At 63.7% G+C, this 55847-nt stretch carries 61 protein-coding genes (2 of these 61 running past the window's edge); 11 read left to right on the top strand and 50 right to left on the bottom strand.

Annotated features, from left to right (window positions below):
- From HU738_RS20675 to HU738_RS20665, 3 genes are all read left to right on the top strand, one after another.
- Positions 1–237 carry the 3' end of a glycerate kinase type-2 family protein gene (locus HU738_RS20675; RefSeq protein ID WP_186603289.1) on the top strand. It extends 1038 nt beyond the left edge of the window, so the window shows 237 of its 1275 coding nt (coding positions 1039–1275); its start codon lies off the left edge, out of view; its stop codon occupies positions 235–237.
- Positions 234–1649 (top strand): pyruvate kinase, encoded by a 1416-nt coding sequence (gene pyk, locus HU738_RS20670; protein WP_186603288.1) that lies wholly within the window; start codon positions 234–236, stop codon positions 1647–1649. Before HU738_RS20675 ends, pyk begins: the two co-directional genes overlap by 4 nt.
- Before the next feature lie 178 nt (positions 1650–1827).
- The gene (locus HU738_RS20665; protein ID WP_186603287.1) at positions 1828–2700 is read left to right on the top strand and encodes an urea transporter; all 873 of its coding nucleotides are present in this window, start codon (positions 1828–1830) and stop codon (positions 2698–2700) included.
- 16 nt (positions 2701–2716) lie between these two features.
- Here the strand turns inward: HU738_RS20665 and HU738_RS20660 are convergent, their stop codons facing one another.
- Positions 2717–3538, bottom strand: a complete 822-nt coding sequence (locus tag HU738_RS20660) for an RHS repeat-associated core domain-containing protein (protein WP_186603286.1) — start codon at positions 3536–3538, stop codon at positions 2717–2719.
- A gap of 155 nt (positions 3539–3693) precedes the next feature.
- Here HU738_RS20660 and HU738_RS20655 point away from each other — a divergent pair, with 155 nt between their 5' ends.
- Both HU738_RS20655 and HU738_RS20650 read left to right on the top strand, forming a co-directional pair.
- Entirely contained in the window at positions 3694–4518 is an 825-nt protein-coding gene (locus tag HU738_RS20655) for an ion transporter (protein ID WP_186603285.1), read from the top strand.
- A 92-nt stretch (positions 4519–4610) separates the two neighbouring features.
- Positions 4611–5612, top strand: coding sequence for a sulfate ABC transporter substrate-binding protein (locus HU738_RS20650; protein WP_186603284.1), 1002 nt, complete (start codon positions 4611–4613; stop codon positions 5610–5612).
- Between the two features lie 73 nt (positions 5613–5685).
- Here HU738_RS20650 and HU738_RS20645 read toward each other — a convergent pair whose 3' ends face one another.
- Both HU738_RS20645 and HU738_RS20640 read right to left on the bottom strand, forming a co-directional pair.
- Positions 5686–6612, bottom strand: a complete 927-nt coding sequence (locus tag HU738_RS20645) for a class I SAM-dependent methyltransferase (RefSeq protein WP_186603283.1) — start codon at positions 6610–6612, stop codon at positions 5686–5688.
- A 33-nt stretch (positions 6613–6645) separates the two neighbouring features.
- Positions 6646–7542 carry a DMT family transporter gene (locus HU738_RS20640; RefSeq protein WP_176506573.1) on the bottom strand — a complete coding sequence of 299 codons (897 nt, stop codon included), beginning with the start codon at positions 7540–7542 and terminating at the stop codon, positions 6646–6648.
- 135 nt (positions 7543–7677) lie between these two features.
- Between HU738_RS20640 and HU738_RS20635 the strand changes: the two genes are divergently transcribed.
- From HU738_RS20635 to HU738_RS20625, 3 genes are all read left to right on the top strand, one after another.
- The gene (locus HU738_RS20635; RefSeq protein ID WP_186603282.1) at positions 7678–8115 is read left to right on the top strand and encodes an Lrp/AsnC family transcriptional regulator; all 438 of its coding nucleotides are present in this window, start codon (positions 7678–7680) and stop codon (positions 8113–8115) included.
- Between the two features lie 456 nt (positions 8116–8571).
- The gene (locus HU738_RS20630) at positions 8572–10104 is read left to right on the top strand and encodes an NCS1 family nucleobase:cation symporter-1 (RefSeq protein ID WP_186603281.1); all 1533 of its coding nucleotides are present in this window, start codon (positions 8572–8574) and stop codon (positions 10102–10104) included.
- Positions 10105–10120: 16 nt separating this feature from the next.
- Complete coding sequence (locus HU738_RS20625; protein ID WP_186603280.1) at positions 10121–10849, top strand: aspartate/glutamate racemase family protein; 729 nt, start codon at positions 10121–10123, stop codon at positions 10847–10849.
- Positions 10850–10949: 100 nt separating this feature from the next.
- Here the strand turns inward: HU738_RS20625 and HU738_RS20620 are convergent, their stop codons facing one another.
- From HU738_RS20620 to ccmA, 18 genes are all read right to left on the bottom strand, one after another.
- Positions 10950–12143 (bottom strand): D-amino acid dehydrogenase, encoded by a 1194-nt coding sequence (locus HU738_RS20620; RefSeq protein WP_186603279.1) that lies wholly within the window; start codon positions 12141–12143, stop codon positions 10950–10952.
- Between the two features lie 44 nt (positions 12144–12187).
- Positions 12188–12850 (bottom strand): histidine phosphatase family protein, encoded by a 663-nt coding sequence (locus tag HU738_RS20615; protein ID WP_186603278.1) that lies wholly within the window; start codon positions 12848–12850, stop codon positions 12188–12190.
- Positions 12851–13048: 198 nt separating this feature from the next.
- Positions 13049–13534: a hypothetical protein gene (locus HU738_RS20610; RefSeq protein WP_186603277.1), complete on the bottom strand. Its 486-nt coding sequence runs from the start codon at positions 13532–13534 to the stop codon at positions 13049–13051.
- Between the two features lie 314 nt (positions 13535–13848).
- Positions 13849–14187: an FKBP-type peptidyl-prolyl cis-trans isomerase gene (locus HU738_RS20605; RefSeq protein WP_186603276.1), complete on the bottom strand. Its 339-nt coding sequence runs from the start codon at positions 14185–14187 to the stop codon at positions 13849–13851.
- A gap of 39 nt (positions 14188–14226) precedes the next feature.
- Complete coding sequence (locus HU738_RS20600) at positions 14227–15168, bottom strand: DMT family transporter (RefSeq protein ID WP_186603275.1); 942 nt, start codon at positions 15166–15168, stop codon at positions 14227–14229.
- 97 nt (positions 15169–15265) lie between these two features.
- Positions 15266–15673 (bottom strand): GFA family protein, encoded by a 408-nt coding sequence (locus HU738_RS20595; RefSeq protein ID WP_186603274.1) that lies wholly within the window; start codon positions 15671–15673, stop codon positions 15266–15268.
- A 78-nt stretch (positions 15674–15751) separates the two neighbouring features.
- Positions 15752–16540, bottom strand: a complete 789-nt coding sequence (locus HU738_RS20590; protein ID WP_186603273.1) for a PhzF family phenazine biosynthesis protein — start codon at positions 16538–16540, stop codon at positions 15752–15754.
- 42 nt (positions 16541–16582) lie between these two features.
- Positions 16583–17521, bottom strand: a complete 939-nt coding sequence (locus tag HU738_RS20585; protein WP_176506582.1) for a 2-hydroxyacid dehydrogenase — start codon at positions 17519–17521, stop codon at positions 16583–16585.
- Between the two features lie 99 nt (positions 17522–17620).
- Entirely contained in the window at positions 17621–18037 is a 417-nt protein-coding gene (locus HU738_RS20580) for a hypothetical protein (protein ID WP_176506583.1), read from the bottom strand.
- 12 nt (positions 18038–18049) lie between these two features.
- The gene (gene ccmI / locus HU738_RS20575) at positions 18050–19240 is read right to left on the bottom strand and encodes a c-type cytochrome biogenesis protein CcmI (RefSeq protein WP_186603272.1); all 1191 of its coding nucleotides are present in this window, start codon (positions 19238–19240) and stop codon (positions 18050–18052) included.
- Entirely contained in the window at positions 19233–19709 is a 477-nt protein-coding gene (locus HU738_RS20570; protein ID WP_176506585.1) for a cytochrome c-type biogenesis protein, read from the bottom strand. The genes ccmI and HU738_RS20570 overlap by 8 nt, the downstream gene beginning before the upstream one ends.
- A complete protein-coding gene (locus HU738_RS20565; RefSeq protein ID WP_054884165.1) occupies positions 19706–20242 on the bottom strand; it encodes a DsbE family thiol:disulfide interchange protein in 537 nt (178 codons plus the stop codon). The genes HU738_RS20570 and HU738_RS20565 overlap by 4 nt, the downstream gene beginning before the upstream one ends.
- Positions 20239–22212 carry a heme lyase CcmF/NrfE family subunit gene (locus HU738_RS20560; RefSeq protein ID WP_176506621.1) on the bottom strand — a complete coding sequence of 658 codons (1974 nt, stop codon included), beginning with the start codon at positions 22210–22212 and terminating at the stop codon, positions 20239–20241. The genes HU738_RS20565 and HU738_RS20560 overlap by 4 nt, the downstream gene beginning before the upstream one ends.
- An 11-nt stretch (positions 22213–22223) precedes the next feature.
- Positions 22224–22679 (bottom strand): cytochrome c maturation protein CcmE, encoded by a 456-nt coding sequence (ccmE, locus tag HU738_RS20555; RefSeq protein ID WP_176506586.1) that lies wholly within the window; start codon positions 22677–22679, stop codon positions 22224–22226.
- Entirely contained in the window at positions 22676–22852 is a 177-nt protein-coding gene (gene ccmD, locus HU738_RS20550) for a heme exporter protein CcmD (protein WP_079229104.1), read from the bottom strand. The genes ccmE and ccmD overlap by 4 nt, the downstream gene beginning before the upstream one ends.
- Positions 22849–23616 carry a heme ABC transporter permease gene (locus HU738_RS20545; RefSeq protein WP_159411485.1) on the bottom strand — a complete coding sequence of 256 codons (768 nt, stop codon included), beginning with the start codon at positions 23614–23616 and terminating at the stop codon, positions 22849–22851. The genes ccmD and HU738_RS20545 overlap by 4 nt, the downstream gene beginning before the upstream one ends.
- Positions 23617–23661: 45 nt before the next feature.
- Complete coding sequence (gene ccmB, locus HU738_RS20540; RefSeq protein ID WP_371263234.1) at positions 23662–24339, bottom strand: heme exporter protein CcmB; 678 nt, start codon at positions 24337–24339, stop codon at positions 23662–23664.
- Positions 24327–24959 (bottom strand): cytochrome c biogenesis heme-transporting ATPase CcmA, encoded by a 633-nt coding sequence (gene ccmA, locus HU738_RS20535; protein ID WP_176506588.1) that lies wholly within the window; start codon positions 24957–24959, stop codon positions 24327–24329. Before ccmA ends, ccmB begins: the two co-directional genes overlap by 13 nt.
- 131 nt (positions 24960–25090) lie before the next feature.
- On the opposite strand from ccmA, the gene fliK reads away from it, so the two are divergent.
- From fliK to HU738_RS20520, 3 genes are all read left to right on the top strand, one after another.
- Positions 25091–26650, top strand: a complete 1560-nt coding sequence (gene fliK, locus HU738_RS20530; RefSeq protein ID WP_186603271.1) for a flagellar hook-length control protein FliK — start codon at positions 25091–25093, stop codon at positions 26648–26650.
- Positions 26647–26988: an EscU/YscU/HrcU family type III secretion system export apparatus switch protein gene (locus tag HU738_RS20525; RefSeq protein ID WP_186603270.1), complete on the top strand. Its 342-nt coding sequence runs from the start codon at positions 26647–26649 to the stop codon at positions 26986–26988. Before fliK ends, HU738_RS20525 begins: the two co-directional genes overlap by 4 nt.
- Positions 26989–27202: 214 nt before the next feature.
- Positions 27203–29917, top strand: a complete 2715-nt coding sequence (locus tag HU738_RS20520) for a dermonecrotic toxin domain-containing protein (protein WP_186603269.1) — start codon at positions 27203–27205, stop codon at positions 29915–29917.
- Between the two features lie 42 nt (positions 29918–29959).
- On the opposite strand, the gene HU738_RS20515 is transcribed toward HU738_RS20520, so the two are convergent.
- The 29 genes from HU738_RS20515 to fliH form a co-directional block, all read right to left on the bottom strand.
- A complete protein-coding gene (locus tag HU738_RS20515; protein WP_176506592.1) occupies positions 29960–30355 on the bottom strand; it encodes a DUF2802 domain-containing protein in 396 nt (131 codons plus the stop codon).
- 1 nt (position 30356) lies between these two features.
- Complete coding sequence (locus HU738_RS20510) at positions 30357–30836, bottom strand: chemotaxis protein CheW (protein ID WP_016393802.1); 480 nt, start codon at positions 30834–30836, stop codon at positions 30357–30359.
- A gap of 43 nt (positions 30837–30879) precedes the next feature.
- Complete coding sequence (locus HU738_RS20505; RefSeq protein WP_186603268.1) at positions 30880–31764, bottom strand: CheW domain-containing protein; 885 nt, start codon at positions 31762–31764, stop codon at positions 30880–30882.
- Positions 31761–32552 carry a ParA family protein gene (locus HU738_RS20500; protein ID WP_054884175.1) on the bottom strand — a complete coding sequence of 264 codons (792 nt, stop codon included), beginning with the start codon at positions 32550–32552 and terminating at the stop codon, positions 31761–31763. Before HU738_RS20500 ends, HU738_RS20505 begins: the two co-directional genes overlap by 4 nt.
- Positions 32553–32619: 67 nt before the next feature.
- The gene (gene motD, locus HU738_RS20495) at positions 32620–33477 is read right to left on the bottom strand and encodes a flagellar motor protein MotD (protein ID WP_176506595.1); all 858 of its coding nucleotides are present in this window, start codon (positions 33475–33477) and stop codon (positions 32620–32622) included.
- A 3-nt stretch (positions 33478–33480) separates the two neighbouring features.
- The gene (locus HU738_RS20490) at positions 33481–34221 is read right to left on the bottom strand and encodes a flagellar motor protein (protein ID WP_054884177.1); all 741 of its coding nucleotides are present in this window, start codon (positions 34219–34221) and stop codon (positions 33481–33483) included.
- Positions 34221–35351, bottom strand: coding sequence for a protein-glutamate methylesterase/protein-glutamine glutaminase (locus HU738_RS20485; protein ID WP_186603267.1), 1131 nt, complete (start codon positions 35349–35351; stop codon positions 34221–34223). Before HU738_RS20485 ends, HU738_RS20490 begins: the two co-directional genes overlap by 1 nt.
- Before the next feature lie 47 nt (positions 35352–35398).
- On the bottom strand, positions 35399–37618 hold the full coding sequence (locus tag HU738_RS20480; RefSeq protein ID WP_186603266.1) for a chemotaxis protein CheA: 2220 nt from the start codon (positions 37616–37618) through the stop codon (positions 35399–35401).
- Positions 37619–37630: 12 nt separating this feature from the next.
- Positions 37631–38419: a protein phosphatase CheZ gene (locus HU738_RS20475; RefSeq protein WP_186603265.1), complete on the bottom strand. Its 789-nt coding sequence runs from the start codon at positions 38417–38419 to the stop codon at positions 37631–37633.
- A 19-nt stretch (positions 38420–38438) separates the two neighbouring features.
- On the bottom strand, positions 38439–38813 hold the full coding sequence (locus HU738_RS20470) for a chemotaxis response regulator CheY (protein WP_176506599.1): 375 nt from the start codon (positions 38811–38813) through the stop codon (positions 38439–38441).
- 107 nt (positions 38814–38920) lie between these two features.
- The gene (gene fliA, locus HU738_RS20465) at positions 38921–39661 is read right to left on the bottom strand and encodes an RNA polymerase sigma factor FliA (protein WP_054884182.1); all 741 of its coding nucleotides are present in this window, start codon (positions 39659–39661) and stop codon (positions 38921–38923) included.
- Complete coding sequence (gene fleN, locus HU738_RS20460) at positions 39658–40491, bottom strand: flagellar synthesis regulator FleN (protein ID WP_054884183.1); 834 nt, start codon at positions 40489–40491, stop codon at positions 39658–39660. Before fleN ends, fliA begins: the two co-directional genes overlap by 4 nt.
- Before the next feature lie 93 nt (positions 40492–40584).
- A complete protein-coding gene (gene flhF / locus HU738_RS20455; protein ID WP_186603264.1) occupies positions 40585–41892 on the bottom strand; it encodes a flagellar biosynthesis GTPase FlhF in 1308 nt (435 codons plus the stop codon).
- A gap of 11 nt (positions 41893–41903) precedes the next feature.
- The gene (gene flhA, locus HU738_RS20450) at positions 41904–44033 is read right to left on the bottom strand and encodes a flagellar biosynthesis protein FlhA (protein WP_176506601.1); all 2130 of its coding nucleotides are present in this window, start codon (positions 44031–44033) and stop codon (positions 41904–41906) included.
- 249 nt (positions 44034–44282) lie between these two features.
- Positions 44283–45425, bottom strand: a complete 1143-nt coding sequence (gene flhB / locus HU738_RS20445) for a flagellar biosynthesis protein FlhB (RefSeq protein WP_186603263.1) — start codon at positions 45423–45425, stop codon at positions 44283–44285.
- A 2-nt stretch (positions 45426–45427) separates the two neighbouring features.
- Positions 45428–46204: a flagellar biosynthetic protein FliR gene (gene fliR / locus HU738_RS20440; protein WP_054884187.1), complete on the bottom strand. Its 777-nt coding sequence runs from the start codon at positions 46202–46204 to the stop codon at positions 45428–45430.
- 7 nt (positions 46205–46211) lie between these two features.
- The gene (gene fliQ, locus HU738_RS20435) at positions 46212–46481 is read right to left on the bottom strand and encodes a flagellar biosynthesis protein FliQ (protein WP_054884188.1); all 270 of its coding nucleotides are present in this window, start codon (positions 46479–46481) and stop codon (positions 46212–46214) included.
- A gap of 22 nt (positions 46482–46503) precedes the next feature.
- Entirely contained in the window at positions 46504–47271 is a 768-nt protein-coding gene (fliP, locus tag HU738_RS20430) for a flagellar type III secretion system pore protein FliP (RefSeq protein WP_176506603.1), read from the bottom strand.
- Positions 47271–47717: a flagellar biosynthetic protein FliO gene (fliO, locus tag HU738_RS20425; protein ID WP_186603262.1), complete on the bottom strand. Its 447-nt coding sequence runs from the start codon at positions 47715–47717 to the stop codon at positions 47271–47273. The genes fliP and fliO overlap by 1 nt, the downstream gene beginning before the upstream one ends.
- A gap of 12 nt (positions 47718–47729) precedes the next feature.
- Positions 47730–48194 (bottom strand): flagellar motor switch protein FliN, encoded by a 465-nt coding sequence (gene fliN, locus HU738_RS20420; protein ID WP_054884198.1) that lies wholly within the window; start codon positions 48192–48194, stop codon positions 47730–47732.
- 47 nt (positions 48195–48241) lie between these two features.
- A complete protein-coding gene (fliM, locus tag HU738_RS20415; protein ID WP_176506605.1) occupies positions 48242–49210 on the bottom strand; it encodes a flagellar motor switch protein FliM in 969 nt (322 codons plus the stop codon).
- Between the two features lie 9 nt (positions 49211–49219).
- Entirely contained in the window at positions 49220–49717 is a 498-nt protein-coding gene (fliL, locus tag HU738_RS20410) for a flagellar basal body-associated protein FliL (protein WP_176506606.1), read from the bottom strand.
- A 158-nt stretch (positions 49718–49875) separates the two neighbouring features.
- Positions 49876–51183, bottom strand: coding sequence for a flagellar hook-length control protein FliK (locus HU738_RS20405; RefSeq protein ID WP_186603261.1), 1308 nt, complete (start codon positions 51181–51183; stop codon positions 49876–49878).
- A gap of 71 nt (positions 51184–51254) precedes the next feature.
- Positions 51255–51602 carry an Hpt domain-containing protein gene (locus tag HU738_RS20400; RefSeq protein ID WP_176506608.1) on the bottom strand — a complete coding sequence of 116 codons (348 nt, stop codon included), beginning with the start codon at positions 51600–51602 and terminating at the stop codon, positions 51255–51257.
- A gap of 60 nt (positions 51603–51662) precedes the next feature.
- The gene (locus HU738_RS20395) at positions 51663–53354 is read right to left on the bottom strand and encodes a fused response regulator/phosphatase (RefSeq protein WP_186603260.1); all 1692 of its coding nucleotides are present in this window, start codon (positions 53352–53354) and stop codon (positions 51663–51665) included.
- 8 nt (positions 53355–53362) lie between these two features.
- Positions 53363–53668, bottom strand: a complete 306-nt coding sequence (locus HU738_RS20390) for an STAS domain-containing protein (RefSeq protein ID WP_176506610.1) — start codon at positions 53666–53668, stop codon at positions 53363–53365.
- Between the two features lie 123 nt (positions 53669–53791).
- On the bottom strand, positions 53792–54244 hold the full coding sequence (gene fliJ / locus HU738_RS20385; RefSeq protein ID WP_186603259.1) for a flagellar export protein FliJ: 453 nt from the start codon (positions 54242–54244) through the stop codon (positions 53792–53794).
- A 6-nt stretch (positions 54245–54250) separates the two neighbouring features.
- Positions 54251–55609 carry a flagellar protein export ATPase FliI gene (fliI, locus tag HU738_RS20380; RefSeq protein ID WP_186603258.1) on the bottom strand — a complete coding sequence of 453 codons (1359 nt, stop codon included), beginning with the start codon at positions 55607–55609 and terminating at the stop codon, positions 54251–54253.
- Positions 55599–55847, bottom strand: partial view of a flagellar assembly protein FliH gene (fliH, locus tag HU738_RS20375; protein WP_186603257.1) — the 3' end only. The gene runs 516 nt beyond the window's last position; the window shows 249 of its 765 coding nt (coding positions 517–765); the start codon falls outside the window, past its right edge; its stop codon occupies positions 55599–55601. The genes fliI and fliH overlap by 11 nt, the downstream gene beginning before the upstream one ends.

Raw genomic sequence — 55847 nt, 5'->3', positions numbered from 1 at the left:
GCCCTGGCCGGTGATACCGACGGCATCGACGGTTCAGAGGAAAATGCCGGCGCCTACATGACCCCGAGCAGCTACGCACGCGCCGAAGCCCTGGGTCTGTCGGCCAGCGATGAGCTGGACAACAACAACGGCTATGGCTACTTCGCCGCGCTCGATGCCCTGATCGTCACCGAGCCGACCCGTACCAACGTCAACGACTTCCGCGCCATCCTGATCCTCGAGACTGCCCAACCATGACGCCTGATAAAAAAGTAAAGATCCTCGCCACCCTCGGCCCTGCGATCAAAGGCATCGACGATATTCGCCAGCTGGTCGAAGCCGGGGTGAACATCTTCCGCCTCAACTTCAGCCACGGCGAACACGCCGACCACGCCCTGCGTTACCAGTGGATCCGCGAGGTCGAACAACAGCTCAATTACCCACTGGGCATCCTCATGGACCTGCAAGGGCCAAAGCTGCGCGTCGGCCGCTTCGCTGACGGCAAGGTCCAGCTGCAGCGCGGCCAGGCCCTGCGCCTGGACCTGGACAAGGCCCCAGGTGACAGCCGCCGGGTCAACCTGCCCCACCCGGAAATCATCGCGGCGCTGGAGCCGGGCATGGACCTGCTGCTCGACGACGGCAAGCTGCGCCTGCGGGTAACCGCCAAGCACGCAGACGCCATCGATACCGAAGTGCTCAACGGTGGCGAGCTGTCCGACCGCAAGGGCGTCAACGTGCCGCAAGCGGTGCTCGACCTCTCCCCGCTCACCGAGAAAGACCGCCGCGACCTGGCCTTCGGCCTGGAGCTGGGTGTGGACTGTGTGGCCCTGTCGTTCGTGCAGCGCCCGGAAGACATCGTCGAAGCGCGCCAGCTGATCGGTGACCGCGCCTACCTGATGGCCAAGATCGAGAAGCCATCGGCCGTCGAACAACTGCAAGCCATCGCGGAACTGGCCGATGCGATCATGGTGGCCCGAGGCGACCTGGGCGTGGAAGTGCCGGCCGAAAGCGTGCCGCAGATCCAGAAGCGCATCATCGGCACCTGCCGCCAGCTGGGCAAACCGGTGGTGGTGGCCACCCAGATGCTCGAATCCATGCGCTTCTCGCCAGCGCCGACCCGTGCCGAAGTCACCGACGTGGCCAATGCGGTGGCCGAAGGCGCCGATGCGGTGATGTTGTCGGCGGAGACCGCCTCCGGTGACTACCCGCTGGAAGCCGTGCAGATGATGAGCAAGATCATCCGCCAGGTGGAGAACGGCCCGGACTACCAGGCCCAGCTCGACGTCGGCCGGCCAAAGGCCGAGGCCACAGTGTCGGACGCCATCAGCTGCGCGATCCGCCGTATCAGCGGCATCCTGCCGGTGGCGGTGCTGGTCAACTACAGCGAGTCAGGCGCATCGACCCTGCGTGCCGCGCGTGAGCGGCCACGGGCGCCGATCCTCAACCTGACGCCGAACCTGGCCACTGCCCGCCGCCTGAGCGTGGCATGGGGCGTGCACTCGGTGGTCAACGACCGCCTGCGCCAGGTCGACGAGGTGGTGTCCACCGCCCTGGAGATCGCCCAGGCGCAAGGCATGGCCAGCCGTGGCGACACGCTGCTGATCACTGCCGGTGTGCCTTTCGGCAAGCCGGGTTCGACTAATACCTTGCGGATCGAGACCCTGGTCTGAGATCGCCGGGGGCGCTCTGCGCCCCTATCGCGACACAAGGCCGCTCCCACAGTAGACCGCGGTCCCTTGTGGGAGCGGCCTTGTGTCGCGATAGGAGGGCAAAGCCCTCCCAATACACTTGCGGAAAACCGAGGCCCAAAGAGGCCCACCGCTCCCCCATCAACCTTGCTGACTGCCCATGTACACCAAGAATTTCGTCAACCCGTGCCCCGACTGGGCCACGGCGCTGCTCAACGGCTTCAGCCAGGTGCTGCTGCTGCGCAACCCCCTGTGCGGCCTGTGCTGCCTGCTGGCCATCCTGCTGACCGCCCCCAACCTGGTCGGCGGCGCCCTGCTTGGCGCCCTCGCCGGCCTGCTCACCGCCCAACGCCGCGGCTACGACCGCGCCGACCGCCAGGCCGGGCTGTACTGCTACAACGGCGTGTTGATCGGCATCCTGATCAGCGCCGTTCTGCCCTGGTCGGTCATCCTGCCACCGCTGATCATCGCGGCCGGCGGCCTGTCGAGCATCATCACCCACCAATGGCGCAAGCGCGGCGGCAAGCTGCTGGTCGCCTATACTGCACCGTTCGTGCTGCTCGGCTGGGTTGCCCTGCTGTTTGCCAGCCCCACGCCCAGCGGCTTCGTCGAGGCAGAACCGGCGTATGCCCTGGCGCGTGGCGTGGGGCAGATCTTCCTGCTCGACCAACCGCTGGCCGGTTTGCTGATCATTGTCGGAATGTTCATTGCCAACCCCTATGCCGCTATGTGGGCAGTGCTCGGTTCGGCCATTGGCGGTGGTGTGGCATTGCTCGCCGACCAGGCGCAAGCCGCATGGCTAGGTTTGTCCGGCTTCAATGCCGCGCTGGCAGCGCTGGCGTTCAGCCGCCAGGGTGAAAAGCCTTGGGTGACCTTGCTAGCAATAGTTCTGGCACTGCTGCTACAGCCGTTGTTCAAGTTGCTGCCAGTAACCGGACTGACCGCGCCCTTCGTCGTCGCCTGCTGGATCCTTGGTGTAGTTCTGGCCCAAATAAAGCAACATCAATCACATCAAGCGTCTGACGCAACGTAGCGAAAGATCACCTAGTTCAGTTGCGTGTTCTGGTGCGCGCCACTGCACCGACCGGATCTTCGGTATAGAGGTTGTTCTGGCGATGCAGGGTGGAATTGGCAATTTCCCCTGTTTGGGAACTTGCTCCTTCACGGAAAATCAGCTCTGCGAGGAAATCCGTATCAAACCGTACTCGTTGAAAACCAGCGTTCAAAAGCCCTTCGATTGCTCTCTCGGGAACAGTCGACTCCGGAATATACAACTCGCCAGACCGATAAAAATCCTCGGAGTTTAAGGCAACTGACAGGACTGAACGATCATTACGTTTTGCTCCGATGATCTTCTCCCCCGCCCCCATAAACTCGAACTTTTCAAAGTTATCGCCATTCAGTCGATATACCTCTCGCCTTTGCCCAATATTCTTCAATCGACCCAGTGGCTTGAGATAGTCTCTCAGCGGTGGCTTCGGCAGCCCGTGATCTTGCAACAACTTGGTGAGACCAAATTTGGAACGGCCCGAAGGATCGTGCGAATTGACAGGATCGCCAGAACAGTATGCATAGACATTGATTCCGCCCGCACCAAATGGGCTCAAGCTGTCTGGGCTCAGGAACCGCATGATGGCCGGGCTATACAATCTATGCCCATTGCCCAGCAGATAACTCCGCACTACAGGGTCGAACCATTGCCCCGCGAACCGCAGCGCACCGACGACCCGCTGTGGGGGAAGCTGTCCATAGGGCGGGAAAGACCATTCCCCCTGGCGAAAACCTCGCTCGGCGACAATGCTACCGAGGCCATCAACCTGCAGGAGAACGGTCTTGCCGTCGCGCATCGGCGAAGTCAGGATTTCAGGCATGTTATTCACTCCATTTCAACTGGTCTGGCACCCAATAGTGGCCCCTGCCGTTGCAACGGATAACTATCAGTTTTATCAGGTCGGGCATCTGCCCCTTCCCGTTACCGACCAAGACGCTCTAGGCTTGCTATTTCCTGTTCGCGGAAGCTGAGTCCATGTCCACCCCGCAATCTCTTCGCGAAAGCCTCTACATCGTCGTCTTCCAGACCGACACCGTAGCCGGCCGGCGCTTCGACAAGATCCTGCTGCTGATCATCCTGGCCAGCCTGGTCACGGTGATCCTCGACAGCATCGACGAGGTCCACCAGGGCTACGCCGGCCTGCTGGCCGCCATCGAGTGGGGCTTCACCGCGATATTCCTGGCCGAATACCTCACCCGCCTGTACTGCTCGCCCAAGCCGTTGCGCTACGCGTTCAGCTTCTACGGCCTGGTCGACCTGCTGGCGATCGTGCCGGGGATCATCGCCCTGTACTACAGCGACGCCCAGTACCTGCTGATGATCCGGGTGATCCGGATGCTGCGGATCTTCCGCGTGCTCAAGCTCAGCCCCTACCTCAAGCAGGCGCATTACCTGCTGGACGCATTGCGCGGCAGCAAGCAGAAGATCATCGTGTTCCTGGTCAGCGTGTCGACCCTGGTCACCGTGTTCGGTACCTTGATGTACGTCATAGAAGGCCCCGAGCATGGCTTTACCAGCATCCCCAAAGGCATCTACTGGGCGATCGTCACGCTGACCACGGTGGGCTTCGGCGACATCGTGCCGAAGACGCCGCTGGGCCAGGTGCTGTCATCGCTGGTGATGATCACCGGTTATTCGATCATTGCCGTACCGACCGGGATCTTTACTGCAGAATTGGCCAATGCAATGCGCGGCGAGCAGCTGCAACATGCCTGTCCGACCTGCCACAAGAAGACGCATGAACCTGGCGCAGCATTCTGCTCGCGCTGCGGCAGTGCGCTCTTTGCAAAAACCGAATAAGCAAAGTGCCATTTGGTCTTTAATCGGCCAATACCCAAACGTTATAGTCGCTGGCAGATTGCCAAACATTTGAAACATAACAAGGACGCAACGTGAAAAAACTCTTCACCGCCTCGCTGCTCGCCGCCGGCCTGGCCCTCGGCAACCTGGCCCAGGCTGCCCCGACCCTGCTGAACGTTTCCTACGACGTGATGCGCGATTTCTACAAGGACTACAACCCGGCATTCCAGAAGCACTGGGAAGCCGAGCACAACGAGAAGGTCAATGTGCAGATGTCCTTCGGCGGCTCGAGCAAGCAGGCGCGTGCGGTGATCGATGGCCTGCCGGCCGATGTCATCACCATGAACATGGCCACCGACATCAACGCCCTGGCCGACAACGGCAAGCTGGTGCCGGACAACTGGGTGACCCGCCTGCCGAACAACAGCGCGCCGTTCACCTCGGCCACCGTGTTCATCGTGCGCAAGGGCAACCCCAAGGCCCTGAAGGACTGGCCTGACCTGCTCAAGGACGGCGTGCAGGTGATCGTGCCCAACCCCAAGACCTCGGGCAACGGCCGCTACACCTACCTGTCGGCCTGGGGCTATGTGCTCAAGCAAGGTGGCGATGAAACCAAGGCCCGCGAATTCGTCGGCAAACTGTTCAAGCAGGCGCCGGTGCTCGATACCGGTGGCCGTGCCGCCACCACCACCTTCATGACCAACCAGATCGGCGACGTGCTGGTGACCTTCGAGAACGAAGCCGAGATGATTGCCCGCGAGTTCGGCCGCGACCAGTTCGAAGTGGTCTACCCGAGCGTTTCCGCCGAGGCTGAACCGCCGGTGAGCGTGGTCGACAAGGTGGTGGCCAAGAAAGGTACCCAGGCCGTGGCCGAGGAATACCTGAAATACCTGTGGTCGCCGGCGGCCCAGGAAATCGCCGCGCAGAACTACCTGCGCCCGCGTGATGCGACAGTGCTGGCCAAGTACACTGACCGCTTCCCGAAAGTTGACTTCCTGTCGGTGGAGAAAACCTTTGGTGACTGGCGCACCGTGCAGAAGACCCACTTCAACGATGGCGGGGTGTTCGACCAGATCTACACCAATCAACAGTAATTGATGTAGGCAGGACCGGCCTCTCGCGGATAAATCCGCTCCTACAGCCGCGCAGAGGCCGGCACAGGTGACATCACAGCTGGCGGAACACCAGGGCCTTCAGCCCGCCCACCGGGTCCACATCAGGAAACTCCGGCGGATTCTCCAGCCGCTCGACAAACGCCAGCTCAGGCGCCTGCTCCGCCATCCCCTCGATCAGAAACTCCGGCCCGATCCCCGGGTCGTTGACGCACGCCAAAACCGTCCCGCCGTCACTGAGCAACTCCGGCAAGCGCCGCAGGATCCTGGCGTAGTCCTGGGTCAGTACGAAGCTGCCGCGCTGGAAGGTCGGCGGGTCGATGATGATCAGGTCATACGGCCCGTACTTGCGCACCTTGCCCCAGGACTTGAACAGCTCATGCCCCAGGTAGGCGACCCGCGAGGCATCGTGCCCGTTCAGCCGGTGGTTATCGCGCCCGCGCGACAGCGCTGCCTTGGCCATGTCGAGGTTCACTACCTGCTCGGCACCGCCAGCAATCGCCGCGACCGAGAAGCCGCAGGTGTAGGCGAACAGGTTCAATACCCGCTTGCCCGTCGCCTGCTCGCGCACCCAGCGCCGGCCGTAGCGCATGTCGAGGAACAGGCCGTTGTTCTGGCGCACCCCCAGGTCGAGCAGATAAGTCAGGCCGTCCTCGACCACCTCGCGCTGCTGGCAGGGCTCGCCCAGTAGCCACTGGCCCGGACTGTCAGGCAGGTAACGGTGCTGGATGAGGATCGCCTGGCCAGTCCATTGCGGGCGTTCGGCCAGGTTGCGCAGCATGGCTTGCAGTTCGGCCAGTTGGCCCTCTGGCGGTTCGCGGAACAGCGCCACCGACAGCACACCCTGCAGCCAGTCCACCGTGACCTGCTCCAGGCCCTCCCAGCAGCGGCCGCGGCCGTGGAACAAGCGGCGGGTTTCGGCAGGAGCAGGGTCAAGGGCAGCGAGCAGGTGCTGTTCGAGGGTGTGCATCGGCGAGGTCATGGCGGGTCGCAAGCAAGTGAAAAGGCCGCCATTCTACCCCTTGGCCGGTACTTGTGCAGATCGGAACCACCAGCCTTGCTGCATGCCTGCTGCCGCCAGCAGGATCAACACGACCCCCAGCCACTGCAACGGCGCCAGGCGGTGCCCGAAGGCCACCCAGTCGACCAGGATCGCGGCAATCGGGTAGATGAACGACAACGCACCGGTCAATGCCGTGGGCAGGCGCTGGATGGCGCTGTACAGCAGCACATACATCAACCCGGTGTGGACCATGCCCAGGGTCACCAGGCTGGCCAGCGCCGACGGCTCGCCGGGCAGCCCGCCCAGCTTCACCCAGGGCGCCAGCAGCACTACCCCGGTGGCGACCTGGACCAGTGCGATCAGGTGGGGTGGCGTGCCTTTCAGGCGTTTGATGATCAATGCCGCAATCGCATAGAGAAACGCCGCGCCCAGCGCCAGGGCGATGCCTTGCAGGTAGTCCTCGCCACTGGCCTGCCCCGCGCCATGGGCACTGACGATCGCCAGCATGCCCAGAAACGCCACACTGAGCCAGGTGACCTTGGCCAGAGTGATCTTCTCGCCCAGAAACAGCGCCGCCAGCCCCACCAGCATGAACGGCTGAACGTTGTACACCGCTGTGCCGATGGCGATCGATGCCTTCGAATACGAGGCGAACAGCAATACCCAGTTGCCGACGATGGCCACGCCACTGGCAATGGCCAGCAGCAATGCGCTACGGGTTATCACGCCTGGCTTGAGAAAACCGAACGCCGCGCAGATCGCCAGCAGCGTGCCGGTACCGAACACGCAGCGCCAGAACACCACTTCCAGCACCGGCTGCCCCGACACCAGCACGAACCAGCCAATGGTCCCGGAAATCAGCATGGCCGCGATCATTTCCAGCGAGCCCCGGCGTAGTGAACTGTCCATCTCACACCTCCTTTTTGGATGATGGTCATAGTATGCGGAGGGTCGCCGCAGGCCTTCCAGCGGATATCGAAGGCAGATCAGCCAGTTCGCCTTTACTATCAAGGCAACATTCCCGATTTGCCTGACGAGGTACGCATGACCGACGCTATCGACCAGCTGCTGATCAATGCCTTGATGGAAGACTCCCGCCGCTCGCTCAAGGCGTTGGCGCAGATCAGCGGCCTTTCAGCCCCCAGCGTCAGCGAGCGCCTGCGCCGCCTGGAGGAACGCGGTGTGTTGCGCGGCTACACGGTGGAGATCGATCCGCGCAGCTTCGGCTACCAGCTGCAGGCGATCGTGCGCATTCGCCCGCTGCCGGGGCAGTTGCAGGAAGTGGAGCGACAGATCATCGCCATCCCTGAGTTCACCGAATGCGACAAGGTCACGGGCGAGGACTGTTTCATCGCGCGGCTGCATGTGCGCTCGATGGAGCAACTCGACACCTTGCTCGACCGGATCAATGTGCTGGCCGAAACCAACACTGCAATCATCAAAAAAAGCCCGGTGAAGCGGCGGTTACCGCCGATGGGTTGAATGTATCCACTCACATGGCTTATTGGCTATTTTTTGTACACAAGAATGTCACCATAGGTGCCATTTTTGTGTGCACTTTTACCGGCAATGCCCCAATACGTTACACATCCCGCGCCACTAATTCTGACCATATGATCAACTAATCATCCAGCTAAAAATTAAACCTGTTCAATTGGTCAACTTATATTTCCTTCATTTCAGAAACTTAATTTTCAACTGCTTAGATTCAAATTAGTGGCCCTCTGAATTTCGTTTTTCTCTGGCATGGAACTCGCTTTTGTGTGTTCGTGGTTTGTATACAAATTATACGAAACATAAATACACAAGAACTCGCGACGCCGGCCCAGCGCCGGCCGCCGCGCCCAGAACCCAGTGATGCCAAGCTGCACCGACGAGATGGCGAGCCCGTGCGCATGCCCGCTCATCGCAGTCTACGTGCATCAGGAGCCTGCCGGAATGAGTACCAGCCTCGACCTTGCCCCTGAACTATCCGTCGCCAGCACCAGCCCGTCTTCCACCCTTGCAGGCGATATGCCGCCACTGGGCCTCAGCCCACGCCTGCATAACCGCGACCTCGCACCCACCCGTATCGAAGGCCGCCGCTGGGGCCGCTACAGCATCTTTGCGCTGTGGACCAACGATGTGCACAACATTGCCAACTACTCCTTCGCCATGGGCTTGTACGCCCTTGGCCTGGGTGGCTGGCAGATCCTGCTGTCGCTGGCGATCGGCGCGGCACTGGTGTACTTCTTCATGAACCTGTCCGGCTACATGGGGCAGAAGACCGGCGTGCCGTTCCCGGTCATCAGCCGCATCGCCTTCGGCATCCATGGCGCACAGATTCCGGCGTTGATCCGCGCGGTGATCGCCATCGCCTGGTTCGGTATCCAGACCTACCTGGCATCGGTGGTACTGCGCGTGCTGCTCACCGCCGTGTGGCCGCAAGTGGCCGCCTACGACCACGACAGCATCCTCGGCCTGTCGAGCCTGGGCTGGGTGTGTTTCGTGGCGATCTGGCTGGTGCAGTTGGTGATCCTCGCTTACGGCATGGAGATGGTGCGCCGTTACGAGGCCTTCGCCGGCCCGGTGATCCTGCTGACCGTGGCCAGCCTGGCAGTGTTCATGTTCGTCCAGGCCGACGCACACATCGCCTGGTCGGTAGCCGAACCGTTGTCCGGCTATGAGATGCGGCGCAACATCTTCGCCGGTGGCGCCCTGTGGCTGGCGATCTACGGCACCCTGGTGCTGAATTTCTGTGATTTCGCCCGCTCCTCGCCGTGCCGCAAGACCATCCGTGTCGGCAACTTCTGGGGCCTGCCGGTGAACATCCTGGTGTTCGCCATGATCACCGTGGTGCTGTGCGGTGCGCAGTTCCAGATCAACGGCCAGATCATCGACAGCCCGACCCAGATCGTCGCCAGCATCCCCAGCACGCCATTCCTGGTGCTTGGCTGCCTGGCGTTCCTGATCGTCACCGTGGCGGTGAACATCATGGCCAATTTCGTCGCGCCCGCCTTCGTGCTCAGCAACCTGGCGCCACGCCACCTCAACTTCCGCCGCGCCGGGCTGATCAGCGCGACCCTGGCGGTGCTGATCCTGCCGTGGAACCTCTACAACAGCCCGCTGGTGATCGTGTACTTCCTGTCTGGCCTGGGCGCCCTGCTCGGCCCGCTGTACGGGGTGATCATGGCCGACTACTGGTTGCTGCGCAAAGGCCGCATCAACGTGCCGGAGCTGTACACCGAGAACCCGGCCGGCGCCTACCACTACAGCAAAGGCATCAACCTGCGAGCCGTGGCCGCCTCCGTGCCGGCAGCACTGCTGGCCATCATCCTGGCCTTGGTGCCGAACTTCCACGGCATTGCGCCGTTTTCCTGGCTGATCGGCGCCGGCATCGCGGCCGCGGTATACCTGCTGATCGCCCCGCGTAACCGCCAATACCACGATATCAGCGGCGAGTGCATCGCCGTCGACCACAGCAGCCATTGATCAAGGAGGATTGCCCATGCGTATTCTGATTGCCAACGTCAATACCACCGAAGCCATCACCGAAGCCATTGCCGAACAGGCGCGCAGCGTCGCCGCGCCGGGCACGCAAATCATCGGCTTGACCCCTTGGTTCGGCGCCGAGTCGGTGGAGGGCAATTTCGAGAGCTACCTGGCTGCCATCGCCGTGATGGACCGCGTGCTGGCCTATGAAGGCCCGTACGATGCGGTGATCCAGGCCGGCTACGGCGAACATGGCCGCGAAGGCCTGCAGGAGCTGCTCGACGTGCCGGTGATCGACATCACCGATGCCGCCGCCAGTACCGCCCTGTACCTGGGCCACGCCTATTCGGTAGTGACCACCCTGGACCGCACCGTGCCGTTGATCGAAGACCGCCTGAAGCTGTCCGGGCTGTATGACCGTTGTGCCTCGGTGCGCGCCAGTGGCCTGGCCGTGCTGGAGCTCGAAGCAGACCCGCAACGTGCCGTGGCGGCCATCGTCGAGCAGGCCGAGCGTGCCGTGCGTGACGACAAGGCCGAGGTGATCTGCCTGGGCTGTGGCGGCATGGCCGGGCTGGATGAACAGATCCGCCAGCGCACCGGGGTGCCGGTGGTCGATGGGGTGAGCGCCGCGGTGACCATTGCCGAGTCGCTGGTACGGATGGGGCTCAGCACCTCCAAGGTGCGAACCTATGCAACTCCGCGGACGAAGAAAGTGGTGGGCTGGCCGATGAAATTCGGGCGCTAGTGCTGTGTTGACTGTGCCGGTCTCTTCGCGGGTAAACCCGCTCCTACAGTGGTACACGATACCTGTAGGAGCGGGTTTACCCGCGAAGAGGCCGGCCCCGTCAACAAAGCATCCGAGCCAGTCGCTCCCCGCTGCCACACGCCAAGGTAAAGCCCAAGGCCCCATGCCCGAGGTTCAACCACAGGTTGCGATAAGCTGAAGCCCCGATGATGGGCACCCCGGTCGGCGTCGCCGGCCGCATTCCCGCCCACTCCACCGCCTTGGTGTAGTCCGCTGCCTGTGGCAAGGTCTCCAGCGCCTGTCGCCGCATGCTGTCGAGCCGGCGCGCATCCACTGATTCGTCATAGCCAACGATATCCACCATCGCCGCCACCCGCAGCCGCTGGTCAAGCCGTGCATAGACGATCTTGCGCTCGTAGTCCGTGATGCTGATCTCCGGCGCCCGGTGCGCCGTGGCGATCGGTGCCGTCAGGCTGTAGCCCTTGAGCGGGTAGACCGGCAGCCGCAACCCCGGTAGTGCCAACCCGGCACTTCGATGGCCGGCGCACAGTACCAGGCGCTCGACGTCCACCTGCTCACGCCCCAGTTGCACTGCCACCACCTGGTCATCACGGCTGATCAGGCGCGTGACCGGGCTGCCGAGCAGGAACCGGCACTGCCCGGATGCGCGCAGACGCTCTGCCAGCCGCTCGCAGAAGCGATGGCAGTCGGCGACTTCTTCATCCGCAGTCAGCACGCCGCCAACAAAGGGCGCATCGGCCAACGCCGGCTCCAACGCCCTGACTTCGCTGGCACCGAGCACCCGTTGACGATCGGGGTCGAGCAGATGCGCCCGGCCATGGGCGAACGCCCGCTCACTGCGAAATGCCACCAGCTTGCCGTTCTGCCGCCAGGCGAAGTCACTCAGCCCGTCGTCTTCACGCCAGCGTTCCAGGGTGGCCTGGCTGTGCAAGGCCAAGTCCAGCAGCTGCGCCGCGTTACGCCGATTGACACTGCTGCGGCAAGCCATCACGAACTGCAGCAACCAGCGCCATTGGGCAGGGTCCAGGCGCAAGCGCAGGCGCAGCGGCGAGTCGCCGCGCAAGAGCCAGCCAAGTGCCTGCCACGGCACACCGGCATCGGCCAACGGCGCTACATACCGATAGGAAAGCTGCCCGCCATTGGCGAAGCTGGTCGCCGAGGCCAACTGGTCTCGCGCCTCGACCAGCACCACCGACATGCCTTCGCGCACCAGCGCATAAGCCGTCGCCAGGCCGACCACGCCACCGCCAATCACCGTCACCCGCTGGGTCATTGTTCATCCCTGTCTGACTGCCCTGCCACGACAGTAACAGCGGATCAGGTCGGGCAGCTATGGGCACCGCCATCCAGGCCCTGACGAACGTTACGGCTGAGCAGGCTGGCCTTGCCGTCATGCCAGGTCAGGGTCAGGACGTAGAGGGTGTCGAAATCGTCGCCATTCCAGTCTTCGGTGATCACCCGCTCATCGCCCAACGCCTTGCCGGCCACGGTGTTGATCAATTCCGGCAGATAGCCATGGGACCAGGCGGTATAGACCGTGGCATTGCGGTACTTGTCGCTGAGCAGTTCATCGGCCAGTTCGTCGGTGTCGTTGGCAGCGAAGTCGATGTTGACTGGCAAACCCAGGCGGATGGCGCTCGGGGTGATGGTCATCAGCGGGCGAATGTAGCTGTAGCTCTGGTCCTGGCTGCCTTCCTCGACATGCCGCGAGGGGTTGGCCGCAAACACGTAATCCGCCTTGCCGAAACGCTCTGGCAACAAGGTGGCCAGGTCCAGCGCGCGGTTGAGCCCCTGGCAGTTCAATTGCCCCAGGCCTTCACCAGGCTTCTCGGCATGGCGCAGGAATACCAGCGTCTGGGTGCCATCGACCGGTTGCGCGCGGCTTTCGACCACTTCCAGTGCCAGCGGTACAGCCGCGGCGACGAGGGCCAGGCCGAGCATCAGGCGGCGGCGACGTCGAATGAAAGATGGCAACTTCATGTAGGAGGCTCTTGTGGCAAAAGGTATCTGGGTACCCGCCACATTGCCCCTCGGCCCATGCCGCAGGGCATCCATGTTGGTGATTGCCATCCCTGGCAACGAGCAGGACTCAGAGTGTCCTCAACCCGTTTGGTTCCTCCCTGAGTGTGGATGCCGTTCCCTAGGCAAGGATTACGTTAGAGCAGGCATGTTGCGGAATTATGTCGAGTGCGAATCGGTGATGACCACATCGAAGACCTGCTCGATCACTTGTTTCGCCCCTTGGTTCAGACTCCAGGTAAAGAACACGAGAAACCCGAGCAAGAAGACGAAGAGTACAGAGCCGACGAGACTCTGAGCGACGCCCAACCAAAATCCAGGCTTGGCATTTCTGATTTCATTGCTGGCCTTTTCGGAGTAGTAGCGATCGAGTTCAGCAGCCTGGGTGGCAATCGATGCGTCCAGGAACCCCTGAACAAGCTGGCTCGCCTGATTGCGATAGCTTTCCAGCTGTGTAGGGCTGTTACTGACATCGTGAAACGGAGCCAGGTCTGTGTCTTTGGGTTCTCTGTCATGCTTGACCTTGAACGACTGGATAAACTCGATTTTCTGCCGCTTGTACAGCGAGTAGGCAATGATCCCGAGCGTATCCTGGTCATTCTCCACAAGGACCGAGTAGATGTGGTTGTAGCAGCCATCGGCCATGAAGGCTGCTAGTCCTTGCGTAATCGCATGTATGCGCTTTCAAATGCAGCATTCAGCTCTGAACGGGTTTTCCGGGTACTGGTTACGACGCCTGCAAGCTCCCTTGGCAAGGGGATTTCCAATCGTCCACCCGAAGCCACCAGCAGAGCGTTCGCTTCGCGAATAACCTTTGAGGAAAAATGCGATTTCATGGGCATGCCACCCTCTTGACTCGTTGAGAGCTGCAAGGGTAGTCGTCAGCTGAAAACACCACAATCAGATGCAAGCCGACAAATTGTGTAGTCCTTTTCCGCCCGCTGTAGGACTCGGACGCCTCAGTCATCCCGCGTCAGCACTTCCAGCAATTCGATTTCAAAGGTCAGGTCCGAATTCGGCGGAATCGTCCCTACGCTGCGCTCGCCATACCCCAGGTGCGCCGGCACCTGCAGCTTGCGCTTGCCACCCACGCGCATGCCCATCAGCCCCTGGTCCCAGCCTTTGATGACACGACCAGTGCCAATCACGCACTGGAAGGGTTTGCCGCGTGACCAGGACGAGTCGAACTCGCTGCCGTCGGCCAGCCAGCCGGTGTACTGGGTGGTGATCAGAGCGCCTTTGACGGCGGCCTTGCCGTCGCCTTCGACGAGGTCGGTGATCTGCAGTTCGCTGCTCATGGGCAGGCTCCAATACTGAAATTCAAGGGCGCCCTTTTCTCAGGAATGCACGGGTTTGGCAAGTTCGCGTGGCGTGCCGTGCTGACGCATCGACCACAGCACGCCGCCGATCACCAGAATGATCGCCGCCGCTTCCAGCAGGCTCGGCCCGGCCTGTCGCCAGAGGAAAGCATATAACAACGCGAACAGGGTCTCGAACACGATCAGCTGCCCGCTCAAGGTCAACGGCAGGCGTTTGGACGCAGCGTTCCACAGCGCCGTGGCCAACCAAGAACCTAACACGGCGCAGCCCAGGCACGCGGCCCAGAACAGCCACCAGCGTGCCATCGGCGCCTCGACCTGCAGCTGCTGTGGCTGCCACATCGCCAGGACGGCCAACATCACCAGGCTGCTCAGGCCGGTCAGCACGCCGATCAGCACCGACCACTGGTGGCTGTCGAAATGCCCGCTCTGCTTGAGACAGCGGCTGTTCTGCACCGCGTACCAGGTCCAGCAGGCCAGCGCGGCCAGGGCATAAAACAGACCCATGAGCTTGTCGCCGATATCACCCGGGGCGAAGGCGAAAGTCTCCAGGTTGATGCACAGCATACCGGCAAGGATCAGCGCCAACGGGCCGATCAGGCGCCGGATCGGCACGGCGCCCCTGTCGTTGCGGCCATATAGCGTGATGGTCAGCGGCAATACGCCGACGATCAGCGAGGCCGGTGCCACGCCCAGGCGCTGGATCGCTGCCACCAGGCAGATGAAGTACACCAGGTTGCCGACCACTGCCAGACGCAGCAGCATCCAGCCGTCCGCCAGGGTCAGCTGGCGCAGCTGACGGGTCATCGGCACCGCCAGCAGCAGCGAGATCAGGCCGACCAGCGCATAGCGCACGCTGCTCAGCAGCATCGGGTTGAACTCCGGCAACAGCTCCGGAACCATCAGTACCATGCCCCACAATGCACCGGCCCCACCGGCATACATCACACCGCGCTTCACGCTGTTCGCTCCTGTTCGTCGATGCGCGCAGGCTACCGCTGTGCGGGGCTGGCGGCAAAGGATCTTTGCGCATGCAGCTATGCCCGTGGGGAATGGCTCAGCCAAGCTGCTCGAACGCCTGCTCGCCGGTCAGCTCCTTGGTCTGGTTGGCGAAGCAATACCAGGCGGGCTTCTGCTCGACGAAGATCTGCAGGTCGAAATCCCAGGCCTCGTCGCCGTCCAGCAGGCCTACCGGGACCGCATAATGGTCCTTGTGCTTGAGGCGGTAATACAGGTGCGTGCCGCAACGGCTGCAAAATCCACGCTGGGCCCATTCGGACGAGTCGTAGACTGCCGGCGCCCGCCCCTCGAAGAACGGCGCCTGGCTGCAGTCCACGACCAGCAGCGGACCGCCGGTCCACTTGCGGCACATGCTGCAATGGCAGGCGCTGATATGGGTATTGTCGACTGTGGCGCGCAGGCGGGTCTCACCACAGAGGCAGCTACCGCTTTTTTCCAGGGTCATGTTGGGGCTCCTTGCAGGTTGGGCCTGCAAGTATAGATCGGGCCCCATGCCCCAGAGCGAGCAGCCCCACGCGTTCGATCAGATGAACACGCTGCCGCGCAGGTACAGCGCCGCACGCCCGCTGATGATCACCCGGCCATTGCCAGGCACCTCACAGTGCAGCTGCCCCTTGCGTGCCCCACCCTGTTCGCAGCTCAGCGACGTCTTGCCCAGCCGCTCGGCCCACACCGGCGCCAGCGAGGTGTGTGCCGAGCCGGTAACCGGGTCTTCATTGACGCCGACCCGCGGGCCGAACCAGCGGGTGACGAAGTCGAAACCACGGCCAGCGGCAGTGACCGCGATGCCACGCACGTCGAATGCCGACAAGGCAACGAAATCGGGCTTCAGCGGCGCGAGCAGCGTGGCGTCATCGACCACCACCACATAGTCGTCGGAGCGATACACCGCCTTGGCCGTACTCAGGCCAAGCGCCTCCAGCAACCCGGCTGGAACGTCCACGGCTTGCGGCTGCTTGGCCGGGAAGTCCATCGCCAGCAGCCCGTCGGCGCCGCGGCTGACCCGCAGCTCGCCACTGCGGGTGTTGAAGCGCAGCACTTCGGCTTGCTCACCCAGCTGCTCGAACAGTACGTAGGCCGCGGCCAGCGTGGCATGGCCGCACAGGTCGACTTCGACGGCAGGGGTGAACCAGCGCAGGTCGAAGGTGGCGCCATTGCGTACGAAGTAGGCTGTTTCAGACAGGTTGTTTTCTTCGGCGATGCGTTGCAGCACATCGTCCGGCAGCCAGCTTTGCAACGGGATCACCGCCGCCGGGTTGCCACCAAAAGGCTCGGCGGAGAAGGCATCGACCTGGAAAATTTCGAGTTGCATCAAACGCTCCTTGTGGTCCGGCCATGCCGGGGTATTGAAGGGTTATGCGCGGACTGGCGTGAGTACCGGTTCGCCGGCAAAGAAGGCCTGCAGGTTGCGCAACACCAAGGTCACGGTGTCGCGTGCGGCCTCGGGCGACTGGCCGGCCACATGGGGCGTGAGCACGGTATTGCCGAGGGCCTTGAGGGCATCTGGCACGGCCGGCTCGTCATCGAACACATCGAGCGCGGCGCCCGCCAGGCGGCCTTGTTCAAGGGCTGATACCAGGGCCTGGGTGTCGACTACGCTGGCCCGGGCGATATTCACCAGGTACCCCTGCGCGCCCAGCGCCTCGAGCACCGGGGCATCGACCAGATGGCGGGTATTGGCGCCACCGGGGGTGGCCACGACCAGGATGTCGATGGCCTCGGCCAGGTGCAACGGGCTGTCGTACCAGGTGTAAGGCACGTCCGTACGTGGGGTGCGGCTGTGGTAGCTGATGTTCATGTCGAAGCCCAGGCTGGCGCGCTTGGCGATGGCCTGGCCAACCGCACCGAGGCCCAGCAGGCCCAGGCGTTTGCCGCTGACCGAAGGGCTGATCACCCGGTTCCACTCGCCACGACGGGTGCTGGCGTCGGCGCGAGGAATATCGCGCAACAGCGCCAGCAGCATGGCCATGGTGTGGTCGGCAACAGCCGCGGCATTGGCGCCAGCGCCATTGGTGACGGTGATGCCACGGGCGGCAGCGGCGGCCAGGTCGACCTGCTCGTAACCAGCACCGATCACGCAGATGATCTGTAGCTTGGGCAAGGCGGCGATTTCAGCGGCGGTCAGGCCCAACGGCCCCCGGGTCAGCACGGCGTCAATCTCGCCGGCATGGCGCTGGATGGCGTCGCTGCGCATCTGCGGGGAGGGGGCACGAATCAGGCGGTAGCCGGCCTGTTCGAGCAACGGCAGATAATCGTCGACGGTTTCTACCAGTACCAGGACAGTCTTGCGCATGCCACCTCCGAGTCAATTCGAAGGGGCATTATGCGGAGTCACCAGCCAGTACAGTCAACTGAAATATCCAGCTGAAACTGTACTGTACCGGCCTAAAAGTTACTGCCCGTAGGCTCGCCCCAACCCACCCGGCACACCACTGCTGTCAGTCTCCTGCCATGGCCCATCCGGGTTCAGCGACCAGCTCCAGCCGTTGTCATAGCGGTAGTAGGTACGCTGCCGGTAAAAGACATTGGTCTTGTTCTCCAGCACATACACCCCAAGCTTCGGGTCCCAGTGGCTGGCGCCACCCGGCGGTGGTGCAAAGCTGGCGGAGGTCCTTGGCATTGGCTTGGGAATCGCCGCTGGCTTGCTCGGCTTCGACGGCTGGCCACCCGGCAGCGGTTTCACCGCTGGCCCCTGGTGCGGTGGCACGCTCTCGACCGGCGGCGACGGCTGCTCGTACGGCTGCTGCACCGTACACGCGGACAAACCCAGGGCCAGGGTAATCAGGGTCAGGCGGACGGTGCTATGCATGGTGTTGTTCTCTTACTGGTCGGGGCTGTCGATGGTCAAGTGCTGGGTGGCCTGGGTGGTATTGGCCAGGGGTGCGCCCTGGCCGACCCATTCGCCGCGGGTCGGCTGGCCGGCGCGGGATACACGTGCGACCAGTTGGACTTCGGCGAACTGTGACAGTTTCATCTGCGGCAGCATAGCGTCAGCGTCGGACAATTCCACTTCCAGCGGCAACTGCGCCACGGTGACCCGCTTGGCCGCCAGCGGCATGGGCGGGCCGTTGCTGGCACGGGCGAAGATGAACACGGTGTCGTCAGGCTTGACCTTGTCCTTGAGCGCCGCCGCCAGCTCCACCCGCACCTTCAGCCGGGCTGCCGCTGTGGCCTGCGGTTTGCCCCCGGTGCTGCCCAGCCGCTCTGCCGCGCGGTCGATGCCGCCTTGCAGTGCCGCCCGCGAGGCATCGCCCTCTGGCAGCTGCGCCAGCAGGCGGTTCCAGTAGTCGATGGCTGCCTGGTAGCGCTCGCCTTCGAAGGCGGCGATACCGCGCAGGCCAAGGCTGGTGACTTCATTCGGGTCGGCCTTGAGTGCTTCGTCGGTCAGCGCCTGCACCTGCGGGCTCCATTTCTTGTCTGCCGCGAAATACAGTGCCTGGGCCCACTGGCCCAGCAGCTCGGGCTGGCGACCGGCCAGGGCGACAGCGCGCTCGTAGGCGCGTGCCGCGTCGGCCGGACGTTGCTGGGCCATATAGGCCCGGCCAAGGAAGTACAGGCCTTCAGCCGAGTCGGGCTGCGCCTCCACGGCACGCTCCAGGCGCGTGGTCATTTCGTCCATCGTCTTCGGTGCGGCGGCGAATTCCTGGGTCAGCTCGACCTTGTCCGCCGCACCGAAGTGCAGGTACAGCCCCAGTGCCAGCAAAGGCACCAGCACTGCCGCCAGCAATGGCAGGGCCTTGCCCAGGTGGCCCTGACGCACGGGTTCCGCACCCTCTGTGTCAGCCAGCAGCTCACGGGCAGCCTCATCGCGGCCCTTGGCCATCTGCCCCTCGTCGAGCACGCCGGCCGCCTGCTGGGCGGCCAGCTCTGCGACGCGTTCCTGATACAGCGCGACATTCAATGCGGTGCGGTCTTCTTCCTGCTGCTGGCGACGGCCGCGCAGGATCGGGATCAGCAAGAAGCCGAGGGCGGCGAGCAGCAGCAGGCCCGCGCTAAGCCAGAATTCAGTCATGGGTCTGTTCTTTTTCCAGCAGTTTGGCGAGACGCTCGCGTTCTTCGACGGACAGTTCCTCGGCAGCCTGGGCCGCCGGGCCACGGCGACGGCGGACAATCACCGCCAGCACCACGAAACCACCGGCCAACAAGATGCCCGGGCCGAACCACAGCAGCCAGGTGCGGCCACTGAGTGCCGGCTTGTAGCGCACGAAGTCACCATAGCGGTCGACCATGAAATCGACGATCTGCTGGTTGCTCTTGCCTTCGCCGAGCATGCGGAAGATCTCGCGGCGCAGGTCGGCGGCGATCGGTGCGTTGGAATCGGCGATGTCCTGGTTCTGGCACTTGGGGCAGCGCAGTTCCTTGGTCAGTTGCTGGTAACGCTCGCGCTCGGCGTCATCACGGAACTGGTAGGTATCGATAGCCGCCTTGGCCACACCGGCCAGGCTCATGCCCAGCACGGCGGCTGCCACCCAGCGCCTCATGGCGTGGCCTCGTCGACCAGCCCCTGGTACAGCGGCGCCAGCTGCTGGCGCCAGACGTCGGCGTCGACGATGCCGACGTGCTTGTAGCGGATGATGCCCTTGGCGTCGATGAGGAAGGTTTCCGGTGCACCGTACACGCCCAGGTCCAGCCCCAGGCTGCCCTGCTCGTCACGGATATCCAGCTGGTAGGGGTTGTGGAACTCGGCCAGCCACTTCTGCGCGGCCGCGTTGTCATCCTTGTAGTTGATGCCGTGGATCACCACGCCCTGCTGGGCCAGCTGGTTCAGGTACGGGTGCTCGATCTTGCACGACGGGCACCAGGTGGCCCACACGTTGACCAACGCCGGCCGGCCATGCAGGTCGGCCTGGGTCAGGTTGCGGTCCCCCTGGGTCGACGCCAGGGCGAACGCCGGGAACGGTTTGCCGATCATCGCCGACGGCAGCTCGTCGGGCTTGAGGAACAGCCCCTTGTAGAGGAAAACCGCCATCAGCAGGAATACCGCCAGTGGTACGACCATGATCCAACGCTTCATGCAGCAGCTCCAGACACGCCCAGGGCTTCACGCACCCGGGTCTTGACCTTGACGCGGTAGCGCCGGTCGAAGGCCGCCAGCAACCCACCCAGGCCGGTCAGCAGACCGCCCAGCCAGATCCAGCGGACGTAAGGCTTGATGTGTACGCGCACTGCCCAGGCGCCGTTTTCCAATGGCTCGCCCAAGGCAACGTACAGGTCACGGGTGAAGCCGGCATCGATGCCGGCCTCGGTCATCATCGACTGCTGCACGGTGTACAGGCGTTTCTCCGGGTGCAATGTCGTCACTTCACGGCCATCGCGGGTGACGACGATGGTGCCCTTGTCAGAAATGAAGTTCGGCCCCTCGAAGTGCTTGGCGCCCTCGAACAGGAAGTGGTAACCGCCCAGCTCGACGCTCTCGCCCGGCGCCATGCGCAGGTCACGCTCGGCGCTGTTGTTGCTCGACAGCACCACGCCCAGGGCACACACCGCCAGGCCCAGGTGCGCCAATTGCATGCCCCAGTAGCTGCGGGTCAGGCCACGCACACCCTTGGCCAGGCCCTTGTGGCGGGTCTTGTCGACGATGTCGCGCAGCCCGCCCAGCACCACCCAGGCCGCGAGGGCGAAGGCGCTCAGGACCGGCCAGTCGAGATCGTCGACGATCAAGCCAGCGATCGGCGCCAGCACCGCGCTGCCGATCAGCACCGGGGTCATCATGTTCGCCAGCCATTTGCCGGGGGTGTCCTTCCAGCGCACCACCACACCCACGCTCAGCACCCCCATCAGCAGCGCCATCAGCGGCAGGAACAGGGCATCGAAGTAAGGTGGGCCGACCGACAGCTTGGCACCGGTCAGGGCATCGAGCACCAGCGGATACAAGGTGCCCAGCAGGATCATCGAAGCGGCCACCACCAGGATCAGGTTGTTGGCCAGCAGCAGTGTCTCCCGCGACCACAGGGCAAAGCCGACCTGGCTCTTGACCACCGGGGCGCGCAGGGCGAACAGGGTCAGCGAGCCACCGACCACGAACAGCAGGAAGATCAGGATGAACACGCCACGCGCAGGGTCGGCAGCGAACGCATGCACCGAGGTCAGCACCCCGGAGCGCACCAGGAAGGTCCCCAGCAGGCTCAGCGAGAACGCGGCAATCGCCAGCAGCACGGTCCAGCTCTTGAACACCCCGCGTTTTTCCGTCACTGCCAGCGAGTGGATCAGCGCGGTACCCACCAGCCAAGGCATGAACGAGGCGTTCTCCACCGGGTCCCAGAACCACCAGCCACCCCAGCCCAGTTCGTAATAGGCCCACCACGAACCCAGGGTGATACCCACGCCGAGGAAGGCCCAGGCGACGATGGTCCAGGGCCGCGACCAGCGCGCCCAGGCTGCGTCCAGCCGCCCGCCGAGCAGCGCAGCAATGGCAAAGGCGAAGGCCACCGAGAAGCCCACATAACCCATGTACAGCATCGGTGGGTGGACGATCAGGCCGAAGTCCTGCAACAACGGGTTGAGGTCACGGCCATCGGTCGGCACCTGCGGCAGCAGGCGCTGGAACGGGTTGGAAGTGATGATCAGGAAGCTCAGGAAACCGACGCTGATCATGCCCATCACCGCCAGCACGCGGGCCAGCATCACCTGCGGCAACTGGCGCGAGAAGATTGACACGGCAAAGGTCCAGCCACCGAGGATCAGCGCCCATAGCAGCAGCGAGCCTTCGTGGGCACCCCACACCGCACTGAACTTGTAGTACCACGGCAAGGCGCTGTTGGAGTTGCTGGCCACGTAGGCGACCGAGAAGTTGTCGGTCATGAACGCATGGGTCAGGCAGGCAAAGGCAAAGGCCAGGAAGCTGAACTGGCCCCAGGCGGCCGGGCGTGCCAGGCTCATCCACAGGCTGTCACCACGCCAGGCACCGAGCAGCGGCAGCGTGGCCTGCACGGCAGCGAAGCAGATTGCCAGGATCATCGCCAGCTGGCCGAGCTCGGGGATCACCAGGGCTGCATTCATGGCCTGGCCTCCGCACCGCTGGCCGCCTGGCCGCTTTCCTTCAAGGCCTTGGTGACCTCCGGTGGCATGTACTTCTCGTCGTGCTTGGCCAGCACTTCGTCGGCCACTACCACGCCGTCGCCGTTGAGCTTGCCAAGGGCGACGATGCCCTGCCCTTCACGGAACAGGTCAGGCAGGATGCCGCGGTAAGTGATTGGCACCGACTTGTTGAAATCAGTGACCACGAAACGCACGTCGAGCGAATCGGAGGAACGCTGCACCGACCCCTTTTCGACCATGCCACCGGCACGAATGCGCGTGTCCAGCGGCGCTTCGCCGTTGGCGATCTGGGTCGGTGTGTAGAACAGGTTGATGTTCTGCTGCAGCGCGCTCAAGGCAAAGCCGACGGCAACCGCTACCCCGGCCAGCAGGCCGAGGATGATGAACAGGCGTTTCTTGCGCTGCGGATTCACTGGTTGTTCTCCCGGCGCAAACGGCGCGCCTCATCTTGCAGGTAGCGACGGCGGGCCAGCACCGGTGCAGCGACATTCAGCGCCAGCACCGCCAGGCAGATGCCGTAGGCCGACCAGACGTACAGGGCATGGTGGCCCATGGCGAGAAAATCGCCGAAGGAAGCGAAACTCATCGCGCGGCCCTCCGCCCAAGGCTGTTCAACACTTCATCCTTGACCCAACTGGCGCGTGCCTCGCGCTTGAGCACTTCAAGGCGCATGCGCAGCAGCAGCACGGCACCGAAGAAACAGTAGAAGCCCAGCGCCGTGCACAGCAGCGGCAGCCACATCTCGGCCGGCATCGCCGGTTTTTCGGTGAGGGTGAAGGTCGCGCCCTGATGCAGCGTGTTCCACCACTCCACCGAATACTTGATGATCGGGATGTTGATCACGCCGACGATGGCCAGCACCGCGCAGGCCTTGGCCGCGCTGTCGCGGTTACTGATGGCCTGGCCCAGGGCAATGATGCCGAAGTACAGGAACAGCAGGATCAGCATCGACGTCAGCCGTGCATCCCAGACCCACCAGCTGCCCCAGGTCGGCTTGCCCCAGATGGCCCCGGTGACCAGCGCCACGGCGGTCATCCAGGCGCCGATGGGCGCTGCGCATTGCAGGGCGACATCGGCCAGCTTCATCTTCCACACCAGCCCCACCACACCGGCCACCGCCAGCAGCACATAGCAGGACTGCGCCAGCATCGCCGCCGGCACGTGGATATAGATGATGCGGAAGCTATTGCCCTGCTGGTAGTCCTCAGGGGCGAAGGCCAGGCCCCAGACCACGCCGGTCACCAGCAGCAGCACGGCGGAAACGGCCAGCCATGGCAGCATGCGGCCGCTGATGGCATAGAACCATTTCGGCGAACCCAGTTTGTGGAACCACGTCCAGCTCATTTTCATCAGGTACATCCAGGGTATTAGCCGGGCTTGAGAGCCCGGGACTCGTTATTCGCCGACGCTGATCTTCAGCCCGGCCGCGATCGCAAAGGGTGCCAGGGTAACCGCCAGGGCCGTCAGGCTGGCGAGCCAGAGCAAATGGCCGGTGGCAGGCATATTCTGCAACGCCGCCTGCAACGCACCACTGCCCAGGATCAATACAGGGATATACAACGGCAGAATCAGCAGCGCCAGTAACAAACCACCGCGCTTGAGGCCGACCGTCAGCGCGGCGCCAACAGCGCCCAGCAGGCTCAACACCGGGGTGCCCAGCAGCAGTGAACCGAGCAGCACCGGCAGGCAGTGGCTGGGCAAGCCCAGCATCAGCGCCAGCAACGGCGCCAACAATACCAGCGCCAGCCCGGAAAAGATCCAGTGCGCCAAAACCTTGGCCAGCACCAGCATGGCCAGCGGGTGCGGCGACAGCACCCACTGCTCCAGCGAACCGTCCTCGAAATCGCTGCGAAACAGGCCGTCCAGCGACAGCAGCACGGCGAGCAAGGCCGCGACCCAGACCAGGCCAGGCGACAAGGTTTGCAACAATTGGCTTTCCGGGCCAACCGCCAGCGGGAACAGCGCCACGACGATGGCGAAGAACACCAGCGGGTTGGCCAGCTCCGCCGGGCGGCGGAACAGCAGGCGTGCTTCACGGCGCAGCAACAGGATGAATACGCTCATGCCGCCCATTGCCCCAGGTTGAGTTCCCGGTAGCCGGACGGCTTGCGTTCCAGCGTGTGGTGCGTTGTCAGCACCACCGTGCCGCCCTGTTCACAGTGAGCGGCCAGGTGTGCTTCGAGCTGGGCCACGCCCTGCTTGTCGAGGGCAGTGAAGGGTTCGTCGAGGATCCACAGCGGCGGGCTGTGCAGATACAGCCGGGCCAGGGCCACGCGGCGCTGCTGGCCAGCGGACAGGGTATGGCAGGGAACGTCTTCGAAACCGCGCAAGCCGACCGCTTCGAGCGCCGACCAGATGGCCTCAGGGGTAGCCGGCTGATGCAAGGCGCAGAGCCAGGTGAGATTCTCCTGCGCCGTGAGCAGGTCCTTGATACCCGCAGCGTGGCCGATCCACAGCAGGATGCTGGCCAAGGCATGGCGCTGGTCGCCAAGCGGCTGGCCACCCAGCAGGATCTGCCCGGCAGTCGGCTGCATCAGCCCGGCCAACAGGCGCAGCAGGCTGGTCTTGCCACTGCCGTTGGGGCCGCTGATCTGCAGCATGTCGCCGGGGCGCAGCTGGAAATCGAGTTGCTCGAACAGCAGGCGCCAGTCGCGCTCGCAGGCCAGGCCCACGGCTTGGAGGTGAAGGGTCACGGGTTCGCCTTATCTATAGCTTCTCAAGTCGCCCACCTCGCTGCCGTTATACTGGCAGTGACAGGCGGCAGGCATTATTACATGTGCTGCCACGCTGCCAAGAGGGCGGGTTCCACAGGTTGTATACAATCATGACTGAAATCAATAGTCTCGGCGCACAAACCGCGATCACTGTGCAAGCGATCAAGGCCCAGCTGACCGGTGAACTGCTCAACCTGACCCAGGCGCAGCCGGGCCTGCTCAAGCCAGGCGAAACCGCTCAGGCCGAAGTGCTGACGATGCGCCAGAGCGGCAATACCTTCCAGCTGGTGTTGCAAGTGATCCAGGGCAGCGGCAGCCGCACACAGGTCCAGGCCACTGCCAACCAGCCGATCCTGCCAGGCAGCCAGTTCACCGTCAGCCAGCCGGAGAGCAATCGCCTGGCCGTCATGGTGCAACAAGCCAACGCCAGCAACATCGCCACCCTCACCCAACTGGACACCGGCAAGGTGCCGGTCGGTACCCTGCTGCAGGGCAAGGTCCTGACCAGCCAGGCGCTGCCCCAGACCGTGGGTGAAGCGGCCACTTTCCGCTCGCTGGTCAGCTTGCTCAATACCGCTCAGGCCGGCGCCACGTTGACCGTCGACAGTCCGCGCCCGTTGCCGATCGGCAGCCTGCTCAGCGCCCTGGTGCAAGGCGACCAGTCGCTGCGGTTCGTGCCGCTCAGCGGGCGCCAGGAGCAATTGAACATCGCCCAGCAGCTGCTTGCCCAGCAAGGCCGCCAGGCTTCCTTGCCCGGCCTGCTCAGTGCGCTGCAGCAGATCGCCAACAGCCCGAGCAGCGACAGCGAGCTGCGCAACACCGCCAACAGCCTGCTGGCCAACCTGCCGGATGCCCGCCAACTCAGTGACGGCAAGGCCGTCGCCCAGGCCCTGAACAACAGTGGGGCCTTCCTTGAGGCCAAGCTGCTCGGCGGCCTTGGCGCCAGCGTGGTCACCGACCTCAAGGCGCAGCTGGTCAGGCTGGTGGCGCAGGCTTCGATCACTGCCCCCAGCGGCCCGATGATCGCCTCCGCCACCCTGGCCCAGGCACTACCGGCCATGGCCCGCAGTGCCCTGGGCATGCTCGACCGGGTCAGCCCAAGGACACCCCCAGGGCCTTTTCCCCTGCCCTCGAGGCTGTTGCAGGCCATGGAAAACGAGGGTGACCTGCAACAGCTGCTGCGCCTGGCCGCCGCCGCCATCTCGCGCTTGCAGAGCCACGCCCTGAGCAGCCTGCAGCAATCCGGCACGTTGGAAAACGGCAACCTGCAGACCACCTGGCAGACCGAAGTACCGATCCGCCACGGCCAGGAGTTCATTCCCCTGCAAGTCAAACTGCAGCGCGAGGAAACTCCGGAACAACAGGCCGAACGCCAGCAGCGCGAACAGCAGGACCCGCTGCAGGCGCTGTGGCGCATCGACCTGGCATTCGACCTGGCGCCACTGGGGCCTTTGCAGGTGCAGGCGCAGCTGCTCCAGGGGCGGCTGTCCGGTCAGCTGTGGGCCGAGCGCGAACAGACCGCTCGGCTGATCGACAGCCAGCTCGGTGCGCTGCGCGAACGCCTGCTGGCCCGTGGCCTGGAAGTCGGCGACCTGGAGTGCCACCCCGGCATTCCGCCACAGGGCCCGCGCACGCGGGTGGAACAACGCTGGGTGGATGAAACCGCATGAGCAGCAAGCAACCGCGCCAGGCCGTCGCCCTGAACTACGACGGCCAGCAGGCCCCCACCCTGACGGCCAAGGGTGACGAGGAACTGGCCGAGGCGATTCTGGCCCTGGCCCGCGAGCACGAAGTGCCGATCTACGAAAACGCCGAGCTGGTGCGATTGCTGGCGCGACTTGAACTGGGCGAGCAGATCCCCGAAGCGCTGTACCTGACCATTGCCGAAATCATCGCCTTTGCCTGGCAATTGCGCGGCAAGGTGCCGGTTGGCTTCAACGACGAGCCAGCGGGCGAACGCGACATCACCCCCGAACTGCTGCACCTGCCGCCAGGCCAGGCTCGCTAGGCTTTGTACGAAAAGTCGCCGAGCGGCGATCAGGCAAGGCGAAAACAGGCGAGGAAGCGGAGTTTACGGGTTGTAAATGAGCATTTCGAGCCTGTTTTCAACGCAGCATGATCGTCGCGCAGGCACTTTACGTACAAAGCCTAGATATCTACCACCGTTAGCCGGTTACAACGCAGCAGCCTTGCCAGCTCCTCCGCCAAGCAAGGCCATACCCATGTCCGGAAACATCAATGCCAGCGGCGTGCAGTACGTCCGCGACCACCTGAGCAACCTGCCTCGCCCTGATCGCGAGGCCAACCGTCTGATCCGCGCATGGCTCGCGCTACGCGGCTTCAACCTGGACCCGCGACAGATCGACGTGGTGACGTTGCACTACCGCGCCGATGGCGAGGGCGGTCACCTGGCCGCCGTCACCCAACGACTGGACCTGGTCCAGGCCCTGTTGGGCAACTGGCAAGGCGAATCGAACAACGATCCGTTCGGTGCGCTGTTTGCCGCGCCTTGGGCCGGCACCCTGCCCCATGGGTCGATTCGCCTCGTCGAGACCCTCCCTGCCCCCGGGTTCAATCACTATGGTGCCGACCATGCCGTGTTCAATGGTCTGTTCAGGCGCACCGAGCCGGCCCGTTATGACGCCTCGACACACCTGCCGATCAGCGCAGAGGCGTTCCAGCAGTTCATCGAGCAATTGGACTTCCAGGCGCCGTTCAAGGCGATGCTTGACCGCTACTGGGGCAACCATCTGCAGGCCTATCGGTTGTCCTGCAAGCTCAGTTTCGTCGCCGCCTGCAACCTTCAGGTCGAGCAGGGCAGCCTCAGCGACGCCGCACGCCAGCTGGCCTGGCGCGCCGCCGACCTGCTGCCGCGAGGCGACGGCCTGCGCCTGAGCACGCTGAGCATCTATGGCTACGCAGCTACCGACCTGCTCTACATCAACGACGCCAGCACCGACCTGACACTGCTCTACGCCCCGGGCAACAGCGCACCGCTACTGGAGTTCGCCAGCGAAGCGCTGCTCAAGGACTGGGTCGGCCAGCAATGCAAGGACCCCGCCCGGCGCCAGGCGCTCAGGCAGCATTTCAGATTGGCCGATGGCCCCCAGGGCCTGGATTTCAGTGGCCTGGACACCGCTCTGGCGGGCCTGGCCGAGTACCCGCACAGCCATCGCCTGCCGCCGGAACATGGCTTTTTCAACGACGATGGCGTCTGGTCACCGCAGACTTATGTGAACTACCGACCGGGCAAGTACAACCCCAGGATTACCGGTGACCTGTTCCAGGCGCTGGCCGAGCGGCAACGCCAGCGCAGCTACGACGATGCCGACTTCATCATCACCGCCGACAGCGAGATCACCAAGGCACGCTGGCGCGGCTACCTGGCCACCACGCTCAATCTGGTGGCACCGCTGAGCCTTGTGGTGCCGGGCCTGGCACCGCTGCTTGCCCTGGGTGGCATTGCCCAGCTCGGCCTTGGCCTGGACCAGGCAATCAACGGCAAGCACCTGCAGGACAAACAGGACGGTGTCGCCAACATCACCTGGGGCCTGCTCAACGCCCTGCCCCTGATCGTGCATGGCGCAGCCAGGGGCAAAGTGCTTTTCGAAACCAAAAGCGAGCGCTTCGTAACGCCCAGCCGCATCAACGAGCAGATCGGTTATCCGTTGAGCCCGATGATCGCGCCGCACCTGCCGGACATCGATGTGGCGCCTTACTTCCACATCCATGACCCAATCGCGCCCCTGCCCGGTGGTGATCAGGCGATTGCCGGTACGGTGATCCGCGTCCCTTGTTACGATGGCGGCCCGGACTTGCTCAACACGGCCATCGACGGCTACCAAGCCCAAGTGATCTACGACATGGAGGCGGACGTATTCATCAACGATCGCGATATCAATGATGTCGATCCCGTGGGTTACGTTGCCCGCCCGGGGAGCGCCCAGCTGCATCCCCTGGCGACCCCGCGCGCAGTCGACGACGCCATGCGTACCAGCAGCCTGCGCGCCCTAGGCGTCGAGTTGCCGTTACCGGTCGAGCTGCCTGGCCTGGCGCCGCAGAGCACGCCGATACCCCGACAGATCAGCTGCCTGTGGGTTGGCGACCGAGTGATCAGCCAGAGCCTGATCAATAACCTGGCCAACAATGCCGCTCGCCTGGCCGACAGTGACTATGGCATACGCCTGTTTCTGTCCAACGCATCGCCCGCCGCCTATGCCGAGAACCTGCGCTTGCTCACCGAGCACGCGCCAGGCCTGCAGGTACTGCCGCTCGAGGAACAGCCATTCTTCCGCGATTTCCGCCTGGGCCCTTACCATGCCCAGTATCAGGCAGCCCTGGACGGCAACGGCGGGGTCGCCAGCAACTTCTCTTCGGCGTCGGATGTGCTGCGCTATGCGATGTTGCACCATGAAGGGGGGCTGTACATGGATGTCGACGATACCTTGCTGGCACCTGGCGAGCCCGGCGAACACATCGATCAGGTGCCACTGCTCGCCACGCCGAATGGCCTGCTGCTGGCACCGCCGCAGTCCAATGAAGCGCTCAGCATGAATTGCCTCTACAACACCAGCATCATCGGCAGCCATCCGGGCAACCCGACATTGCTGGCGATCTCCGAGGAAATGCGTACCCGCTACCTGAACGAACCGGACTTCTACGACCACCGGCCGAACCGCCAGGAGGATCCGCGAGGCTTCTACCACTATGCCAGCCGCCTCAGCCGGCTCACCGGGCCGGCGCTGCTCACTGCCGTGGTCGACCAGCACCTGCCGGCCCTGCATACCCTGCGCCAGGTCACCAACCTCTATGCCGTGCCGCGCATCAACTCCTGGCAGTTCATCAACGTCGAGCATTACCAAGCGGCGCTGGGTCAACTGCTGCCGCTGAACCGCTTCGCCCGTGTCGGCAGCTTCAACGCCTGGGCGCGCCCCTGACCCACTAGATGAAAAAAGGCGACCCTGGGGTCGCCTTCTTCATCACTCGCCGCGGTGCAGCTTGCTCATCAACTCCGCCTCAGCCTGGGTCAGGCCACAGGTTTCGGTAAGCTCCGCTACGCTGGCGCCCATGCCCACCAGCTTGGCGGCCTGGGTAAAGGTCACGCTGTTGGGGTCGCGCTGCTCCAGTTGCTGGAGCCTCTCGGGCAGCGGTGCCACGGTCGCGCGCAATTCATGGAGCGCCTCACCCATGCGCACGGTGCCGTTCTGGTAGTCATCCAGGCGCTTGGCCAGGTCCTTGATGCGCTGGTCACGCAGGGCATCGCCCACGGCCTGCTGCGCCGCCAGTTCGCGCTGGCGCTTGCTGTAGTTCAGGAAAAACCACAGGCTCAGGGCCCACAGCAACGCCAGCAAGATTACCGCCACCTCGAAGATCAACTCAGATGTTCTCCAGCTCGGACCACTCTTCTTCGGTCATCATCTTGTCCAGCTCGACCAGGATCAGCAGTTCGCCGTTCTTGTTGCACACGCCCTGGATGAACTTGGCCGACTCTTCGTTGCCTACGTTCGGCGCCGTTTCGATTTCCGACTGGCGCAGGTACACCACCTCGGCGACGCTGTCGACCAGGATGCCGACCACTTGCTTGTCAGCCTCGATGATGACGATACGGGTGTTGTCGGTCACATCCGATGGCATCAGGCCAAAGCGCTGGCGGGTGTCGATCACCGTCACCACGTTGCCACGCAGGTTGATGATGCCCAGCACGTAGCTTGGCGCGCCCGGCACCGGAGCGATCTCGGTGTAGCGCAGCACTTCCTGCACCTGCATGACGTTGATGCCGTAGGACTCGTTGTCCAGACGGAAGGTTACCCACTGCAGGATCGGATCTTCAGAACCTTGCGCAGACGACTTCTTCATTCCCCTAGCCCTCTAAATCCGCTGTTGGCGGTTGTGTTCGGTGTTATTTCTGTTTGCCATGCAACTGCTTGACCGCACCGCTGGCGATGAGCTCGGCCAGTTCGGCGACGTCGAGCAGTGCACACATGTGTTCGATGACCGTTCCAGCCAACCAGGGGCGCTGGCCACGCTGGCTGCGCCACTTGATCTCGGCCGGGTCCAGGCGCAGCGAGCGGCTGACCTGATGGACCGCCAGTCCCCATTCGTAGCCCTGGACGGAAATCACGTAGTTCAAGCCCTGACGGAAGTCGTCGCGGTAGCGGTCGGGCATCACCCAGCGCGCGGTGTCCAGCACCTTGAGGTTGCCGGCCTGGCAGGTGAGGATGCCGAGGAACCAGTCCGGCTGACCGAACAGCGGCGTCAACTCCTGGCCCTCCAGGCTGTAGATCGAGCCCAGGCATACCAGCGGCACTGCCAAGGTCAACCCGGCAACGTCGAACAGCAGGCACTCGAACGGCTCGGCCGCCCAGGCCGGGCGGCCATCGACGCTGGCCGGCGGTGTCGGTATGTCAGCCATGCTCGCCGCTGGCAGGTGCACGTCCACCAACGGTGCTACCGGCTCCGGCGTGGGGGCTTCGGTCAGCACCGGGATGCTGGCTTCAGCCACCACTTGCGCCTCGACCACCGCCACCACAGGCTGCTCGACCGGCAGCACGGCGGGCAGCACCTTCACCTGCGGCTCGGCAAAAGGCCTGGCGGCAAGTGTTGGCGGGTGCGCGTCGCGTGCCTGCTCTTCACGCACGGCAGCGGCGAACTCATCATCCGCTACGGGCTCTGCAGCCGAGCCTGGCAATTCGAGGATATCCTCGGCCTCGGTGGCTTCCTGCAGCAACCCGTCAAGGTAGGACTGCAGGGCCAGTTGCGGCTTGGTGCCGACAGGTCGGTTCATGAGGCCACCTGCGCGGCGGGCTTGTAGGTCAGCATATGTTTGAGCAGTGCCCGATAGGCGATCACGCCGCGGCTCTTGCCATCGAACTGCGACGGCGTGACGCCATTGCGGCTCGCATCGCGCAGGCGCGTGTCGACCGGGATGTAGCCCTGCCACACCTGATGCTCGTAGGTATCGCGCAGCACCTTCAGCGTGCCCAGCGAGGCCTGGGTGCGGCGGTCGAACAGGGTCGGCACGATCTGGTACGGCAACGCCTGCTTGCGCGAACGGTTGACCATGGCCAAGGTGCCGATCATGCGTTCCAGGCCCTTCACTGCAAGAAACTCGGTTTGCACGGGAATCACCAGCTGCTGGCTCGCAGCCAGGGCGTTGACCATCAGCACGCCAAGCAATGGCGGGCTGTCGATCAGCGCAAAGTCGAAATCCTGCCACAACTGCGCCAGACTCTTGGCGATCACCAGCCCCAAGCCACTCTGCCCTGGCGACTGACGCTCCAGCACCGCCAGCGCCGTGCTCGAAGGCAGCAGCGAAATACGCTCATCGCTGGTCGGCAACAGCAACTGCCCCGGCAGGCCCTCGGGCACGCTGCCCTTGTGCAGGAACAGGTCGTAGCAGCTGTGCTCCAGGGCATCCGGGTTGTGCCCAAAATAGCTGGTCATCGAGCCATGCGGGTCGAGGTCGACGACGACCACGCGCTTGCCCGCCTCGGCCAGCAGGCCGGCCAGGGCGATAGTGGTGGTGGTCTTGCCCACGCCACCTTTTTGATTGGCTACTGCCCAGACTCTCATAGGACAACTCTTGTCTCATTGGTGTCGCCAGCTGCCCCAAGGCATGCGGTGACGGAGAATTGACGGCTCACCTCGCCGTCGTCGCTGCTGGGGCTGGCGGTGCACTTTGTGTGCCAGCACGACGCAGCGCAGCATCCGCAGTGGCGTTGGCACTGCCCGAGCCGGTCAGGCTGCGGCGCACTTCGAGGTTACGGGAAATCACCAGCACCACCCGACGATTGCGCGCACGCCCTTCGGCGCTGTCGTTGCTGGCCACCGGCTGGTACTCGCCATAGCCCACCGAGGCCATGCGCGCCGGGTTGACCCCTTCCATGGCCAGCAGCCGCACGATGCTCGCTGCCCGCGCTGCCGACAGTTCCCAGTTGGTCGGGTACTGCGCCGTGCGGATCGGCAGGTTGTCGGTGAAGCCCTCGACATGCACCGGGTTGGCGAACGGCTTGAGGATCTTGCCGACCTTCTCGATGATGGCGAACGCCTGGTCGCTGGGCATGGCATCGCCACTGCCGAACAGCAGCGATGAATTAAGCTCGATCTCCACCCACAGCTCATTGCCGCGCACGGTCATCTGGTCGGACTTGATCAAATCGCCGAAGGCATCGCGCACATCGTCGCTGATGGTTTTCAAGGGGTCGACGTTGGTCTGCGCCAGGCCGGCATCGGTCTGCTCGCTGTCCTTGATCAGCGGCTGCGCCGGTTTCACGCTGAGCGGCTGCTCATCCCCGATCGGAATGGGCTTCATGCTGCGCTCAGGGTCGTTGAACACCCCGAGCAGCGCTTGCGAGATGACCTTGTACTTGCCCTCGTTGATCGAGGAGATCGAATACATGACCACGAAGAAGGCGAACAGCAAGGTGATGAAGTCGGCGTACGACACCAGCCAGCGTTCGTGATTCTCGTGCTCCTCGGTATGACGGCGACGGCGCATGGCTTACTCCATGAAGCCTTGTAGCTTCAGCTCGATCGAGCGCGGGTTTTCACCCTCGGCAATCGACAGCAGGCCTTCGAGCAGCATCTCGCGGTAGCGCGACTGGCGCAGGACGATGGCCTTGAGCTTGTTGGCGATCGGCAGCAGGATCAGGTTGGCACTGGCCACGCCGTAGATGGTGGCGACGAAGGCCACGGCGATGCCGTTGCCCAGCTGCGACGGGTCAGCCAGGTTGCCCATGACGTGGATCAGGCCCATGACCGCACCGATGATACCGATGGTCGGGGCATAGCCGCCCATGCTCTCGAACACCTTGGCGGCCTGGATATCACGGCTTTCCTGGGTCAGGAAGTCGACTTCGAGGATGCTGCGGATCGATTCCGGCTCGGCACCGTCGACCAACAGTTGCAGGCCCTTGCGCGCGTAGGGGTCAGGTTCGGCATCGGCCACGCCTTCCAGGCCGAGCAGGCCTTCCTTGCGCGCCGTCAGGCTCCAGTTGACCACACGGTCGATACCACCGGCGAGGTCGACCCGCGGCGGGAAGAAAATCCAGCGCAAGATCTGCAAAGCGCGCTTGAATGCCGGCAGCGGCGACTGCAGCAAGGCCGCCGCCAGGGTGCCACCGAGCACGATCAGGCCGGCCGGGCCGTTGAGCAAGGCCCCCACATGGCCACCTTCGAGGAAGTTGCCACCGACGATGGCGACAAACGCCAGGATCAGGCCAATCAGGCTGAGCACATCCATCAGACGCAAGCCTCGACCAGGTGTTTGCCGATTTCATCCAGGCTGTACACCGCGTCGGCCAGGTTGGCTTTGACGATGGCCATGGGCATGCCATAGATCACGCAACTGGCTTCATCCTGGGCCCACACGGTGCTGCCGCCCTGCTTGAGCAGGCGTGCGCCTTCACGGCCATCGGCGCCCATGCCGGTGAGCACCACCGACAGCACCTTGTCGCCATAGGACTTGGCGGCCGAGCCGAAGGTAATGTCCACGCACGGCTTGTAGTTCAGGCGCTCGTCGCCTGGCAGGATCTTCACCGTGCCACGACCGTCGATCATCATCTGCTTGCCGCCAGGGGCCAGCAGCGCCAGGCCCGGGCGCAGCACGTCGCCATCCTCGGCTTCCTTGACGCTGATCTTGCACAGTTTGTCGAGGCGTTCGGCGAATGCCTTGGTGAAGGCAGCGGGCATGTGCTGGATCAGCACGATCGGCGCCGGGAAGCTGGCCGGCAAGTGGGTCAGCACCCGCTGCAGGGCCACCGGGCCGCCAGTGGAGGTACCGATCGCCACCAGCTTGTAAGGCTTGCGCTTGGGCGCCGGCGCATGTGATGCAGCCGGTGCCGGCGTCGGCACACGGGCAGGCGCAGCAGCACGCACCGGCGCGGCGCTGGCCAGGCTGCTGGCGGGTGCATGGCTGCCGGCCGGCGCAGGTGCGCTGACCGGCGCGTGGCTGGCGTAGCTTCCAAAACGGCGGTTGCTGCGCGAGATGGTATGCACCTTCTCGCACAGCAGCTGCTTGACCTTCTCTGGGTTGCGCGAGATGTCTTCGAAGTTCTTCGGCAGGTAATCCACTGCACCGGCATCCAGCGCGTCGAGGGTGACGCGGGCGCCTTCATGGGTCAGCGAGGAGAACATCAAAACGGGCGTCGGGCAGCGCTGCATGATGTGCCGCACTGCAGTGATGCCATCCATCATGGGCATTTCGTAGTCCATGGTGATGACATCGGGCTTGAGCGCCAGTGCCTGGTCGATCGCTTCCCTGCCGTTGGTCGCGGTGCCAACCACCTGGATCGTCGGGTCCGCCGAGAGGATTTCCGAAACGCGGCGGCGGAAGAAACCGGAATCATCCACCACCAGGACCTTGACTGCCATAAACACTCCATTAGGCGGCGCAACCCGCCAGGGTGCGCCGCCGAAAATCAGATACGCCGTGCCGCGTAACGCTTGAGCATGCTCGGCACGTCGAGAATCAGCGCGATGCGGCCGTCACCGGTGATGGTGGCGCCAGACATGCCCGGGGTGCCCTGCAGCATCTTGCCCAGCGGCTTGATCACCACTTCTTCCTGGCCGACCAGCTGGTCGACCACGAAACCGATGCGCTGGGTGCCGACCGAGAGGATCACCACATGGCCCTCATGCTGCTCCTCGTGCACCTGGCCCTGAACCAGCCAGCGCTTGAGGTAGAACAGCGGCAGCGCCTTGTCGCGCACGATCACCACTTCCTGGCCGTCGACCACGTTGGTGCGCGACAGGTCGAGGTGGAAGATCTCGTTGACGTTGACCAGCGGGAAGGCGAATGCCTGGTTGCCCAGCATCACCATCAGGGTGGGCATGATCGCCAGGGTCAGCGGCACCTTGATGACGATCTTGGAACCCTGGCCCTTGGCCGAGAAAATGTTGATCGAGCCGTTGAGCTGGGAAATCTTGGTCTTCACCACGTCCATGCCGACGCCGCGGCCAGACACGTCGGAGATCTCGGTCTTGGTCGAGAAGCCCGGGGCGAAGATCAGGTTGTAGCAGTCCGACTCGCTGAGGCGGTCGGCAGCGTCCTTGTCCATCAGGCCCTTTTCCACGGCCTTGGCGCGCAGGATGCTCGGGTCCATGCCCTTGCCATCATCGGAGATCGACAGCAGGATGTGGTCACCTTCCTGCTCGGCCGAGAGCACCACGCGGCCGGTGCGGGCCTTGCCGGCGGCTTCACGCTCGTCCGGCATCTCGACACCGTGGTCGACGGCGTTGCGCACCAGGTGCACCAGCGGGTCGGCCAAGGCCTCGACGAGGTTCTTGTCGAGGTCGGTCTCTTCACCGACCAGCTCCAGGTTGATCTCTTTCTTCAACTGACGAGCCAGGTCGCGGACCAGGCGCGGGAAGCGGCCGAACACCTTCTTGATCGGCTGCATGCGGGTTTTCATCACCGCGGTCTGCAGGTCGGCGGTGACCACGTCGAGGTTGGACACCGCCTTCGACATGGCCTCGTCGCCGCTGTTCAGGCCCAGGCGCACCAGACGGTTACGCACCAGCACCAGTTCGCCGACCATGTTCATGATCTCGTCCAGGCGCGCAGTATCGACGCGCACGGTGGTTTCCGCTTCGCTGGCAGGCTTTTCCGCGGCCGGGGCCGGCGTACGGGCTGGCGCCGCTGGCCTGGCAGCCGCAGCCGGTGCAGCGGCTGCCGGTGCTGCTGCAGGCTTGGCGGTCGGTTTGCTTTCGGCCACCGCCGCAACCGGCGCTGGCGCGGCAACCGCTGCTTCGCTGGCAGCGCTTTCACCGGTGAACTTGCCCTTGCCGTGCAACTGGTCGAGCAACGCTTCGAACTCGTGTTCGGTGATCTCGTCACTGCTGGCAGGCGCGGCCACGTTTTCCACCGTAGCGGCGGCAGCCGGCAAGGCGTCGGCCTGGAAGGTGCCTTTGCCATGCAACTGGTCGAGCAGCGACTCGAATTCTTCGTCGGTGATCTCGTCGCTCACCGGCGCACTGGCATCGCCCCCCGCTTCGGCGGCGGCGACTTCGGGCGAGAACTGGCCCTTGCCATGCAACTGGTCGAGCAACGATTCGAACTCGGCGTCGGTGATGTCGTCACCCGAGCCGCTCAGGGTCTCGCCCTGCATTTGCGCTTGGGCAGCGGCAGCTTCGGCCTTGACCGCATCGAGCGAGTCGAGCAGCTGTTCGAACTCGGTGTCGGTGATGTCCGCCTCGGCCGCCACAGGCTCGGGCGCTGCCTCGACCACCGGCGCAGGGGCATCGGCGCTGGCAGGCTCTGCCAGGCGCGACAGGGCCGCCAGCAGCTCCGGGGTGGCCGGGGTGACTGCACTGCGCTCACGCACCTGGCCGAACATGCTGTTGACCGTGTCCAGTGCTTCGAGCACCACGTCCATCAGTTCCGCGTCGACCCGGCGCTCACCTTTGCGCAGGATGTCGAACACGTTCTCGGCGATGTGGCAGCACTCCACCAGCTCATTCAGCTGAAGGAAGCCGGCGCCCCCTTTTACAGTGTGGAAACCGCGAAAGATCGCATTGAGCAGGTCGGCATCGTCGGGCCGGCTTTCCAGCTCGACCAGTTGCTCGGACAGTTGCTCAAGAATTTCGCCGGCTTCTACCAGGAAATCCTGAAGGATTTCTTCATCGGCGCCGAAGCTCATTAAACGTGCTCCTTAAAAACCCAGGCTGGACAGCAGATCGTCGACGTCGTCCTGACCGGACACAACGTCTTCACGCTTATCGGCATGAATCTGCGGACCTTCACCCCGAGTCGGATGTTTTTCTTGATCTTTTTCAGCGCGCAGCTGCTGGTGGTCATGTTCGATACCGGCAAAACGGTCGACCTGACTGGCCATCAGCACGAGCTTGAGCAGATTGCTTTCCACTTCGGTCACCAGCGCAGTGACGCGCTTGATCACCTGGCCGGTCAGGTCTTGGTAGTCCTGGGCCAGCAGTATGTCGTTGAGGTGGCCGGCGACCTTGCGGTTGCCCTCGGCGCTGTGCGTCAGGAAACTGTCGACACGCTTGACCAATTCGCGAAACTCCGGCGCTGCGACTTCACGGCGCATGAAGCGCTGCCAGTCGACGCTCAGGCCTTGTGCCTCGGCTGCCAGCTCGTTGAGCACCGGGGTGCTCTCCTCCACCAGGTCCATGGTGCGGTTGGCCGCACCCTCGGTGAGCTTGACCACATAGGACAGGCGCTCGGTGGCATCGGTGATCTGCGAGACTTCCTCGGCCTGCGGCATGCGCGGGTCGATCTGGAAGCTGACGATCGCGCTGTGCAGCTCACGGGTGAGCTTGCCGACCTCCTGGTACAGGCCACGGTCTCGGGTCTGGTTGAGCTGGTGGATCAGTTGCACGGCATCGCCGAAGTGGCCCTTCTCCAGGCTCGCGACCAATTCTTGCGCGTGCTTCTTGAGGGTCGACTCGAACTCCCCCAATGACGTATTTGATGATTCCATGGCGCCCCCCTGACGTGACTCAGCCGTTGACGCGCTCGAAGATCTTCTCGATCTTTTCTTTCAGCACCTGGGCGGTGAACGGCTTGACCACGTAACCATTCACGCCGGCCTGGGCCGCTTCGATGATCTGGTCGCGCTTGGCTTCGGCGGTCACCATCAGCACCGGCATGGTCTTCAGGCGCTCGTGCGCACGCACCTTGCGCAGCAGGTCGATACCGGACATGCCCGGCATGTTCCAGTCGGTCACCAGGAAGTCGTAGTGGCCGCTTTCGAGCATCGGCAGCGCAGTGGTGCCGTCGTCGGCTTCTTCGGTGTTGGTGAAGCCCAGGTCACGCAACAGGTTCTTGATGATCCGCCGCATCGTCGAAAAGTCGTCAACGATGAGGATTTTCATGTCTTTGTTCAAGTAGACCTCCAAGCAGTCTCAAACGCGCTCGGCCCCGAGCGCGCGTATTCATTCAATTCGGTACAACGTGGAAAACGACTGCAACGACCCCCGGCTCAACGCGCCCGCCATTCCCCCAGGCGGCTGCGCAGGCGCGCGGCACACTGGCTGTGCAACTGACTGACACGCGATTCGCTGACCCCCAGCACCTCACCGATTTCCTTGAGGTTCAGCTCTTCGTCGTAGTACAGCGCCAGCACCAGGCGCTCACGCTCCGGCAGGTTGGCGATCGCATCGGTCAGGGCGGCCTGGAAGCGCTCGTCTTCCAGATCGCGTGACGGCTCGACCTGGCTACTGGCGCCGTCCTCGTGCAGCCCTTCGTGCTCGCCGTCCTGCAACAGGTCGTCGAAACTGAACAGGCGGCTGCCCAAGGTATCGTTCAAGATCCCGTAGTAATCATCGAGACTCAATTGGAGTTCGGCAGCAACTTCATGATCTTTAGCGTCGCGGCCAGTTCTTGCTTCCACGGCGCGCATCGCGTCACTGACCATGCGCGTATTACGGTGCACCGAACGCGGTGCCCAATCGCCCTTGCGGACCTCGTCGAGCATCGCCCCGCGGATGCGGATACCCGCGTAGGTTTCAAAGCTGGCGCCCTTGCTGGCGTCGTATTTGTTGGCCACTTCCAGCAGGCCGATCATGCCGGCCTGGATCAGGTCTTCGACCTGGACATTGGCCGGCAGGCGCGCCAGCAAGTGGTAGGCAATGCGCTTGACCAGCGGTGCATAGCGCTCCACCAGCTCGAACTGGGCGTCTTTCGACGCCTTGCTGTACATCTTGAAGCCGCTCGCGTTCATAGCACGGGCCCTGCGCTGGTGGGTTGCACCAGGCGCTCGACGAAGAACTCAAGGTGGCCGCGCGGGTTGGCAGGCAGCGGCCAGCTGTCAACCTTCTGCGCAATGGCCTTGAACGCCAGGGCGCACTTGGAGCGTGGGAAGGCCTCGTACACCGCGCGCTGCTTCTGCACCGCCTTGCGCACGCTTTCGTCGTAAGGCACGGCACCGACGTATTGCAGGGCAACGTCGAGGAAGCGGTCGGTGACCTTGGTCAGCTTGGCGAACAGGTTGCGTCCTTCCTGCGGGCTTTGCGCCATGTTGGCCAGCACGCGGAAACGGTTCATCCCGTAGTCGCGGTTGAGCAGCTTGATCAGCGCGTAGGCGTCGGTGATCGAGGTCGGCTCGTCGCACACCACGAGCAGCACTTCCTGGGCGGCGCGCACGAAGCTGACTACCGAGTCACCGATACCCGCAGCGGTGTCGATCACCAGCACATCGAGGTTGTCGCCGATCTCGCTGAAGGCCTGGATCAGCCCGGCATGCTGCGCCGGGGCCAGGTGCACCATGCTCTGCGTGCCGGAGGCGGCCGGCACGATGCGCACACCGCCAGGCCCCTGCAACAGCACGTCGCGCAGCTCGCAGCGCCCTTCGATGACATCGGCCAGGGTGCGCTTCGGGGTGAGGCCCAGCAATACGTCGACATTGGCCAGGCCAAGGTCGGCGTCCAGCAACATCACCCGGCGGCCGAGTTCAGCCAGCGCCAGGGACAAGTTCACTGAAACGTTAGTCTTGCCGACGCCACCTTTGCCACCGGTGACGGCGATCACCTGTACGGGATGCATGCTACCCATGTTCGTTGTTTACCTTGTCTCGCTTGGACCCAAGCCACACGCGGGGCAAGACTGCCAACCCCGGAATGTAGGTACTTTGCATACGCTTCATCCTCAACCCGCGCGCCGCGGGTTGTGGTAGAGATCAGCGAACATGTCGGCCATCGCCTCTTCGCTGGGCTCGTCCTGCAACTGCACATTGACCGCGCGGGTCACCAGTTGGTGCGGGCGTGGCAGGTGCAGGTCGTCAGGAATACGCGGGCCATCGGTGAGGTAGGCCACGGGCAGTTCATGACTGATGGCCAGGCTCAGCACATCGCCGAGGCTCGCCGTTTCATCGAGTTTGGTCAGGATGCAGCCGGCCAGGCCGCAGCGCTTGTAGCTATGGTAGGCGGCGGTCAGCACCTGCTTCTGGCTGGTGGTGGCCAGTACCAGGTAGTTCTTCGCGGCGATGCCACGCCCGGCCAGGGTTTCCAGTTGCATGCGCAGGGCCGGGTCGCTGGCCTGCAGGCCGGCGGTGTCGATCAGTACCACACGCTTGCGCAGCAGCGGCTCCAGCGCTGCAGCCAGCGATTGGCCAGGGTCGACGTAGGTCACCGGCACATTGAGGATGCGCCCCAGGGTCTTGAGCTGTTCCTGGGCACCGATGCGGAAGCTGTCCATGCTCACCAGGGCCAGGTTCTGCGGGCCGTACTTGAGCACATAGCGTGCCGCCAGCTTGGCCAGGGTGGTGGTCTTGCCCATGCCGGCAGGGCCGACCATGGCGATGACCCCGCCCTCTTCGATCGGCTCGATCTGCGGCACTTCGATCATCCGCGCCAGGTGCGCCAGCAGCATGCGCCAGGCCTGACGCGGCTCTTCGATCTCCTGGGTGAGGTCGAGCAGCTCGCGGGCGATCGGGCCGGACAGGCCGATGCGCTGCAGGCGACGCCAGAGGTTGGCCTGAGCCGGTTTGCTGCCCTGCAGCTGGTTCCAGGCCAGCGAGCCGAGCTGCACTTCGAGCAGTTCGCGCAGGCCCGAGAGCTCCGAGCGCATGGCGTCGAACAGGCGCGGGTCGACCGGCGCCGGGGCGGGCGCGGCAGCGGGTGCCGGCGCCTCCACGTGCGGCTCGATCAACGGCTCGGCCGCGGTCAGCGACTGGCCGGCGAACAATTGGCGGTTGCCTTCGCTGGCTTCGGCGCGGTTGTCCAGCTCGGCCTGGGCTGTGGCGATGCGCGACTGGGTCTTGCGCAGCTCTTCTTCCAGCGCGACGTTGGGCACGCGGGGGGCCAGCGCGGACAGCTTGTAGTCCAGCGCGGCGGTCAGCTCGACACCCCCGGCGATGCGGCGGTTGCCAATGATGGCGGCATCGGAGCCCAGCTCATCACGGACCAGCTTCATGGCCTGACGCATATCGGCGGCGAAAAAACGCTTGACTTGCATAACCCACTACCTCAGCCGTTGGGGCCCACTGTGGCAACGATGGTGACTTGCTTGTTATCCGGTATTTCCTGATACGCCAGAACATGCAAATTCGGTACAGCCAGGCGGCCGAAGCGCGACAGCATGGCACGGATCGGGCCAGCGACCAGGAGAATGGCCGGCTGGCCTTGCATTTCCTGGCGCTGGCAGGCGTCGATCAACGAGCGCTGCAGCTTTTCGGCCATGCTCGGCTCAAGAAGAACACCGTCTTCCTGGCCCTGCCCGGCCCTTTGCAAACTATTGAGCAAAATCTGTTCCAACCTTGGTTCAAGGGTGATCACGGGAAGCTCGGACTCAACGCCGACAATGCTTTGGACGATGGCGCGACACAATCCGACGCGCACTGCTGCCACCAGCGCGGCGGTATCTTGACTCTTGCTGGCATTGTTGGCGATGGCCTCGGCAATACTGCGGATGTCACGCACCGGCACTTGCTCGGACAACAATGCCTGCAGGACCTTGAGCAGCCCCGACAAGGAAATGACACCCGGCACCAACTCTTCTGCAAGTTTAGGCGATGCCTTGGACAACACCTGCAACAGTTGCTGGACCTCCTCATGGCCGATCAGCTCGTGGCAGTGCTTCTGCAGGATCTGGTTGAGGTGGGTGGCAACCACGGTACTGGCGTCGACCACGGTGTACCCCAGCGATTGAGCCTGCGCGCGCTGACCGATGTCGATCCATACCGCCTCAAGGCCGAATGCCGGGTCGCGCGCGGCGATACCGTTGAGCGTGCCAAACACCTGGCCGGGGTTGATCGCCAGTTCGCGGTCCGGATAGATCTCGGCCTCCGCCAGGATCACCCCCATCAGCGTCAGGCGATAAGCGCTGGGCTGCAGGTCGAGGTTATCGCGGATGTGTACGGTCGGCATGAGAAAACCCAGGTCCTGCGACAGTTTCTTGCGCACCCCTTTGATCCGCGCCAGCAGTTGCCCACCCTGGTTGCGGTCGACCAGCGGAATCAGGCGGTAGCCCACTTCCAGGCCGATCATGTCGATCGGCGTCACGTCATCCCAGCCCAGCTCCTTGGTCTCCAGCGCGCGCTGCGGCGACGGCAGCAAGTCCTGCTGGCGCTGCGCCTCCTTCTGTGCGTCGAGCCTGGCCTTCTGCTGCTTCTTCCATACCAGGTAGGCGCCGCCACCGGCCAGCAGGCCGAGGCTGAGGAAGGCAATGTGTGGCATGCCCGGCACCAGGCCCATGATGATCATCAGCGCCGCCGACACCCCCAGCGCCTTGGGCGAATCGAACATCTGGCGGTTGATCAGCTTGCCCATGTCCTCGGAGCCCGAGGCACGGGTCACCATGATCGCGGCGGCGGTGGACAGCAGCAGTGATGGCAATTGCGCCACCAAACCGTCACCGATGGTCAGCAAGGCGTAGACCTTGCCCGCATCGCTGAACGACATGTTGTGTTGCAGCATACCGATCAGCATGCCGCCGATGAGGTTGATGAACAGGATCAGCAGGCCAGCGATGGCGTCACCACGGACGAACTTGCTGGCACCGTCCATCGAGCCGTAGAACTCGGCCTCCTGGGCCACCTCGGCACGACGCGCCTTGGCCTGGGCCTGGTCGATCAGGCCGGCATTGAGGTCGGCGTCGATGGCCATCTGCTTGCCCGGCATGGCGTCGAGGGTGAAGCGCGCGCTCACCTCGGAAATACGCCCGGCACCTTTGGTCACCACCACGAAGTTGATGATCATGAGGATGGCGAACACTACCGCACCCACGACGTAATTGCCGCCGATCACCACCTCACCAAAGGCCTGGATCACTTTACCGGCAGCGCCATGGCCCTCCTGACCATGGAGCATCACCACCCGCGTGGAGGCCACGTTCAGCGCCAGGCGCAGCAAGGTTGCCACCAGCAGGATGGTCGGGAACGCGGCAAAGTCCAGCGGGCGCAGGGCGTACACGCAGACCAGCAGGACCACGATCGACAGGGCGATGTTGAAGGTGAAGAACACGTCGAGCAGGAACGGCGGTATCGGCAACATCATCATTGCCAACATCACCAGCAGCAGCAACGGCACGCCCAGATTGCCCCGGCCGAGCCCGGCCAGGTTGTTGCGGGCGTTGCTGATTAACTGAGTGCGATCCACCGCGAGTCCTCTTGATGCAAAACTTTGACGCCCAAGGGGCGCTTGGGCGTGGCTTTGCAAGAAGCCTTCCAACTTTGCTCGGCTGGGGATTTATGTTGCCTGTACCGGCCCTTGTGGGAGCGGCCTTGTGTCGCGAAAGGACTGCGAAGCAGTCCCGGCAATTTATGCGACAGCGCCGAAATCCTGGGGGCGCTGCGCACCCCTTTCGCGACGCAAGGCCGCTCCCACACAGACCGTATCAGGCTGGAATCAGTTGTCGCGCCGCAGGTCCGGCGGAATCGGCAGGTCTTCCTTGAGCGGCTCAGGCCGCTTGCCCTTGCCGGAACGGTACTGTCGGATCTGGAACACATAGGCCAGCACCTGCGCCACCGCCAGGTAAAGCCCTGCCGGGATCTCCCCTTCGACCTCGGTGGAGTAGTAGATCGCCCGCGCCAGCGCCGGCGATTCGAGGATCTGCACCTTGTGCTCGACACCAATCTCACGAATCTTCAAGGCAATGAAGTCAGTTCCCTTGGCCACCAGCAACGGCGCTACCCCGCCCTTCTCCGGGTCGTACTGCAGGGCCACGGCATAGTGCGTCGGGTTGGTGATGATCACGTCGGCCTCGGGCACAGCCGCCATCATGCGCCGCTGCGACACCTCGCGCTGCAACTGGCGGATGCGCTGCTTGACCTCAGGCTTGCCTTCGCTGTCCTTGTACTCGTCCTTGACCTCCTGCTTGGTCATCTTCAGCTTCTTGTGCGTCTGCCAGAGCTGGAACGGCACGTCCGCCGCCGCGATCAACAGCAACCCGGCCGCCATCCACAAGGCACTCCAGCCGACCACCTGGACGCTGTGGATGATCGCCTGCTCCAGCGGCTCGTTGGCGATGGCCAACAACGCCTGGCGATCATTGCCCAGCACCACCAGCGCAACGATCAGGATCACGAAGAACTTGGCCATCGCCTTGAGCAACTCGGTCAGCGAGTTGAGCGAAAACATCCGCTTGATACCTGACAACGGGTTCATCCGGCTGAACTTGGGCTGCAACAGGCTCCCGGAAAAGATGAACCCGCCAAGGGCGATGGGTGACACGAAGGCGATCACGAACAGCAGCATGAGCACCGGCTGCACCGCCCATATGGCCATCTTGCCCGACGCCAGCAGGAACATGCCCATCGAGCGCTCATCGGTCAGCACTTCCCGGGTCAGGGAAAAGTTCATCCGCATCAGCGTCATCAAGGTTTCCGCCAGGTTGCCACCAAAGGCCAGCAGCGCGCCGGCACCGGCCAGGGTAGAGGCTACGGTGTTGAGCTCCTTGGAACGGGCAATCTCACCTTTCTCGCGCGCATCGCGCTTGCGTTTGTCGGTGGGGTCTTCCGTCTTGTCCTGCCCACTCTCGCTTTCAGCCATGCTCAGCGCGCCCTTGCCAGTTCACGCAGCCACTGCAACGCGTCACTGGCCAACGCCTGATAGTGGGAGAGAATGTCGGCCAAACCGACCCAGAAGATGCCCATGCCCAGTACCAGCGTGAGCGGAAAACCGATGGAAAAGATGTTCAGCTGGGGCGCTGCGCGGGTCATCACGCCAAACGCGATGTTCACCACCAGCAGCGCGGTGATGGCCGGCAGGATCAACAGCAATCCGGCACCGAACACCCAGCTCAGGCGCCCGGCCAGCTCCCAGAAGTGACTGACAACCAGGGCGTTGCCTACCGGCAAGGTGGTAAAGCTTTCGGTCAGCACTTCGAACGCCACCAGGTGGCCGTTCATCAGCAGGAACAGCACGCTGACCAGCATGGTCATGAACTGGCTGATCACCGCCACGTTGACCCCGTTGGCCGGGTCGACCATGGAGGCAAAGGCCATGCCCATCTGCACGGCGACAATCTGCCCGGCGATAACGAAGACCTGGAACAGCAGCTGCAGGGAAAACCCGAACAACGCGCCAACGATGACCTGCTCGCCACACAGCAGCAGGCCGCGCAAGCTCAGCGGGTCGAATTCCGGCAGGGGCGGCAGGGCCGGCACGATCACCACGGTGATCGCCACCGCCACATACAAGCGAATCCGCGCCGGCAGCATGCGGGTGCCGAAGATCGGCATGGTCATCAGCACCGCCGTCACCCGGAACAGCGGCAGGATGAAGGTGGCGACCCAGGTACCGATCTGCGCGTCGGTCAGCTCCAGCATGGCAGGCTCAACCGATCAGCTGCGGGATGCTGGTGTACAGGCCGGTGATGTACTCCATGAACTTCTGTACCAGCCAGGGCCCTGCGACGATCAGCGTGACCAGCATCACCAGCAGGCGCGGCAAGAAGCTCAGGGTCTGTTCGTTGATCTGCGTGGCAGCCTGGAACATCGCCACGACCAGGCCAACCAGCAGGCTCGGTATCACCAGGATGGCAACCATCAGGGTGGTCAGCCACAGTGCGTCACGGAACAGGTCGACAGCGACTTCAGGTGTCATGCGTAGGCTCTCCCTGGCAGCGTCACACGCCGCCGAAACTGCCGGCCAAGGTGCCCATGATCAGCGCCCAGCCATCGACCAGGACAAACAGCATGATCTTGAACGGCAGCGAGATGATCAGCGGCGACAGCATCATCATGCCCATGGCCATCAGCACACTGGCCACGACCATGTCGATGATCAGGAACGGGATGAAGATCATGAAGCCGATCTGGAACGCGGTCTTCAATTCCGAGGTAACGAATGCCGGCACCAGGATCGTCAGCGGGACCTGCTCGGGGCCGGCGATGTCGGTGCGTTTGGACAGGCGCATGAACAGGTCGAGATCGCTTTGCCGGGTCTGCGCCAGCATGAAGTCCTTGAGCGGGCCCTGGGCCTTGTCGATGGCTTGCTGGGCGGTCATCTTCTCGCTCAGGTACGGCTGCAGGGCATCCTGGTTAACCCGGTCGAACACCGGCGCCATGATGAACATCGTCAGGAACAGGGCCATGCCGGTCAGCACCTGGTTCGACGGCGTCTGCTGCAGGCCCAGGGCCTGACGCAGGATCGAGAACACGATGATGATGCGGGTGAAGCTGGTCATCAGGATGACGAACGCCGGGATGAAGCTCAGCGCCGTCATGATCAGCAGGATCTGCAGGCTGACCGAATACTCCTGCTGCCCGTCCGCAGTGTTGGACAGAGTGATGGCCGGGATCGACAGCGGGTCCGCGCCCTGGGCCAGCGGCGCTGCCAGCAGCAGCGCGATTGGCAACAAGGTGCTCAACAAAATGCGCAACGCGCCATTCATCACTTCTTGTCCTTCTGATCCTTGCCCATCAGCTCCATCAGCCGCTGGGCAAATTCTGGCGTCGCCTGGCGGGCGCTGACGGGCACTTCGACGGGTTCGGCCATGACATGCAGGGCTTCGATGCTGCCTGGCGTGTGGCCTATGAGGATCTGCTCGTTGCCGACCTGCACCAGCAGCAGCCGGTCACGCGGGCCGATGGCGCGGCTACCGACGATCTCGATCACCTGCCCACCCTTGGGCGTGGCACCCTGCATGCGGCGCAGGGCCCAGGCCAGGAAGAAGATCAGCCCCACCACCAACAACAGGCCGAACACCATCTGCGCCAACTGCCCGCCCAAACTGCCGGGCGCAGCGGCCTGCACCGTAGCCGGAGTGGCAGCAGGCGTGGCAGCGGCGATGGCCAGGTCACTGACCAGCAGCGTGGCCAGGGCCAACACGGCCCGCATCGTGCCCTTCACTCAGCGCAGCTTCTTGATACGTTCGCTGGGGCTGATCACGTCCGTCAGGCGGATGCCGAACTTCTCGTTGACCACCACCACTTCACCGTGGGCGATCAGCGTGCCGTTGACCAGCACATCGAGCGGCTCACCGGCCAGCCGGTCAAGTTCGATCACCGAGCCCTGGTTGAGCTGCAGCAGGTTGCGGATGTTGATTTCGGTACTGCCTACTTCCATGGAAATGCTCACCGGAATATCCAGGATCACATCCAGGTTCGGCCCTTCGAGGCTGACGTTCTCGTTTGGCCGCGGCGAGCTGGCGAACTCCTCCATCGGCAGGCGACCGGCACTCGGCTTGCCGCTGTCAGCGGCGAGCAGTGCATCGATGTCGGACTGGCCGGCATCACCGGTTTCTTCCAGGGCCGCAGCCCATTCATCGGCCAAAGCCTGGTCTTCCGGGGAAGTGATCTCGTTTTCGTTAGCCATGATGTCCTCGACAGGCATTCAATTCGTAGAGAGCGACCGGCACGCGCTCAGCGGCGTTCGATCGGGTCGATGATCTGCAGGGCCAGGTTGCCCTTGTGCGAACCCAGGCGCGCCTTGAACGACGGCACGCCATTGGCGCGCAGTACCAGGTGCTCGGGCAGCTCGACCGGGATCACGTCACCGGCCTGCATGTGCAGGATGTCGCGCAGCTTCAGCTGGCGACGGGCAACCGTGGCGGTCAGCGGCACGGCGACGTCCAGCACGTCCTCGCGCAGGGCCTTGACCCAGCGCTCGTCCTGGTCGTCGAGATCGGACTGGAAGCCGGCGTCGAGCATCTCCCGCACCGGCTCGATCATCGAGTACGGCATGGTCACATGCAGGTCGCCGCCACCGCCGTCCAGTTCGATGTGGAAGGTCGACACCACCACCGCCTCGCTCGGGCCGACGATGTTGGCCATGGCCGGGTTGACCTCAGAGTTCATGTACTCGAAGTTGACCGGCATGATCGCTTGCCAGGCCTCCTTGAGGTCGACGAAGCACTGGTCCAGCACCATGCGCACCACGCGCAACTCGGTGGGGGTGAATTCGCGGCCCTCGATCTTGGCGTGACGGCCATCACCACCAAAGAAGTTGTCCACCAGCTTGAACACCAGCTTGGCGTCAAGGATGAACAGCGCAGTGCCACGCAATGGCTTGATCTTCACCAGGTTGAGGCTGGTCGGCACGTACAGCGAATGCACGTACTCGCCAAACTTCATCACCTGCACGCCACCGACAGCCACGTCGGCCGAGCGGCGCAGCAGGTTGAACATGCTGATGCGGGTGTAGCGGGCGAAACGCTCGTTGATCATTTCCAGGGTCGGCATGCGACCCCGCACGATCCGATCCTGGCTGGTCAGGTCGTAGCTTTTGATGCTGCCGGGCTCGGCAGCGCTCTCGGTCTGTACCAGCCCATCGTCGACGCCATGCAACAGGGCATCGATCTCATCCTGGGACAGCAGGTCCTGTACGGCCATTGCGGACTCCTACTGCAATACGAAATTGGTGAACAGCAACTGGTCGACCACCGGCCTGCCGACTTCCTTCTGCGCCACTTCCTGAACCACCGCGGTGGCTTTCTGACGCAGCATCTCCTGGCCCACCGAACTGGCCGCCAGGGTGTCGAAGCCCTGCCCGGAGAACATCATCACCAGGTTGTTGCGGATCACCGGCATGTGCACCGTGAGCGCGTCCAGGTCGGCCTGGCTACGGCCTTGCATCGTGATGCTCAGCTGCATGTAGCGCTGGCGGCCGTTCTGGTTGAAGTTGACCACGAAGGCGGGCGCCAGCGGCACGTAGATCGCGGGAGCCTTGCCGTTGGTGGCAGCTGCTTCCGGGGCGGGTGCCGATTCAGTCTTGTGCATGATGAACCAGGTGGCGCCCACCGACAGGCCGACTGCCAGCAACAGGGCCAGCACCAGCAGCAGGATCAGCTTGAGTTTGCCTTTTGCGGCGGGGTCTTTCACTGCGTCGCTCTTCGCCATGCCAATAATCCGTCGTCCATCGGGGTTTCAAAGAAGGATGACGTGGCTTGAGCAAGTGTTATGCCATGTTTGGCTGGAGAGGTGTGGCGCCTGTGAGATCGAGCACCGCGCCGGCGGCGCTCGATGTCAAAGGCGCTGAAAATCCCAGGACAGGACCATCAGGCGTAGTAATCGACAGCACTGTCGCCAATCACCACCTGCTGCTCGACAGGCCGCGACACCTCGCTTGGCTCACCTGGCTCGCCCCCGCCCTCCTGCGCCCGGCGCGCAGCTACCCCGGACAGCTGCGAGCCGTCCTGCTGCGCCTGTTGCTGCTGCTGACGCGACTGGTCGGCCACGTTGACGTCCGGCTGCGCCAACCCCTGCTGGGCAAACAGCTCGCGCAGCCGATACACCTGGCTGTCCAGCGCATCGCGCACACCGGCATGACCACTGACAAAGGTGATCTGCGTGGACTGGTCAGTCGCCACATTGACGCGAATATCGAGGCGGCCGAGCTCAGCCGGCTCCAGCTGAATGTCCGCCGACTTGAGGTTCTGGCTGGACAGGTACATGACCCGGTTGACCAGGCCTTCGGCCCATGCGCCCTGGTTCATGTGCAGCGGCTGATGCAACGGATTGGCATTGACCGGCACGGCATTGGCGGTCTTGGCAGTCACCGCCTGGGTCAGGCTGGCCAGCCGATTGGCAAAGTCATCGACGCGGGTGTCGCTGCTGGCGCTCTTGGTGTCCTTGAGCCCGTCTTCGAGCAAGGCACCGAAGGCCTTGTCGCCGGTCTCGGACTTGCCGGCCTCGCCCTCGACCTTGTCGATCAGGGTCGCCAATGGATTGACGGCTGCCTGACTGTCATCGGACTGGGTTTTGCCTGGCTCTGCAGCGTGCGTCGACGTCGTGCCTTTGGCCTGGGCGCTCTGCTCCAGGGCCAGACGCAACGTCGGCAGGTTGGCCAGAGGGTCGGCATCCGGATCAAACGCCTCGGTCTCCGGCTGTTCCGGCAGTGGCTTGGCAACCTCGGCCACGGGCGGCTGCTGGATAGCCGCCTGCAACACCGGCGCCACGGCTTCGGCCTGGGCCTGCAGCAACTGCGCGCCGGGCTGCGCGTCGGTCACCTGGCCCGCCACCAGGCTGGCATCGAGCGACCCCACGTCACTGGGCACGGTAGTGTTGGCAGTGGCAGGTGGCGCATCGTCTGCTGGCAATAGGTTGCCGTCATCGGCAACCGCCGGTTTGTCGGCGGCCTCCTTCTTGCCGCCCTGGGCAACGTCAGGCTTGTCCTTCGCGACGGGCTGGGCCGCCTTGTCGTTGCGTGCAGGTGCCTTGTCACGCCCCTGCCCAGCCATGACCTGATCGAAGCCGGCGCCTTGCCCGCCCGCCGCCTGCAGCGGCTTGTCCACCCGCGAGGAGCTCGCACTCGATGGCTTGCTCAGGGTGTTGGCTTGCAACAAAGGGTTGGATGCGACAGGCATTGAGCGGTCTCCGCGCCAGAAACTGGAATATCATCTGGATACTGAGAGGCAAAAGTCGCGCCAACTTGCCATCAGCTCGCCGAAACGCGCTCACGCTCGCCACGATAGAAGCCTTTCACCTCCAGGTATTCCTGGTCGATCCGGTTGATCAGGTCTTCGATGCCATACAGCGGCCGCTCTTTGACCCGCTCTTCCAATTGCTGGCACAAGCGGGAAAGGCCAATGGCCCCCATGTTGCTGCTGCTGCCCTTGAAGCTGTGCGCGGCCATGCCAAGCTCATCGGCGCTCTTGGCCTCATGCAGCTGGTTCAAACGCTGTTCGGAGTCTTCCAGAAAGGTGTCCAGCAGCTGCAGGTAGCCATCTTCCATGACCTCCTGCAAGTCGCTGAGTACCTTGTGGTCAATATGCATGTCAGTCACTTGCTCACTCCTTGATCAAGCCGGATTATGCCTGAGCCGCCCTGCGGCCCTCCAGACACATCACCAATCAAACCGCACGCGGGCGCAGCGGCCACCTTCGCACCACTCGGCATGGCTGCCAAGCCGCCGCACCAGGTGTAGCCCGCGCCCACTCAACTCCTGCTCCACCGACGGACGCGACAACACACGCTGCACATCGAATCCCGCGCCACTGTCACGGACCTCGATGGTGAGACGCCCGCCCGTCCCCGAGGGTTCAACCTTCAGGTCGATACGCACGAAGCCGTCGGCCAGTGTCACCAGGCGCCGGGCGCGCTCCTCATAGTAGTCGGCAAAACCTTGCACATCCCGTTTGAGCTGCGAATCCAGGCCCAACACACCATGCTCCAGTGCATTGGTGAACAGTTCACTGAGCACGTTGTGCAAAGCGCCAGTGCGCGGCCGCAGGCCATGAATCTCCTGCAACAACTGCACCAGGTAAGGCACCGGGTTGAATCGCTTGAGGCTTTCACCGCGCAATTCGAACGCCAACGCCCAGTCCAGCGGACTGGAGCGCCCACTGTCGGAGTACAGGGTCGGCGCGGGCATCCGGTCCTCGCCACTGAACATGCGTATGTCGCACAGGCTGATGTCATCCCGGGGGCTGCCGCCAAAACGCGCCAGGGCCTGCATCACCTCATCGAACAACTGCGCCGGATCACGATTGGCGGCCAGCACCTCGCGCAAGCGCTCGACACCAAACAGGCGCTCGTGCTCGTCTGCGGTATCGACCACGCCATCGGACAGCAGCAACAGCCGCTCCCCCGCCGCCATCGGCAGCACTTCGGTGCTGTCATCGAAGCGCTCCGGCGCGAGGATGCCCAGCGGCAGATGACGCGACCTGAGCCTGCCGAGCACTTCGCCGTCTACCGACAGCCGGTAGCCATCCGGCATGCCGCCATTCCACACTTCCACCGCCCCGCGCTGCACACTCAGGTTGAGCAGCAGCGCACAGCAAAACATGTCCACCGGCAGGATGCGCTTGAGCTTGGCGTTCATCTCGCGCAGCATCTGCGCCAAGCCATAGCCCTTCGCGGTCATCCCGTAGAACACTTCCGCCAGCGGCATCGCCCCCACTGCCGCCGGCAAGCCATGGCCGGTGAAATCCCCCAGCAGCACATGCATGTCACCGGCCGGGGTAAACGCAGCCAGCAGCAGGTCACCATTGAACAGCGCATAGGGAGACTGCAGGTAACGGATGTTCGGCGCGGTGATGCAGCCGGAATGCGCGACCTTGTCGAACACCGCCTTGGCCACCCGCTGCTCGTTGAGCAGGTGGTGATGGTGGCGGGTGATCTGGTCACGCTGTTCGAGCACGGTCGCCTGCAAACGGCGCAGGCGGTCCATGGCGCGGATCTTGGCCGCGAGGATCACCGCACTGTAGGGCTTGGCCATGAAGTCGTCACCGCCGGCCTCCAGGCAACGCACCAAGGCATCCTCTTCACTCAGCGAGGTGAGGAAGATGATCGGCACCAGCGCCTCGCCGGCCAGTGCCTTGATCTGCCGCGCCGCCTCGAAACCATCCATCACCGGCATCAAGGCATCGAGCAACACCAGTTGCGGACGCTGCTCGGCAAACAGCGCCACGGCCTGCTCGCCATTTTCCGCAGTGAATACGTGGTGGCCCTGGCGACGCACAATCTGCGCCAGCAACAAGCGGTCGACCGCACTGTCCTCCGCCACCAGTACGGTCAACGCATGCTCGGCCGGCATCTGGACACTCAACTGATATCGAACAGTTTTTCGAAATTGGAAATGGCCAGGATCTTGCGCACGTCGGAGTTGGCATGCACCACGCGTACGTCCGAATCGTCACCCCCGGCATGATCACGTAACAGCAGGAGCATGCCCAGCGCAGAGCTGTCCAGGTAGGTCGCCTCCTTCAGGTCGACCACTACCGAATCGGGCTTGTTCTCTTGGCGCTCGTAGGCATCACGGAATTCCTGATGCTTGCCAAAATCGAAGCGCCCCTTGACCTTGATCGTGAGTTTTTTCCCGTCCTGCGAAAAATCAGTCTCGACTGCCATGCTAGCGATTCCTTCGATGATGGCGAATGCAACTCTTCAAGGTTTAGCAGCCCGGGGCTGGACTATCAAGGTAAGCCTGCACCGGCCTCTTCGCGGGTAAAGCCGCGAAAAGGCCAGTGCAGGCTATAGATGGCCTTGCCGCGGCAAGCGCTGCGACAACTCGTCCAGCAAGCGCTGCTCACGCTTGTCTTCGGCCCGCCGTGCCTCGTCCATGTAGCGCTGCACCAGCTTGCGCAGCCCTTCCACCCGGGCATAGGCTTGCTGCCAGGTGCCACGGGCATTCTTCAGGTTGTTCTCATGCCAGGCCAGGCTCTGCCGCTGCTGGGTCATGGCTGTTTCCAGCTGGGCCAGGAAGCGCTGATAGTTGAGCAGCCAGCTGCCATTCACGCCCTGCCCGCCTCGATTGATCCACTGCGCCTGGTACCCTTCGCGGAACGATTCCAGCTCGGCCAGCTTGGCCTGGGCCTGGACCACCAGCTGCTGGAAGTGCCCCACCCGCTGGGCAGCCTTGCGCTCAGCCTCTTCGGCCATGTCGACCACCGGGGCCAGGCGCGCTGCGCGACCGGGCTGGCTCATGGGCTATCAGCCTTTGGCCGGGGGCGTGAAGATCGCCTCCAGCTCGTCGCGGCTCTGGCCCATGCCGACATTCTCGTCCAGGCCCTGGCGCAGGAAATCCACCAGTTTGGGCTGCAAGGCAATGGCCAGGTCGGTTTCCGGATCGCCACCGGCGACATAGGCGCCCACGCTGATCAGGTCACGGCTTTGCGACAGGCGCGACCACAGCTGCTTGAATTTCTGGGCCTGGCGCAGGTGGTCGGCATCGACCACCTGCGGCATGACCCGACTGATCGAGGCCTCGATGTCGATGGCCGGATAATGGCCTTCCTCGGCCAGGCGCCGGGACAGCACGAAGTGGCCGTCGAGCACACCCCGCGCCGAGTCGGCGATCGGATCCTGCTGGTCGTCACCCTCGGACAGCACGGTGTAGAACGCCGTGATCGAGCCGCCACCAGGCTCGCCGTTACCCGCGCGCTCGACCAGCTTGGGCAGCTTGGCGAACACCGACGGCGGGTAGCCACGGGTGGCCGGCGGTTCGCCGATGGCCAGGGCAATTTCGCGCTGGGCCTGGGCGAAACGGGTCAGCGAGTCCATCAGCAGCAGGACGTTCTTGCCCTTGTCGCGGAAATACTCGGCAATGCGTGTGCAGTACATGGCAGCACGCAAACGCATCAGTGGCGCATCGTCAGCAGGCGATGCCACCACCACCGAGCGCTTGAGCCCTTCCTCGCCGAGGATGTGCTCGATGAATTCCTTGACCTCGCGCCCCCGCTCGCCAATCAGCCCGACCACGATGATGTCCGCCTCGGTGAAGCGGGTCATCATGCCCAGCAACACCGATTTACCCACGCCGGTACCGGCGAACAGGCCCAGGCGCTGGCCACGACCGACGGTGAGCAAGCCATTGATGCTGCGAATGCCCACGTCCAGCGGCTTGCTGATCGGGTCACGGTTGAGGGGGTTGATGACCGGGCCGTCCATCGGCACCCAATCCTCGGCGCGCATGCCGCCCTTGCCATCGAGGGCGCGGCCGGCACCATCGAGCACCCGGCCGAGCATGCTCATGCCCATGGGCAGGCGGCCGCTGTCGTCCAGCGGCACCACGCGGGCACCCGGCGCGATGCCGGCAATGCTGCCCACCGGCATCAGGAACACCTTGTTGCCGGCAAAGCCCATCACCTCGGCTTCGACCTGCACCGGGTGGTAGCTGTCGTCGTTGATCACCAGGCAACGCCCGCCCACCGCAGCGCGCAGCCCTTCGGCTTCGAGCGTGAGGCCGACCATGCGCAACAGGCGGCCTTCGACCACCGGCTGCACCGGCAGCCCGATCGCCTCGGCGTAGCCACCCAGGCGCTTGCCAAAGCTGGTGCGGTCAAGGCGCATCGCGGGCGTCCAGTTCGATCGACAGGTCTGGTGTCGCCGGGTGCAGGGCCTGGTCGTGCAGTTGGTCGAACAGTTGCGCCACGGCTTTCTCGATGCGCGTCTCCATGGTCGCGTCGATGCGGCTGTGCAAGGTCTCGATGCGGCAGCCGCCCGGCAGCAGGGCCTCGTCTTCGAGCAGCTTCCAGCGCTCCTCATGGCGTTCGCGCAACGCCTTGACCTGCTCGAAGTCCTGCGGGTT

It is taken from the genome of Pseudomonas vlassakiae (genome assembly GCF_014269035.2).
Classification (GTDB): Bacteria; Pseudomonadota; Gammaproteobacteria; order Pseudomonadales; family Pseudomonadaceae; genus Aquipseudomonas; species Aquipseudomonas vlassakiae.
The sequence above is the reverse complement of the archived record's forward strand: the minus strand, read 5'-3'. Positions and strand labels throughout refer to the sequence as shown.

Bases quoted from the DNA above. Each gene is read 5' to 3' on its own strand.
- pyk (WP_186603288.1), top strand. From the start codon at position 234: ATGACGCCTGATAAAAAAGTAAAGATCCTCGCCACCCTCGGCCCTGCG.
- HU738_RS20665 (WP_186603287.1), top strand. From the start codon at position 1,828: ATGTACACCAAGAATTTCGTCAACCCGTGCCCCGACTGGGCCACGGCG.
- HU738_RS20660 (WP_186603286.1), bottom strand. From the start codon at position 3,538: ATGCCTGAAATCCTGACTTCGCCGATGCGCGACGGCAAGACCGTTCTC.
- HU738_RS20655 (WP_186603285.1), top strand. From the start codon at position 3,694: ATGTCCACCCCGCAATCTCTTCGCGAAAGCCTCTACATCGTCGTCTTC.
- HU738_RS20645 (WP_186603283.1), bottom strand. From the start codon at position 6,612: ATGACCTCGCCGATGCACACCCTCGAACAGCACCTGCTCGCTGCCCTT.
- HU738_RS20640 (WP_176506573.1), bottom strand. From the start codon at position 7,542: ATGGACAGTTCACTACGCCGGGGCTCGCTGGAAATGATCGCGGCCATG.
- HU738_RS20635 (WP_186603282.1), top strand. From the start codon at position 7,678: ATGACCGACGCTATCGACCAGCTGCTGATCAATGCCTTGATGGAAGAC.
- HU738_RS20630 (WP_186603281.1), top strand. From the start codon at position 8,572: ATGAGTACCAGCCTCGACCTTGCCCCTGAACTATCCGTCGCCAGCACC.
- HU738_RS20625 (WP_186603280.1), top strand. From the start codon at position 10,121: ATGCGTATTCTGATTGCCAACGTCAATACCACCGAAGCCATCACCGAA.
- HU738_RS20620 (WP_186603279.1), bottom strand. From the start codon at position 12,143: ATGACCCAGCGGGTGACGGTGATTGGCGGTGGCGTGGTCGGCCTGGCG.
- HU738_RS20615 (WP_186603278.1), bottom strand. From the start codon at position 12,850: ATGAAGTTGCCATCTTTCATTCGACGTCGCCGCCGCCTGATGCTCGGC.
- HU738_RS20610 (WP_186603277.1), bottom strand. From the start codon at position 13,534: ATGGCCGATGGCTGCTACAACCACATCTACTCGGTCCTTGTGGAGAAT.
- HU738_RS20605 (WP_186603276.1), bottom strand. From the start codon at position 14,187: ATGAGCAGCGAACTGCAGATCACCGACCTCGTCGAAGGCGACGGCAAG.
- HU738_RS20595 (WP_186603274.1), bottom strand. From the start codon at position 15,673: ATGACCCTGGAAAAAAGCGGTAGCTGCCTCTGTGGTGAGACCCGCCTG.
- HU738_RS20590 (WP_186603273.1), bottom strand. From the start codon at position 16,540: ATGCAACTCGAAATTTTCCAGGTCGATGCCTTCTCCGCCGAGCCTTTT.
- HU738_RS20585 (WP_176506582.1), bottom strand. From the start codon at position 17,521: ATGCGCAAGACTGTCCTGGTACTGGTAGAAACCGTCGACGATTATCTG.
- HU738_RS20580 (WP_176506583.1), bottom strand. From the start codon at position 18,037: ATGCATAGCACCGTCCGCCTGACCCTGATTACCCTGGCCCTGGGTTTG.
- ccmI (WP_186603272.1), bottom strand. From the start codon at position 19,240: ATGACTGAATTCTGGCTTAGCGCGGGCCTGCTGCTGCTCGCCGCCCTC.
- HU738_RS20570 (WP_176506585.1), bottom strand. From the start codon at position 19,709: ATGAGGCGCTGGGTGGCAGCCGCCGTGCTGGGCATGAGCCTGGCCGGT.
- HU738_RS20565 (WP_054884165.1), bottom strand. From the start codon at position 20,242: ATGAAGCGTTGGATCATGGTCGTACCACTGGCGGTATTCCTGCTGATG.
- ccmD (WP_079229104.1), bottom strand. From the start codon at position 22,852: ATGAGTTTCGCTTCCTTCGGCGATTTTCTCGCCATGGGCCACCATGCC.
- HU738_RS20545 (WP_159411485.1), bottom strand. From the start codon at position 23,616: ATGAAAATGAGCTGGACGTGGTTCCACAAACTGGGTTCGCCGAAATGG.
- ccmB (WP_371263234.1), bottom strand. From the start codon at position 24,339: ATGGGCGGCATGAGCGTATTCATCCTGTTGCTGCGCCGTGAAGCACGC.
- fliK (WP_186603271.1), top strand. From the start codon at position 25,091: ATGACTGAAATCAATAGTCTCGGCGCACAAACCGCGATCACTGTGCAA.
- HU738_RS20525 (WP_186603270.1), top strand. From the start codon at position 26,647: ATGAGCAGCAAGCAACCGCGCCAGGCCGTCGCCCTGAACTACGACGGC.
- HU738_RS20520 (WP_186603269.1), top strand. From the start codon at position 27,203: ATGTCCGGAAACATCAATGCCAGCGGCGTGCAGTACGTCCGCGACCAC.
- HU738_RS20510 (WP_016393802.1), bottom strand. From the start codon at position 30,836: ATGAAGAAGTCGTCTGCGCAAGGTTCTGAAGATCCGATCCTGCAGTGG.
- HU738_RS20505 (WP_186603268.1), bottom strand. From the start codon at position 31,764: ATGAACCGACCTGTCGGCACCAAGCCGCAACTGGCCCTGCAGTCCTAC.
- HU738_RS20500 (WP_054884175.1), bottom strand. From the start codon at position 32,552: ATGAGAGTCTGGGCAGTAGCCAATCAAAAAGGTGGCGTGGGCAAGACC.
- motD (WP_176506595.1), bottom strand. From the start codon at position 33,477: ATGCGCCGTCGCCGTCATACCGAGGAGCACGAGAATCACGAACGCTGG.
- HU738_RS20490 (WP_054884177.1), bottom strand. From the start codon at position 34,221: ATGGATGTGCTCAGCCTGATTGGCCTGATCCTGGCGTTTGTCGCCATC.
- HU738_RS20485 (WP_186603267.1), bottom strand. From the start codon at position 35,351: ATGGCAGTCAAGGTCCTGGTGGTGGATGATTCCGGTTTCTTCCGCCGC.
- HU738_RS20480 (WP_186603266.1), bottom strand. From the start codon at position 37,618: ATGAGCTTCGGCGCCGATGAAGAAATCCTTCAGGATTTCCTGGTAGAA.
- HU738_RS20475 (WP_186603265.1), bottom strand. From the start codon at position 38,419: ATGGAATCATCAAATACGTCATTGGGGGAGTTCGAGTCGACCCTCAAG.
- HU738_RS20470 (WP_176506599.1), bottom strand. From the start codon at position 38,813: ATGAAAATCCTCATCGTTGACGACTTTTCGACGATGCGGCGGATCATC.
- fliA (WP_054884182.1), bottom strand. From the start codon at position 39,661: ATGAACGCGAGCGGCTTCAAGATGTACAGCAAGGCGTCGAAAGACGCC.
- fleN (WP_054884183.1), bottom strand. From the start codon at position 40,491: ATGGGTAGCATGCATCCCGTACAGGTGATCGCCGTCACCGGTGGCAAA.
- flhF (WP_186603264.1), bottom strand. From the start codon at position 41,892: ATGCAAGTCAAGCGTTTTTTCGCCGCCGATATGCGTCAGGCCATGAAG.
- flhB (WP_186603263.1), bottom strand. From the start codon at position 45,425: ATGGCTGAAAGCGAGAGTGGGCAGGACAAGACGGAAGACCCCACCGAC.
- fliR (WP_054884187.1), bottom strand. From the start codon at position 46,204: ATGCTGGAGCTGACCGACGCGCAGATCGGTACCTGGGTCGCCACCTTC.
- fliQ (WP_054884188.1), bottom strand. From the start codon at position 46,481: ATGACACCTGAAGTCGCTGTCGACCTGTTCCGTGACGCACTGTGGCTG.
- fliP (WP_176506603.1), bottom strand. From the start codon at position 47,271: ATGAATGGCGCGTTGCGCATTTTGTTGAGCACCTTGTTGCCAATCGCG.
- fliO (WP_186603262.1), bottom strand. From the start codon at position 47,717: ATGCGGGCCGTGTTGGCCCTGGCCACGCTGCTGGTCAGTGACCTGGCC.
- fliN (WP_054884198.1), bottom strand. From the start codon at position 48,194: ATGGCTAACGAAAACGAGATCACTTCCCCGGAAGACCAGGCTTTGGCC.
- fliM (WP_176506605.1), bottom strand. From the start codon at position 49,210: ATGGCCGTACAGGACCTGCTGTCCCAGGATGAGATCGATGCCCTGTTG.
- fliL (WP_176506606.1), bottom strand. From the start codon at position 49,717: ATGGCGAAGAGCGACGCAGTGAAAGACCCCGCCGCAAAAGGCAAACTC.
- HU738_RS20405 (WP_186603261.1), bottom strand. From the start codon at position 51,183: ATGCCTGTCGCATCCAACCCTTTGTTGCAAGCCAACACCCTGAGCAAG.
- HU738_RS20395 (WP_186603260.1), bottom strand. From the start codon at position 53,354: ATGCCGGCCGAGCATGCGTTGACCGTACTGGTGGCGGAGGACAGTGCG.
- HU738_RS20390 (WP_176506610.1), bottom strand. From the start codon at position 53,668: ATGGCAGTCGAGACTGATTTTTCGCAGGACGGGAAAAAACTCACGATC.
- fliJ (WP_186603259.1), bottom strand. From the start codon at position 54,244: ATGAGCCAGCCCGGTCGCGCAGCGCGCCTGGCCCCGGTGGTCGACATG.
- fliI (WP_186603258.1), bottom strand. From the start codon at position 55,609: ATGCGCCTTGACCGCACCAGCTTTGGCAAGCGCCTGGGTGGCTACGCC.